This window comes from Microbacterium oleivorans, from assembly GCF_001644225.1.
GTDB classification, from domain to species: domain Bacteria; phylum Actinomycetota; class Actinomycetes; order Actinomycetales; family Microbacteriaceae; genus Microbacterium; species Microbacterium gawkjiense.
Genome location: NZ_LSTV01000001.1, coordinates 1,135,587 through 1,191,722, shown reverse-complemented (window position 1 = coordinate 1,191,722; position 56,136 = coordinate 1,135,587). Strand labels below are relative to the sequence as shown.

Below are 56,136 nucleotides of genomic sequence, written 5' to 3'. Positions count from 1 at the left end.
GGCAGGCGTCCGACATCGAGATCCAGGCGGCGGAGATCCTCCGCATGCGCACCTGGCTCGAGGAGACGATGGCCCGTCACACCAACCGCACCGTCGAGCAGGTCAACAAGGACATCGACCGCGACAAGATCCTCTCGGCCCAGGAGGCGCTCGAGTACGGCATCGTCGACCAGGTCCTGACCTCGCGCAAGCGCACCCCCGCCGCCATCACCGCGTGATGCCGGCACCCGACGCCCCGCCGATCCGTCGGCGGGGCGTCGTCGTCCACACTCGCGTCGCAATCCACCCCGTGCCCGGATCTGCGATTAGGCTCATCTCCACCGGCACGAGATCCTGAGGGGGACACCATGGCACGCATCGGTGAGAGCGCCGACCTGTTCAAGTGTTCCTTCTGCGGCAAGAGCCAGAAGCAGGTCCAGCAGCTGATCGCCGGCCCCGGCGTCTACATCTGCGACGAGTGCGTCGAGCTCTGCAACGAGATCATCGAAGAGCGCATGGCCGAGTCCGGCGACGGTGAGGTCAAGGACTTCGACCTTCCCAAGCCGCGCGAGATCTTCAGCTTCCTCGAGGAGTACGTCGTCGGTCAGGACTCCGCCAAGCGCGCCCTCGCCGTCGCCGTCTACAACCACTACAAGCGCGTCCGCGCCCGCAGCACGATCCAGTCCGCCGAGCAACGCGCCGACGAGGTCGAGATCGCCAAGAGCAACATCCTGCTGCTGGGACCGACCGGATGCGGCAAGACGTACCTCGCGCAGACGCTCGCCAAGCGGCTGAACGTCCCCTTCGCGGTGGCGGACGCGACAGCCCTCACCGAGGCCGGCTACGTCGGCGAGGACGTCGAGAACATCCTCCTCAAGCTGCTGCAGGCCGCCGACTTCGACGTCAAGCGCGCCGAGACGGGCATCATCTACATCGACGAGGTCGACAAGATCGCCCGCAAGGCCGAGAATCCGTCGATCACCCGTGACGTCTCGGGTGAGGGCGTCCAGCAGGCGCTGCTGAAGATCCTCGAGGGCACCGTCGCCTCGGTGCCGCCGCAGGGCGGTCGCAAACACCCGCACCAGGAGTTCATCCAGATCGACACGACGAACGTCCTGTTCATCGTGGCGGGCGCGTTCGCGGGGCTCGAGGACATCATCTCGTCGCGTGTCGGCAAGCACGGCGTCGGCTTCGGCGCTCCGCTGCAGGACAAGGAGCAGGAGCTGGACGTCTTCCGCGACGTCCTCCCCGAGGACCTGCACAAGTTCGGCCTCATCCCCGAGTTCATCGGCCGCCTGCCCGTCGTCACGACGGTGTCGCCGCTCGACCAGACCGCGCTCATCGAGATCCTCACCGGCCCCAAGAACGCGTTCGTCAAGCAGTACCAGCGGATGTTCGAGCTGGACGGTGTGGAGCTCGAGTTCGAGGACGATGCGCTCCGCGCCGTCGCCGACCTCGCCGTCGCCCGAAAGACCGGTGCCCGCGGTCTCCGGGCCATTCTCGAGGACGTTCTCGGTCCGATCATGTTCGAGATCCCCTCCGCGGAGGACGTCGACAAAGTCGTGGTCACGCGCGCCGCCGTCCAGGACGGCGCGCCCCCCACCCTCGTGCTGCGCCAGAAGCGAAAGAGCGCCTGACGCCCGCGGATGTCGTAGGCCGGGGGTAGCGTCCCCGTCATGGGACGCATCCTCTACGACACCGCCACGACGGCCAACGGATTCATCGCCGACGAGGAGAACTCCCTCGCCTGGCTGTTCGCCGTCGAGAACGGCGACACCCCGGACGACGCCCTCCTGCCGTCCGGGGCGACCGTGCTCGTCGAAGGATCGACGACCTACGAATGGGTGCTGGCGGAGTCCGACATCCTCGCCCACCCCGAGCGGTGGACGCAGTTCCACGGCGAGCGTCCGACGTTCGTGTTCACGACGCGGGACCTGCCGACACCCGCGGGCGCCGACATCCGCTTCGTCCGGGGACCGGTGGCATCCGTCCTTCCCGACATCCGTGAGGCCGCCGGCGACGGCGACGTCTGGATCGTCGGCGGGGGAGACCTCGCCGGTCAGTTCCTCGATATCGGCGCGCTCGACGAGATCGCCGTGTCGGTCGCGCCCGTCTTCCTCACCGGCGGCGCACCGCTGTTGCCGCGTCGACTCGAGTCCGACCGCCTGCGGCTCGTGTCGGCCGAGGCGGTCGGACAGTTCGCGCGACTCGTCTACCGCGTCGGCTCGGCGGCGGGCTGAGCCCGGTCAGCCCGTGAGACCGCGGCGCTCGAGCAGCGGCTCGATCCGCGCGTCGCGACCGCGGAAGTCGCGGTAGGCCTCGAGCGGGTCCTTCGACCCGCCCACACCGAGCAGGCGATCGCGGAACCGGTCGCCGTTCGCACGGGTGAGGCCGCCGTTCTCGCGGAACCATTCCACGGTGTCGGCGTCGAGGACCTCGCTCCAGATGTAGGAGTAATAGCCCGCGCTGTACCCGCCAGAGAAGACGTGGGCGAAGTAGGTCGACGAGTAGCGAGTCGGTACGGCGGGATTGTCGAGGCCGATGTCGGCGAGAGCGGTGGCCTCGAAGGAGTCGACGTCGATCTCGGATGCCGTGTCCTCGACATCGAGGCTGTGCCACGCCTGATCGATCCAGGATGCGGCCAGGTACTCGCTGGTGGCGAAGCCCTGGTTGAAGGCCTCCGATTCGCGCAGCTTCGCCACGACCTCCGCCGGGAGCGGCTCATCAGTGTCGATGTGGCGGGCGTACGAGGCCAGGATCTCGGGCCAGAAGATCCACATCTCGTTGACCTGGCTCGGGAACTCCACGAAGTCGCGGAAGACCGCCGTGCCGGCGAAGTGCGGGTAGGTCACCGTCGCGAACAGTCCGTGCAGCGCGTGACCGAACTCGTGGAAGAGCGTCGTGACCTCGTCGAGGGTCAGCAGTGTGGGGCTTCCCGGCGCGGGCTGCGGCACGTTGAGGTTGTTCACGACGATCGGCGCCGTGCCGCGCAGGGCGGACTGCGACAGGATCGAGTTCATCCACGCCCCGCCGCGCTTCGAGTCGCGGGTGTACAGGTCGAGGATGTACAGCCCGAGGTGCGAGCCGTCCTCGTTCCGGACCTCGAACACGCGCGCCCCGGGGTGGTAGGCGGGCAGATCGGGGCGCTCGGTGAAGGTGATGCCGTACAGGTCGGTCGCCGCGCGGAACACGCCGTCGACGAGCACGCGCTCGGCCTCGAACCAGGGCCGCAGCGCGGTGCGGTCGAGGTCGTACCGTGCCGCGCGGACCCGCTCGGTGTAGAACGCCCAGTCGTGCGCGGCGAGGTCGAATCCACCGCCGTCGCGGTCGATGATCTCCTGCAGTGCCGCCTGCTCCTGTCGGGCGTTCTCCGCGGCGGGCACCGCGAGGCGGCGCAGCAGCGCGTGCACAGCCTCGGGCGAACCGGCCGTCTCGTCCGCGGTGACGTACGCTGCGTGCGAGTCGTACCCCAGCACTCGGGCGCGCTCGGCGCGCAGCCGGACGATCTCGGTGAGGACCGCGCGGTTGTCGTTCTCGTTGCCGCGTCGCCCTCGCGAGAGGGAGGCGGTCATCAGCTTCTCGCGGCTCGCGCGGGACGTGAGCGAGGAGAGGTAGGGATGCCCCGTGAACAGCGTCAGCGTGATGACGAACTTCCCGTCGAGGCCGCGATCGGCGGCGTTGCGTGCCGCAGCCGACAGCTCGCCGTCGGTGAGGCCGTCGAGTTCCGCGGCGTCGTCGAACACGACGGCGAGCTCGTTGGTGTCGGCGAGGAGGTTCTTCTCGAAGGTCGTCGTCAGGACGGAGAGCTGCTGGTTGAGCTCCGTGAGGACGGTCTTGTCGGCCTCGTCGAGTCCGGCACCTGCGTTCGTCATCTCGCGGTGGGTGCGCTCCACGAGGTAGCGGTCCTCCCCGGTGAGGCCAAGGTCGTCCAGCTGCGCGTGGACGGCGGCGACCCGCGCGTACAGGCGGGCGTCGAGGGTGACGGCGTCCTGGTGCGCGGCCATCAGCGGCGCGAGCTGCTCGTCGATCTCCTGGATCTCGGCCGTCGCGTCGGCGGAGCTGACGGTGTAGAAGGTGCGTGCGACGCGTCCCAGCAGCTCGCCGGAGCGCTCGAGGGCGAGGAGCGTGTTCTCGAACGTGGGCTCCTCCGTCGAGGCGGCGATTGCCTCGATCTCGGCGCGGTGAGCCGCGAACGCCTGCTCGAAAGCGGGCAAGTAGTGCTCGGGGCGGATGCGGGGGTAATCCGGCAGATCGAACGGGAGAGGGGAGGGCGAGAGGAGCGGGTTGGCAGCGGCATCCGTCATCGTCCCAGCGTACGTCGCGGTCGGGAGCCGCGGCGTGCAAAGGACCCGTTGCAAAGAAACACTTGCAAAGCTAGCCATGCAAAGGTATCTTTGCATCATGACCGAACAGCGACGGGCGCGCGAAGACCGCAAATTGGATGCCGGGGCCCTCCGCGCCCTCGCGCATCCGCTGCGTGTGCAGCTCTTCGACATCCTGTCGCAGTACGGCCCCCAGACGGCGAGTTCGCTCGCCGAGCGCACGGGGGAGTCCTCGGGGGCGACGAGCTACCACCTGCGGGCGCTGGCCAAACAGGACCTCATTCGCGAGATCCCCGACCGCGGTTCGGCGCGGGAGCGGTGGTGGGAGCGTGCGGACAAGTCGGTCTCCTTCGACAGCCCCGAGGCCCTCGCGTCGCCGGCCATCCGGTCGGCCACGCAACTCATCATGAACGAGTTCCTCGGTCGCCGGCACCAGCAGTTGATGCGTCACGTCAGCGAGGGCATCGCGTCGCCCGACAAGGAGGACGACGCCGCGATGATCTCCACCGCGAACATCCACCTCACGCGCGATGGCGCCATGGCGCTCATCGAGCGTCTGTCCGCCGTCGTCGACGAGGCCGTCGCCGGTGCCCGCGGGCGCGAAGAAGAGCCCGACCGACTGCCGTTCACCATCCGGGTGGACGTGTTCCAGCTTCCCGAGGACGGAGACGGACGATGACCACGATCACCATTCCTGTGCTGGACGTCGCCGCGCGTCCGACCCGGCTCGAGGCGGCACTGCTCGCGGCGTCGGCCTCGGTGCAGCGCGTCGTGGCCGCACGGATGATGCGCCGCGCCGAGCAGGCACTGACGCAGTCAGCCGCCGACGAGCACGTCGAGCGCACCCGCGCCGACGTCGCCGCGCACCTCGCGCGTCACCCGCGCGGCTGAGCCCCCGTCAGGCCATGCCGTCGTCGTCGAGATGACCGACGACGATCTCGCCCTCGCGGTTCACACGCACGACGACCCCTGTCTCGAGCTCCGCGACCGGGCGTCCCTCGAGCCAGGTCAGCGTCCATCGCGGGCGGGGCTGGCCGAGCGGATCCTGGTCGATCGTGGCGTCGACGGCCGCGATCTGGTCTCGCAGGATCTCCGGTACGGCGGACGGCGGCTGGTCGCCGCTGGTCCAACGGGTTCCGAGCTGCATGTCAGGCCTCCTGCGGGGTGAGGACGATGTCGCCGACCGACACCGTGTCGCCGGAGGCGTACGAGACCTCCGCGATGCGTCCGACGGCGGCCAGGTCGCCCTCGGCCGAGCGGATGGCGTCGAGTGCGGTATCCGGTCCTGTGATGGTCAGCGACGCGACCGGCGTCTTCTGCGAGGCCTTCGCCTCGGTCTTCGCGCGGCGCACGCTGATGAGCGCTTCGCCCACCGTCCGCAGCACGGCCGGGTCGCCCTCGATGCCGAGCGGTTCGGGCCACGGGGCGGTGTGCACCGACCCCTCCTCGAACCAGGACCAGGCCTCCTCCGCGGCGAACGAGAGCACCGGCGCGAGCAGACGCAGGAGCGTCGACAGGGCCATGCGGAGCGCGAGCGCTGCCGACGCCTGGCCGGCGTCGGCCTGGTTGTACGCGCGCTCCTTGACGAGCTCGAGGTAGTCGTCGCAGAAGGTCCAGAAGAATGCCTCGGTGACTTCCAGCGCGCGGGCGTGGTCGAAGGCGTCGAACGCCTTCGTCGCGTCGCGGACGACCTGATCGAGGGTCGCGAGCATCGACGCGTCGAGCGCGTGCGTGATGCGGGCGTCCTCGGGGACCGGGAACGACAGCACGAACTTCGCGGCGTTCAGCACCTTGATGGCCAGGCGGCGGCCGATCTTGACCTGCGTCGGATTCTGCGGGTCGAAGGCGGCGTCGGCGCCGAGACGGCTCGAGGCCGCCCAGTAGCGGACCGCATCCGTGCCGTGCGCGTCGAGGATGTCGGCCGGCGTGACGACGTTGCCCTTGGACTTCGACATCTTCTTGCGGTCGGGGTCGACGATGAAGCCCGAGATGGCGGCATCCGTCCACGGCGCGCGGCCGTCCTCGAGCACCGAGCGGACCATGGTCGAGAACAGCCACGTGCGGATGATGTCCTGCCCCTGCGGGCGCACGTCGAACGGGGCGACGAGGTTCCACAGCTCCTCGTCGCGCTGCCATCCGCCGGCGAGCTGCGGGGTCAGGGACGACGTCGCCCAGGTGTCGAAGATGTCGCGCTCGGCGTCGAAGCCGCCGGGCACGCCGCGCTGGTCCTCGGTGTAGCCGTCGGGCACGTCGGTGGTGGGGTCGACGGGCAGGCGCGACACGTCGGGCGTGAGGACGCGGTCGTAGTCCCGCTCGCCGTTCTCGTCGAGGCCGTACCAGACCGGGATCGGCACACCGAAGAAGCGCTGCCGCGACACGAGCCAGTCGCCGGTGAGACCGTTCGTCCAGTTCTCGTAGCGCACCCGCATGAAGTCGGGGTGCCAGCCCATGCTGCGCCCCATCTCGATGAGCTTTTCGCGCAGGTCGGCGTCGCGCGCGCCGTTGCGGAGGTACCACTGACGGGTCGAGACGATTTCGAGGGGGCGGTCGCCCTTCTCGTAGAACTTCACGGGGTGCGTGAACGGCTTCGACACCTCGAGCAGCTCGCCGGACTCCTCGAGCAGCTCGACGATGCGCTTCTTGGCGCTGAACACCGTCTTGCCGGCGAGTTCCGCGTAGGCCGCCTTCGCGGCATCCGTCACGAGCACGTCGGGAGCCTCGTCGATGATCCGGCCGTCGCGGCCGAGGATCGTGCGGTTGGGCAGATCGAGCTCGCGCCACCAGATGATGTCGGTCACGTCGCCGAAGGTGCAGATCATGGCGATGCCGGTGCCCTTGTCCTTCACCGCGAGGGGGTGGGGGAGGACCGGCACCTCGACGTCGAACAGCGGGGTGCGCACGGTCGAGCCGAAGTACGGCTGGTAGCGCTCGTCGTCGGGATTGGCCACGAGTGCGACGCAGGCGGGGAGCAGCTCGGGACGGGTCGTCTCGATGTGGATGTCGCCCGAGCCGTCGGACTTGTGGAAGGCGACGCGGTGGTACGAGGCCTGCTGGTCGCGGTCCTCGAGCTCGGCCTGCGCGATGGCGGAGCGGAAGTCGATGTCCCAGAGGGTGGGCGCCATCGCCTGGTAGGCCTCGCCGCGCTCCAGGTTGCGGAGGAAGGCGAGCTGGCTCGTGCGGATCGTGTCGTCCGAGATGGTGCGGTAGGTCTGCGTCCAGTCCACCGACAGGCCGAGCTTGCGGAACAGGTCCTCGAACTGCTTCTCGTCCTCGATCGTCAGCTCCTCGCAGAGCTCGATGAAGTTCCGTCGGCTGATCGGCACCTGGTCGGCCGGCTTCAGGCTCTTCGCGTCACCGCGGAACGGCGGGGTGAAGTCGGGGTCGTAGGGGAGCGACGTGTCGCAGCGCACGCCGTAGTAGTTCTGCACGCGGCGCTCGGTCGGCAGGCCGTTGTCGTCCCAGCCCATCGGGTAGAACACGGTCTTGCCGCGCATGCGCTCGTAGCGCACCTTCACGTCGGTGTGGGTGTAGCTGAACACGTGACCGATGTGGAGCGAGCCGGATGCCGTCGGGGGAGGCGTGTCGATCGAGAAGACGCCTGCGCGTCCCTTCGCCTTGGCCGCGTCGCGGTCGAATAGGTACGTGCCGGCGTCGGACCACGCGGCATCCCACTTCTGCTCGAGGCCTTCCAGGGCGGGCTTGTCGGGAATCTGCGCGTTCGTCATGGTGGGGCTCCTCGAGCGATATGTGCGGCACTGTGTGAGCGTGCCTGAGTGTGGATGCCGCGCCAGTCTACCGCCGGGGCGTCCGCCGGACGGGTGACGCGTCGCGAGGAGATGGAGGTTATCCAGGAGCGGATGCCGGAATCCGCCCCTCGGGACGCGTCATCTCCTCGCGAACTCCGCCGCTTCCTCCCCGGTGCCCACCGGGCCGCGCCCGTGCACACCGTTCCGGCGGTGCCGGTTCCTCGGCCGGTCAGGGCCGCAGGCTGTGCGGATGAGGGTGACGGATGCGGTGGGGCAGCGCGGTGGGATCGTCCGAGCGGCGGCGTTGCGCCGACTCGGCTTCAGTGAGCGCGCGGTGCGCACGGCGGTGGACACCGGGGAGCTCGTGAGGCCGCGGCGAGGATGGGTCGCCCTCCCGTCGAGCGACCCCGCGCTCCGCGCCGCGGCCGCTGCAGGGGTCGTCCTCTCGTGCGTCACGCAGGCGCAGCGACTGGGGCTGTGGGTGCTGCACGCGAAGGGGGCGCACGTCGCGGCATCCGCTCATTCGGGATCCGTCCGGACCGAGGAACCGGGCACGGTCGTCCACTGGTCCGAGCCGATCGTGCCGCGCGCACCGGACGCGCTCGTCGACCCGATTGAGAACGTCCTCGCGCTCACCGCGGGCTGTCTGCCGTTCGAAGAGGCGCTCGCGATCTGGGAGTCCGCGATCGAGCGGGGACTGGTCCAGCTGCCCGCGCTCCATCGGCTGCCGTTCCGCGGACGGGCACGCGAGGTCCTGGCCCAGGTGACACCCTTCGCCGGTTCGGGCCTCGAGTCCTTCATCCCGCCGCGGCTCGCGTGGCTGCGGGTGCCCATCGTGCCGCAGGCCTGGATCGCCGGACATCGCGTGGAATTCCTGTTGGGCGATCGCCTCGTCCTGCAGATCGACGGCGGCACCCACGTCGGCGCGCAGCGCGACAGGGACAACGCCCACGACGCCGAACTGATGCTCCTCGGGTACCACGTGATCCGCGTCGGGTACGTGCAGGTCGTGCATCGCTGGCACGTCGTGCAGGACGCCGTCGCGCGCGCGGTGGCGCAGGGGTTGCACCTCGCCGAGCGGTCACGCTGACGCTGTCGGTGACGCTTCGCGAGGAGATGGAGGTTATCGAGGAGCGGATGCCGGGATCCGCCCCTCAGGACGCGTCATCTCCTCGCGAACCTCCGCACAGCGGCGCGCCGCACGCGCCGCGGCCGGCGTCAGCGGGTCAGAACGCGGCCTCGATCGTCGCGTTGCCGTCGATGATCTCGCGCACCGGGTCGCTCGTGAATGCGTCGATGAGCGCCTCGGTGGAGGCGGCATCCGCGTCCTCCTCGGGGACGACCAGCTGCAGGGCGAAGCGGTCGTCGAGCTCGGTCAGCAGCCCGTCGTCCTGCGGGGTGAGGCCGAGGGCCGCGATGTGGGACGGCCACTGGAAGACCAGGTCGGCCTCGTCGTACGCCGTGTTGAGCTGGTTGATCTGGAGCTCGAGGAACTGCAGGTCCTTCGGGTTCTCGGCGATGTCGTCCACGGTCGCCTCGTACGGGTCGACCCCCTCGGCGAGGGTGATGATCTTCGCGTCGGCGAGCATCTTCAGCGCACGGCCGGTGTTGGAGGCGTCGTTCGGGATCGCGACGGTCGCCCCCTGGGGCAGGTCCGCGATGTCGTCGATCGTCTTCGAGTAGAACGCGATCGTGAAGTTGTAGATCGGCTGGACCGCTGTCAGCGACGCGTCGTTCGCGGCGTTGAACTCCTGCATGTAGGGCTCGTGCTGCGAGAAGTTCGCGTCGATGTCGCCGGCGGCGAGCATCTTGTTGATCGTGACGTAGTCGGCGACCTCGACGAGCTCGATGGCGTACCCGTCCTCGATCTCGTCGGCGGCGGCCTCGACGATGTCGGTCATGGGGGAGGTGACGGCGCCGACCCGCAGCGTCTGCACCTGCTCACCGCCCGGTGCGGCAGGCGAGGCGCAGCCGGCCAGCAAGGCGACGGCGGCGGCCGTGAGGGCGGCGGCGAGGGTGAGGCGGCGCGGGGACATGGTGCTCCTTGTGGGATGGGGGTGGATGCCGGTGGTGGCGGACGCTCAGCGATGGTCGAGGCGGACCGAGATCCGCTGCCCGACCGCTTGGATCACGAGGACGATGGCGAGGATGACGAGGATCGTGAAGTACATGAGCGCGTCGTCGTACTCCTGGTAGCCGTACCGCAGAGCGAAGTCTCCGATCCCGCCGCCGCCGACCACGCCGAGGACGGTCGAGTAGGACAGCAGGCTGATGCTCGCCGAGGTCAGCGCGTACACGAGACCCGGCAGCGCTTCGGGCAGGAGGAACCGCCACACGGTCTGCGGCACCGTGGCCCCGAGGGTCTGCGCGACGCGGGGGATGCCGGGGCTCACCTCGCGGAGGATCTGCTCGACCAAGCGGCCGTAGACGGCGACGGCGACGACGCAGAGGGAGAAGGTCGCAGCGGGCGTGCCGAAGGTGGTGCCGTAGATCGCCCGGGTCGCCGGCACGAGGAACACGACCAGCAGCAGGAACGGGAAGGACCGGATGACGTTGATGAGGACGTTCGCGACGGTCCACACGACCCGCTGCGGGCGGATGCCCCCGGGGCGCGTGAGGTAGACGGCGGCGCCGAGGGGCAGGCCGAGCACCACGGCGGCCGCCAGCGAGACGCCGAGCATGTAGCCGGTCTCGCCCAGGGCCTCGATGAGGTCGTCGCCGCGCTCGGCCAGCGACGCTCCAAGCGAGGCGAGGACATCCTGGGGGTCGTTCATGCGCCGAGCTCCCGTCGCGCGCGATCGAGGTACGTCTCGCGCTCGCCGCGTACGGTCGGCGAGACCGCGAGGATCTCGACGAGCCGGCCGTCGTCGAACAGGGCGACGCGGTCGCAGATCGAGCGGACGACGTCGAGATCGTGGGTGACGATCACGACGGTCGTCCCGAAGCGGTCGCGGGCGTCGCGCAGGAGGTCGAGCACCTCACCGGCGGTCGCCGCGTCGAGCGCCGAGGTGGGCTCGTCGCACAGCAGCAGCCGGGGGCGCGTCACGAGGGCGCGGGCGATGCCGACGCGCTGGCGCTGACCACCGCTCAGCTGGGCGGGATACGCGTCGGCCCGGTGGTCGAGCCCGACGAAGCGCAGCGCATCGTCGACGGCCTGGGCTGACCGCTCGCTCCGGGGGCGGAGGGCGAGAGGGACGTCGACGTTCTGCCGCACCGTCCGATTCGCGAGGAGGTGCACGCCCTGGAAGACGACGCCGATCTCGCGCCGCAGGCGGCGGAGCCCCGTTCGACCGAGCCGTCCGACATCCTGGCCGAGCACGCTCACCGTGCCCGAGGTGGCGGCGACCTCACCCGTCAGCACCGAGAGGAGGGTGCTCTTCCCGGCGCCGCTCTCGCCGATGACGCCGAGGATCTCGCGGTCGGCGACGGTCAGGTCCACGTCTGCGAGACCGCGGACGCCTCCGGGGTACTCCACACCCGCGCGAGCGAGCTCGACAGGGGGCGCAGGCAGCACGAAAGGACCTCAGAACGTTGTTGGATGAAGTCCAATTATAGTTCTGGCATGAGCACCAGGTACCGGACCGAGGCGATCAACGACGACGGCGGGACCGGTGTCAGCCGGGTGGTCGGCGGCCTGGAGGTCGCGGTCTCGAACCCGCTGAGCCCCGATGCGGACCTGTCGCGCAGCAATCCCGAGCAGCTGCTCGCCCTCGCCTGGGCCACCTGCCTCGACGCCACCCTGCAGGCGATCGTGAAGGCTGCGCACCGGACGCGGGTCCGCGTCGAGGTCGAGCTCCACGACTCCCCGGAGCGCGGCGGCTACGAGTTCCACGCCACCGCCTTCGTCTCCGCCGAGGGACGCACCCTCGCCGAGACAGAGGAACTCGTCGCTGCCGCGCACGACCGATGCCCGATCTCGCGGCTCCTGCAGGGAGCGGCGACCGTCGGCATCCGTGCGGAGGACTGGGCCTCCTAGCGGTCCACGGCGAAACCGAGGTGCGGCATGTCGACGCCTCGGTAGTGGGTGATGAAGCGGCGACGGACCGTCATCCCCAGGCGGATGGCGACGTTCATGGAGGCGAGGTTCGTGTCGCGGACCTTCGCCCACACGGCCGGCGCGTCCAGCGCGCGGAACGCCCAGTCCCGCGACGCCGCCGCAGCCTCGGTCGCATACCCCCGGTGCCAGTGCGTCCGGCGGAAGAGGTACCCGACTTCGAGGACCTCGTCGTCGTCGATGCGCTGCCGGGTGATGCCGCACTGCCCGATCACCTCGCCCGGTGCGTCGGCGAGCTCGACGGCCCAGAGCCCGAACCCGTCCTCCGCATAGCGCCGGAGGTTGCGCTCGAGCCACGCCCGGCATTCCGCGTCGGTGAACGCGCCCTCGTACGCCGTCATGGCGACCGGATCGGTGAGGATCGACCGGAGCGCCGGCAGGTCGTCCTCACCCATCTCGCGGAGGGTCAGCCGTGCCGTCCGGAGCGTCACGCGTGCGTCCGCACGTCGATGCCGAGGGATGCCGCGAGCGCGAGCGCGTGCGAGGTCGCCTGGTCGGCGGTCAGGGTGACGCCGCGCAGCATCCGGACGTCCGTGAACGAGAGCACCTCCGCGCCGCGCAGGTCGACGTCGCTCGCCTGCCACTCGCGCAGGTCCATCTCGTCGACGGCCGTGTCGGTGGCACGCATCCGCTCGACGCGGGCGCCCGGCAGGTCGAGGGTGCCGATGCGGCATCCGCTCACCTCGACGTCGCGCAGGGTCGCGCCCCCACCCGTCAGGTAGTCGACCCGCACGCCGTCGAGGACGAGCCCGTCGCACCGCGCTCGCGAGAGGTCGAGCGTGCCGATCCGGCCGCCGCGCACCACGACCGTCCGCCACGTCGCGTCGCGGGCGATCAGTTCGGCGGCCGACACCCCGTCCACGACGACGTCCGCCAGGATCGCGCCGGTCAGATCGAGGGAGTGAACGGATGCCGGGGCCACGACGCTCTCGCTGATGCGGCTGTGCGCGGCATCCGTCGTTCCGGGGTCGAGGTCGATGCGCGCCTCGGAGAACCCGCCCGACCGGCGCGGCGTCGCGGGTTCGAACGCGCGGGGCAGATCGGGATCGGGGATGCGGGGCGGCTCTGGACGGGTGCGGGGGCGGGCCATGACGCCAGGTTATGCCGACGGTATGATCGAGTCATCAGCACCGATCCGGCCATCACCGGGGAGCTCTCGGAAGAACAGCGGTCCGCCGCCCAGTAGAACCGAGCGGGGCAGGCCCGTCATCGCCGCAGGTGAGTGGGTGCTCCCGGATCCGGGTGGCATCAAGCGGGGTGGTACCGCGGTCTCCGGATCGTCCTCGCAGGAGCAGACCTGCAGGAGTGACATGACCTACCCCCGACCTTCCGCCTTCGGCCCCGCCGCAGACGCGCCCGCGGCCGTCGTCCCGAGCCCGCGCTTCCCCGACCTCGAGCGCGAGGTCCTCGCGTTCTGGGAGCAGGACGACACTTTCCGCGCCTCGATCGCGCAGCGCGACGGCGCCGACGAGTGGGTGTTCTACGACGGTCCGCCGTTCGCCAACGGCCTGCCGCACTACGGGCACCTGCTCACCGGCTACGCGAAGGACCTCTTCCCGCGCTTCCAGACCATGCGCGGCAAGAAGGTCGACCGTGTCTTCGGCTGGGACACGCACGGCCTCCCCGCCGAGCTCGAGGCGATGAAGCAGCTCGGGATCACCGAGAAGAGCGAGATCGAGGACATGGGGATCGCCGCCTTCAACGCGAAGGCGCGCTCCTCCGTGCTCGAGTACACGCAGGAGTGGGAGAACTACGTCACCCGGCAGGCCCGCTGGGTCGACTTCGAGCGCGGCTACAAGACGCTCGACACCGGGTACATGGAGTCCGTGCTGTGGGCCTTCAAGGAGCTCTACGACAAGGACCTCGCCTACGAGGGGCACCGCGTGCTGCCGTACTGCTGGCGCGACGAGACGCCGCTGTCGAACCACGAGCTGCGCATGGACGACGACGTCTACAAGATGCGCCAGGACCCGTCGGTGACGGTGACCTTCCCCCTCGTCGGCGCGAAGGCCGAGGCCCTCGGCCTCACCGCCGTCCGCGCCCTCGCCTGGACGACGACGCCGTGGACCCTGCCGACCAACCTCGCGCTCGTCGTCGGACCCGACATCGAGTACGTCGTCCTGCCGGGCGGTCCCGCCGGCGCCGCCGACATCCACGAGGACGCCCTCGAGGGACAGTCCCACCGCTACCTGCTCGCCGCCGACCTCCTCGCGAACTACGCGAAGGACCTCGGCTACGCCTCCGCCGAGGAGGCGCGCGCCGCCGTCGACCAGACCGTCCGCGGAGCGGAGCTCGCCGACGTCGCGTACGACCGCCTGTTCGACTACTACGCCGACGAAGAGACGTGGGGCACGCAGAACGCCTGGCGCATCCTCGTCGACGACTACGTCACCACGACCGACGGCACCGGCATCGTCCACCAGGCCCCGGCCTACGGTGAGGACGACCAGCGTGTGACGGGGGCCGCCGGCATCCCGCTCATCATGAGCCTCGACGACGGCGGACGCTTCCTGCCGCAGGTGACCGACGTCGCCGGCGAGCTGTGGATGGACGCCAACCGTCCCCTCATCCGCCTGCTGAAGGCCGAGGGGCGCCTCTTGCGCGAGGCGTCGTACGAGCACTCGTACCCGCACTGCTGGCGCTGCCGGAACCCCCTCATCTACAAGGCCGTCTCGAGCTGGTTCGTGCGCGTCACCTCGATCAAGGACCGCCTCGTCGAGCTCAACGAGCAGATCACGTGGGCGCCCGAGAACGTCAAGCACGGACAGTTCGGCAAGTGGCTCGAGGGCGCGCGCGACTGGTCGATCAGCCGCAACCGGTTCTGGGGCTCGCCGATCCCGGTGTGGAAGAGCGACGACCCCGAGTACCCGCGCGTCGACGTCTACGGTTCGCTCGAGGACCTCGAGCGCGACTTCGGTCGCCTGCCGGTGAACGAGGCCGGCGAGGTGGACCTCCACCGCCCGTTCATCGACGACCTGACCCGGCCGAACCCCGACGACCCGACCGGGCAGTCCACGATGCGCCGCATCGAGGACGTGTTCGACGTGTGGTTCGACTCCGGCTCGATGCCGTACGCGCAGGTGCACTACCCGTTCGAGAACCGCGAGTGGTTCGACGAGCACGCTCCCGCGGACTTCATCGTCGAGTACATCGGGCAGACCCGCGGCTGGTTCTACGTCATGCACGTGCTCTCGGGTGCGCTGTTCGACCGTCCCGCGTTCTCGGGCGTCGCCTGCCACGGCATCGTCCTCGGCAGCGACGGGCAGAAGATGTCGAAGTCCCTGCGCAATTACCCGGACGTCAGCGAGGTCTTCGACCGCGACGGCTCCGACGCGATGCGCTGGTTCCTGATGAGCTCGTCGGTCCTGCGCGGCGGCAACCTCGTCGTCACCGAGGAGGGCATCCGCTCCGGCGTGCGCGAGTTCCTCCTGCCGCTGTGGAACGCCTGGTACTTCTTCTCGACGTACGCGAACGCGGCCGGCGGACCCGACGGCGAGGGGTACGAGGCCGTCTGGCGCACGGACTCCACCAACGTCCTCGACCGTCACATCCTGGCGCTCACCGGCGACCTCGTCCGCGACGTCGCCGCCGACCTCGAGGCGCTCGACTCGACGATGGCCGCCGCCAAGCTCCGCGAGTTCGCCGAGGCGCTCACCAACTGGTACATCCGCCGCTCCCGCGACCGGTTCTGGGTGGGGGTGGATGCCGCCGACCCGAGCACGACCGAGGCGTTCGACACGCTCTACACGGTGCTCGAGACGCTCACCCGCGTCGCAGCGCCCCTCATCCCGCTCGTCGCCGAGCGCGTCTGGCAGGGACTCACCGGGGGTCGCAGCGTGCACCTCGAGGACTGGCCCGACGCAGAGCGGTTCGCCGCGGCATCCGACATCCGCGAAGCCATGGACACTGTCCGCGAGGTCTCGTCGGTCGCCAACGCGCTGCGCAAGAAGGAGGGCAAGCGCGTGCGTCTGCCCCTCGCGTCGCTGACGGTCGCCGTGACGGGCGCCGACGGACTCGCGCAGTTCGAGGACATCGTCCGCGACGAGCTCAACGTCAAGGAGGTCGAGGTCGTCGAGCTCACCGACGGCCTGGCCGAGCAGTACGGCATCAGCCAGCGTCTCGCGGTCAACGCGCGCGCCGCGGGGCCGCGCCTGGGCAAGCAGGTGCAGCACGTCATCAAGGGCGCCAAGGCGGGCCTGTGGAGCGAGGAAGGCGGCGTTGTCGTCGTCGACGGCATCGCGCTCGAGCCGGGGGAGTACGACCTCACGCTCGAGGCGGGCGGCGTCGCCGAGGGCACCGCGATCGCGCTCCTTCCGCGCGGCGGCTTCGTCCTGCTCGACACCACGACGACGCCCGAGCTCGAGGCCGAAGGCCTCGCGCGCGACGTCATCCGCGCCGTGCAGGACGCCCGTAAGGCGGCCGGATTCGAGGTGAGCGACCGCATCGCGCTGCAGCTCACCTTCGCCGACCGTGCCGACGCCGAAGCCGTCGCCGCGGCGTTCGACGTCGCCGACGTCGCGGGCGAGACGCTGTCGGTCGCCGACCTCGTCGCGATCGCCGACGGCGACACGCTGCGCGGCGAGGCCCTGCGGTCGAGCCCCGAGTACACGGCATCCGTCCCCGCCGGCACGTACGCGAACGCCGGCGACCTCACCATCGGCGTCCGCCGGATCGGAGCGACCTCATGAGCGACCGGACCCGAGCGGATGCCGTGTACGCGGCGCTCCTGCAGCGGCAGGGCGAGAGGTGGGTCGAGCCCCGCGTCGAGCGCACCCGCCGCGCCCTCGAGCTCCTCGGCGATCCGCAGCGGACCTACCGCGTCATCCACGTGACGGGCACGAACGGCAAGACGTCGACGAGCCGCATCGCGGAATCGATCGTGCGCGCCCACGGACTGCGCACGGGGCTGTTCACCAGCCCTCACCTCGAGCGGTTCACGGAGCGGATCATGATCGACGGCGAGCCGATCGCCGATGCCGCGGTCGCCGACGCGTGGGACGAGATCGCCCCGATCGTCGCGCTGGTGGACGGGGAGCTCGATGGCAAGGGCGAGCCGCCGCTCACCTTCTTCGAGCTGCTCACCGTGCTCGCCTTCGTCTCGTTCGCCGACGCCCCCGTGGACGTCGCCGTGATCGAGGTGGGCATGGGCGGCGCGTGGGACTCGACGAACACGGCCGACGGCGACGTCGCGGTCTTCGCCCCCATCGACATCGACCACGCCGACAAGCTCGGCGACACGATCGCCGAGATCGCGACGGTGAAGGCCGGGATCATCAAGCCGAACGCGGCTGCCGTCTCGGCGGCGCAGCAGCCCGCGGCCCTCAGCGTGCTGACGACGGCCGCGCGGGCTCAGGGCGCGTCCCTGGCCGTCGAGGGCGAGCAGTTCGGCCTGCTCGACCAGAAGCTCGCGGTCGGCGGTCAGCTGCTCACGGTCCGCGGACTCGCCGCGACCTATGAGGAGCTGTATCTGCCCCTTTACGGCGCGCACCAGGGGCGCAACGCCGCCCTCGCGATCGCCGCGGTCGAGTCGCTCATCGGCGGTGGCACGCAGCCGATCGCCCCCGATGTGCTGGCCGACGGACTCGGTGCCGCCACTTCGCCGGGGCGCCTGCAGCTCGTGGGAGTCGCGCCCACCGTGCTCGTGGACAGCGCCCACAATCCGCATGGCGCGCGATCGCTCGTCGCAGCGCTCGGCGAGTCGTTCGACTTCGACGAGTGGGGCCTCGTTCTCGGCGCCTTCGCCGATAAGGACGTCGCAGGCATCGTCGGCACGCTCGCGCCCGCCGTCGCGCACGTGTTCGCCACGGCGCCCGAGTCCGACCGGGCGGAGGAACCGGATGCCGTCGCCGACCTCGTCGAGCAGACCGAGACACCCGTGACGGTCCACCGCGACCTCGCCGAGGCAGCCGAGGCCGCGCGTGCGTGGGCCGCGGCATCCGACCGCCGGGCCGTCGTCATCGCCGGCAGCGTCGTGCTCGCCGGCGAAGCCGTCGTGCTCGCCGAGGCGGAGGACTGGAAGTCGGGGTACGAGGCGTGAGCGGGCCGCGCGTGCGCCGCCGGCGCGGCGCTCGGGAATCGCTCCTCTCGGTCATCCTCGGTTTCGAGTCGATCGTCGCGTTCCTCGCCGGTCTCGCGGTCTACGGCCTGCGCGCGCTGCCCGAGGGCATCGAGCCGTGGTGGGGGATCGTCGGCGGCGTCGTCCTCGGCCTCCTGATGATCGCCCTCGCAGGGGTCACCCGGTACCGCTGGGCGGTCATCGCCGGCGGCGCCCTGCAGGTCGTCATCGCGCTCGGGGCGATCCTCGTGCCCGCGCTCCTCATCGCGACGGCCGTTTTCGGCGCGTTGTACGTCTATGGCACCATCAAGGGCGGCGCGCTCGATGCGCGCAACGCCTCACTCGCCGCCGAGGCGGAGAAGAACGGAGACTGACATGGCCACCGAACAGACCCTCGTCCTGGTGAAGCCCGACGGGGTCGCCCGCGGACTCACCGGCGCGATCCTCGCCCGCATCGAGGCGAAGGGGTACTCGCTCGTCGACATCCGCCTCGTCGAGCCCGACCGTGAGCGTCTCGAGCAGCACTACGCCGAGCACGCCGGCAAGCCCTTCTACGAGCCGCTGCTCGAGTTCATGATGTCGGGGCCCTCGGTCGCCATCCGCCTCGCCGGCAACCGCGTCATCGAGGGGTTCCGCTCCCTGGCCGGCACCACCGACCCGACCACGGCGGCACCGGGCACCATCCGCGGCGACTTCGGCCGCGACTGGGGTCTCGCCGTCCAGCAGAACCTCGTCCACGGCAGCGACAGCGTCGAGTCCGCGAACCGCGAGCTCGCCATCTGGTTCGACTGACCCGGATCCACGAGAGCGCCCGTCCCGTCATCGGGGCGGGCGCTTCGTCGTGTCAGCGGGTGAACTCCGAGATCCAGTCGAGCTGCACCTGCGCGACCACCCCGATGATGGCGAAGGCGACGATCGCCATGAGCGGCGTCCACGCCATCAAAGCGTCCGCGCGACGGCGCGCGGCAGCGGAGGCCGGCAGCGCGCCGACCCGCACCAGATGCACGGCGACGGCGAAGAACGTCGGGATCGTCACCGACCACGTGACCATGCACCAGGGGCAGAGGGTCGCGAGCACGAAGATGCTCTGCGAGATGAGCCAGAGGACGAAGGCGAAGGCGGCGGTGACTCCGAGCCCGAACAGCACCCAGAACCATCGCGCGAAGCGCGCGCCGGCGAGCAGCGCCGCACCGACGACGATCGGCGCGACCCAGCCCGTCAGGCCGAGGATCGGGTTCGGGAACCCGAACACCGACCCCTGCGCCGATTCGAGGTTCTTGCCGCATTGGACGAGCAGGCTGATGTCGCAGGATGCCGCCGACCCGGGATTCTCGAGGAGATGGAAGCGCTCGGTGGTCAGCTGGAAGGCGGCGAACCAGCCCACGACGCCGGCGAAGATGAGCCACAGGGCGAAGACGGTCGGGCGGGAGGTGCGGCTCGGGGAGGGCATGCGGGCGATTATCGCACCGCGCGTGATCCGCTCTCTGAGGCGCCGGCCGTGCATATCCGAGGGCGTCGGTCACGGCTCCGGCTCGGGAAGTGGGATAATGGGGGTCGACGTCCCCGCGGCCGCGCCGCCAGGATGTCACCAGAAGACTTCGGGCGAGCAACGCCCGCGCAGCATCACCCCGCCGCGAGTGCGGGGATCGGCTGCAGACCAGATGAGTTCGCGGCACACCTCCGAAACCGGAGCGGAGCCGCCCGATTTTCGCCGGACGGCACGCGGAGCCGTCGGCTGGGAGTAAGCCAGAGATGGCAGATGAGACGAACGACACGACAGCATCCGGTGCGACCGAGGGCGTTCTGACGCCTCACGACGCCGACGGCGGGACCGAGACCGGTCAGCTCGTCGAGGCGGAGTCGCAGCCCGCCGAGCCGACCGAGGACGCGCCCGCGGACGCGACCGTCGAGGTCGAGGCCCCCGCCGAGGTGGCTCCGGCCGCCGAGGCTCCCGTCGAAGAGGCGCCCGCCGAAGAGGCGCCCGTGACCGAGGCGTCCGCGGCGGAGGCGCCCGTGACCGAGACGCCCGCGGCGGAAGCGCCGGCGGCACCGGAAGAGCCCGCCGCTCCCGCGATCCCCACCGCCGTGAGCCTCGGCCTGCTCCCCGAGCAGTTCGTCTCCGCGGTGTCGACCGCGCTGCACTTCTACGCCCCCGAGGTCGCCCCGCTCCCGGCTCTGCCGCGCGACGAGCGTGACGACCGCGACGACGCCGGAGCCGAGGCATCCGGGGGATCGCGTCGCCGCAACCGCCGGCGCGGCGGCGGTAACACGTCCGAGCAGAACGACGAGCCCGCGGCGCCGCGTCGTCGTGTCGTCGAGGTCATCACCGAGCCGCAGCGCATCAAGGGTTCGACGCGCCTCGAGGCCAAGAAGCAGCGTCGCCGCGACGGACGGGAGGCGGGCCGTCGGCGCGCCGTCGTCACCGAGGCGGAGTTCCTCGCGCGCCGCGAGTCGGTCGACCGCGACATGATCGTCCGTTCGCGCGGCGGCCGCATCCAGATCGCCGTGCTCGAGGACAACGTCCTCGTCGAGCACTACGTCGCGCGCAACCAGGACGCCTCCCTCATCGGCAACGTCTACCTCGGCCGCGTGCAGAACGTGCTCCCCAGCATGGAGGCGGCCTTCGTCGACATCGGTCGCGGTCGCAACGCCGTGCTGTACTCCGGCGAGGTGGACTGGGATGCCGTCGAGACCGGCAACCAGCCGCGCCGGATCGAACTCGCCCTCAAGTCCGGCGACCGCGTCCTCGTACAGGTCACCAAGGACCCCGTCGGTCACAAGGGTGCGCGCCTGACCAGCCAGATCTCGCTCCCCGGCCGCTACCTCGTGTACGTGCCCGGCGGCGCGATGAACGGCATCTCGCGCAAGCTCCCCGACACCGAGCGCGCCCGCCTCAAGAAGATCCTCAAGGAGGTCCTCCCGGAGTCCTCGGGCGTCATCGTGCGCACCGCGGCGGAGGGGGCCACCGAGGAGCAGCTCATCCGCGACGTGCAGCGCCTCACCTCGCAGTGGGAGCACATCAGCACGCAGGCCCAGACGGGCCAGGCGCCCGCGCTCCTGCACTCCGAGCCCGACCTGCTCGTCAAGATCGTCCGCGACGTCTTCAACGAGGACTTCCGCAAGATGCTCATCCAGGGCGATGAGGCCTACCAGACGATCACGTCCTACCTCACCGGCGTCGCCCCCGACCTGCTCGAGCGCATCGAGAAGTACGAGGGGGAGCAGGACCCGTTCGACGTGTTCCGCGTGACGGAGCAGATCGAGAAGGCGCTCGATCGCAAGGTGTGGCTGCCCTCCGGCGGATCGCTCGTCATCGACCGCACCGAGGCCATGACGGTCGTCGACGTCAACACCGGCAAGTTCGTCGGCACGGGTGGCAACCTCGAGGAGACCGTCACCAAGAACAACCTCGAGGCTGCGGAGGAGATCGTCCGCCAGCTGCGGCTGCGCGACATCGGCGGCATCATCGTCGTCGACTTCATCGACATGGTGCTCGAGTCCAACCGCGACCTCGTCCTGCGCCGCCTCGTCGAGTGCCTGAGCCGCGACCGGACGAAGCACCAGGTCGCCGAGGTCACCTCGCTCGGCCTCGTGCAGATGACCCGCAAGAAGATCGGCCTCGGGCTGCTCGAGACCTTCAGTGAGGCGTGCGAGGTGTGCGCCGGTCGCGGCGTCATCGTGCACCACGACCCGGTCGTCAAGCACCGCACTTCGTCGGGCGGAGGCAACGGCAACGGCAACAACCGGCGCCCGCGTCAGAACGGCGGCTCCGCGCCGGCGCAGAACGGTGCCGCCACCGCGCCGGCACCCGGTGGCACGCACGTGATCACCGAGGGCGTGAAGTCCGCGCTCGCGCAGATCGCGGCATCCACCATCCAGCCGCACGAGGAGCCTGCCGCCGTCGTCGCGGAGGAGCCCGTCGCCGAGCGTCCCGAGCGGCCCAAGCGCCCGCGTCGCAAGAAAGCGGAGCCCGCCAAGACCGACGCCGACCGCCTGCTCGACTCGGTGCTCGAGGCGCTGCCCGAGCCGAAGGCGCCCGGTCAGGGGCGCGCGCGTCGTCGCGTCACGACCGCCGCGCTGACCGGCACGCCCGTCCAGACCCCGACCGAGGACTGATCTCGCACGTCACCGTCCGCGGCGCTCGCGGGCGGTGACGCGCAGTCCCGAGGCGATCAGCCGACGGACGAGGTCGTGCGCACTCACGCGCTCCGCACCGCCCGCCACGAGGCGGTCGATCGCGTCCTCGGGGACGTCGTAATGGTCGCGATCGAAGGCGCGGGGCGGGATGCCGTGGGTCGCCGCGAAGGCGTGGAGCTCGTCGAGGTCGCTGTCCGAGACCATGTGGGCCCAGAGCCTGCCGTGCGCCGGCCACATCGCGGAGTCGACGAGGATGGCCATCCGCCGATCATATGACCGCACCGCGCGAGGGGGACCGGCCGCGGCGCGCCGGGCCGAGCTTTTGCCCTCACTGCGGCGATCGGGTATTCTGGCTCCTTGGTGCGTCACGTGTCGCAGGCAGTTGCGACGCAGAGCCTGGCTTCCGCACCACGACTTCCAGTCTCATCAGACAATCGGAGCCGAGCGCTCCACAGAAGAAACAAGGTGTGAAGTGGTTTACGCAGTTGTGCGCGCCGGTGGCCGTCAGGAGAAGGTCCAGGTCGGCACCATCGTCGTCCTCGACCGTCAGGCGGCGAAGGTCGGCGACAAGATCGAGCTCCCCGCCGTCCTGTTCGTCGACGGCGATGCCGTGACGACCGACGCCGACAAGCTCGCGAAGGTCAAGGTCACCGCCGAGGTCCTCGGCGAGGAGCGCGGCCCGAAGATCGTCATCCAGAAGTTCAAGAACAAGACCGGCTACAAGAAGCGCCAGGGCCACCGCCAGGACCTCACGCGCGTCAAGATCACCGGCATCAAGTAAGAAGCCGAGAGGACACGAGAGATGGCACACAAAAAGGGCGCAAGCTCCACCCGTAACGGTCGTGACTCCAACGCACAGCGCCTCGGCGTGAAGCGTTTCGGCGGCCAGCAGGTCCTCGCCGGCGAGATCATCGTCCGTCAGCGCGGCACCCACTTCCACCCGGGCGCCGGTGTCGGCCGCGGTGGCGACGACACGCTGTTCGCGCTGGCCGCGGGCGCGGTCGAGTTCGGCACGAAGGGCGGCCGCAAGGTCGTCAACATCGTGTCGGTCGCCGAGTAATCGGACGCAATCCTTCACGAGGGGCGGGCTACGGCCCGCCCCTCGTCTTTTCCCCTGATAGGAGACATCGCATGGTGACGTTCGTCGACCGCGTGACGCTGCATCTGCGCGCGGGCAAGGGCGGCAACGGCTGCGTCTCTGTCAAGCGTGAGAAGTTCAAGCCGCTCGCCGGCCCCGATGGCGGCAACGGTGGGCACGGCGGTGACATCGTCCTCGTCTCCGACCCGCAGGTGACGACGCTCCTGTCATACCACCACTCGCCGCACCGCTCGGCCGGCAACGGCGGGTTCGGCATGGGCGATCACCGCTCCGGCGCGAACGGCGAGCCCCTCGAGCTCACCGTCCCGGTCGGCACGGTCGTCAAAGACGACAACGGTGAAACCCTCATCGACATGGCGACCCCCGGCATCCGCTTCGTGGTCGCGCCGGGCGGGCAGGGCGGTCTCGGCAACGCAGCGCTCGCGAACCCCAAGCGCAAGGCCCCCGGCTTCGCGCTGCTCGGCACGCCCGGCTGGGAGGGGGATGTCCACCTCGAGCTGAAGACGGTCGCTGACGTCGCCCTCGTGGGCTTCCCGTCCGCCGGCAAGTCGAGCCTGATCGCGGCGATCTCCGCCGCGCGGCCCAAGATCGCCGACTACCCGTTCACGACGCTCCACCCGAACCTCGGGGTCGTCCAGGCCGGCGATGCGCGGTACACCGTCGCCGACGTGCCCGGCCTCATCGAGGGCGCCAGCGAGGGCAAGGGTCTCGGACTCGAGTTCCTGCGCCACGTCGAACGCTGCACGGCGCTCGTGCACGTCCTCGACTGCGCGACGCTCGAGCCCGGTCGCGATCCTCTCAGCGACCTCGACGTGATCCTCGCCGAGCTCGGGGCCTACCCCGTGCCCGAGGGCCAGGTGCCCCTGCTGGAGCGTCCGCAGCTCGTCGCACTCAACAAGCTCGACGTCCCGGAGGCGAAGGACCTCGCCGACCTCGTCCGGCCCGAGCTCGAAGCGCGCGGCTTCCGCGTGTTCGACATCTCGACCGTCAGCCGCGACGGTCTGCGTCAGCTGACCTTCGCGCTCGGCGAGATCGTCGAGGAGCACCGCGCGGCCCTCGCTGCCGCGCCCGCGCCGGAGCGCGTCGTGATTCGCCCGAAGGGATCGACGAAGGACTTCGAGATCCGCGTCGAGGGCGGCACGTACGGCAACATCTACCGCATCCTCGGCGACAAGCCGGTGCGGTGGGTGCAGCAGACCGACTTCCAGAACGAGGAGGCCGTCGGATTCCTGGCGGACCGCCTCGAGAAGCTGGGCGTCGAGGACGGCCTCTTCAAGGCCGGCGCGCAGGCCGGGTCGACGGTGGTGATCGGCCCCGGTGACGGCATCGTGTTCGACTGGCACCCGTCCCTCGGGTCCGCGGCCGAGCTCATGACCGCACCGCGAGGCACCGACCCCCGACTCGATCTGAACCCGCGTCGGACGACGTCCCAGCGCCGTGACCGCTATCACGAGCGGATGGATGCGAAGGCCGAGGCCCGCGCCGAGCTCGAGTCCGAGCGCCTCGCGGCCCGCGGGGAGGACGAGGACGCGTCGTGACGCTGCAGGACCGCGCGGGCCTCGCCGGCGCACGCCGTGTCGTGGTGAAGGTCGGGTCGTCCTCGATCAGCGGTGAGAACGCCGGCAAGATCGGACCGATCGTCGATGCCCTCGCCGAGGCGCACGCGCGCGGCACCGAGGTGGTGCTGGTCTCCTCCGGTGCCATCGCCACCGGCATGCCGTTCCTGCTCCTCGACGCGCGTCCGAGCGACCTCGCCACGCAGCAGGCGGCGGCCGCGGTGGGGCAGAACGTCCTCATCTACCGCTACCAGGAGGCGCTGCGCCCGTTCGAGATCGTCGCGGGTCAGGTCCTGCTGACGGCGGGTGACCTCGAGAACCCGACGCACCGCTCGAACGCGCGCCGCGCGATGGAGCGGTTGCTGGGTCTGCGGATCCTGCCGATCGTCAACGAGAACGACACTGTCGCGACCCACGAGATCCGCTTCGGCGACAACGACCGGCTCGCCGCCCTCGTCGCCCAGCTGATCGGGGCCGACGCACTCGTGCTGCTGAGCGACATCGAGACGCTCTACACCCGCCCGCCCGACGAGCCCGGCGCCGTCCCCATCACGCGCGTCGACTTCGGTGACGACCTCGCCGGGTATCAGTTCGGCTCCGTCGTGGTAAACAGCGTCGGCACCGGGGGAGCGGCCACCAAGGTGTCGGCGGCCCGGCTCGCGTCCGCTGCGGGGATCGCGGTACTCGTCACGAGCGCCGATCTCGTGCACGCGGCGCTCCGCGGCGATGAGGTGGGCACGTGGTTCGCGCCGAACCCGCATCCCGCCGCACCGTCGATCACCGGGTCCGTGCGCGTTCCCGAGGCCTGACACGGGGGGAGCGGCGGCATCCGTCCGCTCTAGACTTGGCGGATGACGATCACCGCGACCACCCCCCAGGAGCGCATGCACGCGGCGCGCACCGCGTCCCGGTCCCTGGGTCTGTTGACGGATGCCGCCAAGGCCGACCTCCTGCGCTCGATCGCCGCCGCGATCGAGGCGAACATCGCGCCCATCGTCGCCGCCAACGCCGAGGACCTGGCGCGCGGCCGCGCCGACGGCCTCTCGACCGGCCTGCTCGACCGGTTGACGCTCGACGATCAGCGGGTGCGCGCTCTCGCTGCCGCCGTGCGCGACGTCGCCGAGCTCCCTGACCCCGTGGGTCGCGTGCTCGATGAGCGCGTGCTGCCCAACGGATTGCATCTGCAGAAGGTGTCCGTCCCGTTCGGGGTGATCGGCTCGATCTACGAGGCCCGCCCCAACGTGACCGTCGACATCGCCGCCCTCGCGCTGCGGTCGGGCAACGCCGTGGTCCTTCGCGGCGGGAGCGCTGCGCAGTCCTCGAATGCGGCCCTCATCTCCGTCATGCGCGGCGCCCTCGCCGAGGCCGGCGTCGACCCCGAGGCAATCCAGACCGTCGACGACTTCGGTCGGGACGGCGCGCGGGCGCTCATGCGCGCCCGCGGACTCGTCGACGTCCTCGTCCCGCGCGGCAGCGCGCAGCTGATCGAGACGGTCGTCACGGAGTCGTCGGTGCCGGTCATCGAGACCGGTGCGGGCGTCGTGCACATCGTCCTCGACGAATCGGCTCCGCTCGAGTGGGCGACCGACGTCGCCGTCAACGCGAAGGTGCAGCGCCCCAGCGTGTGCAACGCCGTCGAGACCCTGCTGGTGCACCGGGGCGCCGCCGAGCGCCTCGTGCCGCCGGTGGTGGCCGCCCTGCAGGCCCAGGGGGTCACCGTCCACGGCGACGACGCCACCGCGGCCCTGGCGGCCGACGTGGTCCCCGCGACGGAGGCCGACTGGGCGACCGAGCACATGAGCCTCGACATCTCGGTGCGTGTCGTCGACGACCTCGACGAGGCCCTCGCGCACATCCGGCGCTACTCGACGCAGCACACCGAGTCGATCATCACCGCCGACGACGCGGCCGCGGAGCGGTTCCTGGCCGAGGTGGATGCCGCGGTCGTCATGGTCAACGCCTCGACCCGTTTCACCGACGGCGGCGAGTTCGGCTTCGGCGCCGAGGTGGGCATCTCGACGCAGAAGCTCCACGCGCGAGGCCCCATGGGTCTCCCGGAGCTGACGACCACCAAGTGGCTGGCGCGGGGCGCCGGGCAGATCCGCTCCTGACCACCTAAACTGTTCCTGCACCCGACCCCTCGAACGGAGCCCGAATGAATCTCGCGACGACCATCGTTTCCGCTGCGGCGGAGGCCGAGCACCACGGCGGCAACGTCATGGCCACGACCTTCGTCTACGGTGTGGTGGCCTTCGTGCTCTTCCTGCTGCTCGCGCTCGTGTCGGTGTCGTACCGCAACGTGGCCAACCGCCACGCGCACAAGGCCGAGGCGTACGCCGCGAAGAACCCCGTGCAGCAGGCGGGCCACGGCCACCACTGAGGCCGTGTCCATGGCAACCACGCGCGCACCGCGTATCGGTGTGATGGGCGGCACGTTCGACCCGATCCATCACGGCCACCTCGTGGCGGCGAGCGAGGTCGCTCAGTCGTTCGATCTCGACGAGGTCATCTTCGTCCCGACCGGTCAGCCATGGCAGAAGTCGGGCGTCTCCTCGGCGGAGCACCGGTATCTGATGACCGTCATCGCGACGGCATCCAACCCGATGTTCACCGTGAGCCGCGTCGACGTCGACCGGACCGGGGCGACCTACACGATCGACACCCTGCGCGACCTCAAGGCGCAGCGGCCCGACGCCGACCTCTTCTTCATCACCGGGGCCGACGCCATCGCGCAGATCCTCGGATGGCGCGACGTCGCCGAGCTGTGGGAGCTCGCGCACTTCGTGGCGGTGTCGCGTCCGGGGCACACGCTCAGCGTCGACGGGCTGCCGGCTGAGGACGTCAGCAAGCTCGAGATCCCCGCCCTGTCGATCTCCTCCACCGACTGCCGCGCTCGCGTGAGCCGTGGACACCCCGTCTGGTACCTCGTCCCGGATGGCGTCGTCCAATACATTGCGAAGCATCACCTGTATCGGAGCAAGGCATGAGCACACCTGACCAGCCGAGCACTCCGCCGCTCACCCGGCGCCAACTGCGCGAGCTGCGCAACACGGCATCCACGCCCATCATCACGCCCGAGCAGGCGCAGGCGAATGCCGAGATGTCGGATGCCGCCGCGGAGGAAGCGGCTGAGGCGGCCGCCGCCCACGAAGCCGAGGTCGCGCCCGAGCGCACGCCGATCGCCCTCGACGATCTTGCCGACCTCGACCCGGACGCGCGTCCCGTCACGCGGCGCCAGGCGCGTCTGCTGGAGAAGCTGCGCACCGGTACCGTCGAGGTGATCCCGACCGACACCGGCGAGGTCCCCACCTCGAAGACCGAAGCCGACGCCGAGCCCGATGTCGCCGACGCGGCCCCCCAGGCCGACGCCGAAGACGAGGCGCCTGAGGATGCTGCCGACGTCGTCGACGCCGAGGACATCGAACATCTCGAGGAGCCTGCAGCGGCGGACGAGCCTGCTGTCGATGAGCCCGCGGACGAGGCCGAGGCCGAGCCGCTGCACGAGGCCGTCGACGAGGATGCGCACGATGTCGACGACGAGGAGCCCGCGGCCCACGGCGACGAGTCCACGGAGCACGAGAATCTCGCCGAGGACGAGCGCGCGCAGGACGACGCGCCCGCAGAGGCGGATGCCGACGAACCGGCCGACGACGCCGCCGCCGAACCCGCGGAGCGCAAGGAAACGGAGGCGCACGACGAGGAGCAGGAGCCGGCGCGCGTCGTCGCGCCCGATCTCGGCGCGCAGCTGCTCGAGGACGGGGCGGCGCACGTCGAACTGCCGCCGTCGTTCGACCACCTGCTGACCCGGGGAGGGAACGGGTCCGCCTCGGCGCCGAACGCCCTCATCCTGTCGCAGACGCCCGACACCGGCTCGCTGTCGGTCCCGATCCTCGGTACCGGTGAGTTGATCATCACAGGCAGCTACCAGCTGCCCAACACGTTCGGCTCGACCGGTGCAGCGCCCGGTGTCTCCGACGGGAAGGATGCCGACGCCGCCCTCATGGACGGGGAACTCCCGCCGGCGTCCTCGCCCACCCCGATCGCCGCCTCTGCCGCGATCAGTACGATCAAGAGTGCGGATGACATCATCCGCCCCCCGGCGCCCGAAAAGGGCAGCCGCCTCATGATGACACTCGCGATCTGCGCCGGAGCCCTCGGGCTCGCCATCGCGACAGTGCTCGTCCTCATCCTTGTGAACGGAAGTTTCTGATGGTCGCTGCAGAGCACACGCACGAACTCGTCCAGGTGGCCGCCGCCGCCGCCGACAGCAAGGGCGGCACGGATCTCGTCGCCTTCGACGTCTCAGGCCCGCTCCCGCTGATCGACGCGTTCCTCCTCGTCACCGGTAACAGCGAGCGCAACGTCGCCGCCATCGCCGACGAGGTCGAAGACAAGATGCTCGAGGCCGGGCAGAAGCGTCTGCGCCGCGAAGGGCGCGACGAGTCGCGTTGGGTGCTGCTGGACTTCGGCGACCTCGTCGTGCACGTCTTTCACGAGGAGGAGCGGGTCTTCTACGGGCTCGAGCGCCTGTGGAAGGACTGCCCGATCATTCCCGTGACGATCGCGGAGCCCACACCGAGCGAGTGACCACGTCGCCTCGTGTTCAGAGCACTCCTCGGCGTGTAGTAAGCTGAATGAGTTGCCGCGAGCGGCGACCAAGGGCCTGTGGCGCAGCTGGTAGCGCACCTGCATGGCATGCAGGGGGTCAGGGGTTCGAGTCCCCTCAGGTCCACCAAACACCCCGGTTCGCCGGGGTTTTTGTGTTTCTCGGAAAGGTGGGCGCCGGCCCCCAAACATGAGATGGTGAACGCACGGCATCCGCCGCAGGAGGAACCCGTGGAGCGGACGTCGACCCTGATCAAGATGGTCGCATCTCTTTTCGCCGCGGTCATGGCGATCGCCGGTTTCGCGGCGATCGGAGCTGTATGGATCCCGCAGCCGGAGCTCAACCCTTTCGCGACGAACGGGGAGCTCATCGGGTACTTCTTCGCGCTGCACTCCGCCGGTGGGTTGGTTGCCTTCATCATCGTGCTGCTGCTCGCGGACAAGGGTGACGGCGACTCCTCACCGTTGACTGCTGCGTTCCTCGCGAATCTCGTCCCGGCCAGTGTCGGTCTCGCCGTCGCCGGCATCTTCGGCAACTGGGGCACCGTTGCGATCTCCGTTACTGCGGTGGCGCTCGTCGGCACTCTCACCTTCTGGCTCGTCCTGCGCGCTTTTCGTCGTTCTTTCGGGCCTCGGCACCCGTAACACCTGGGCTCGGCGAGCGGGGCCGTACCGGTGGGACGTGCGAACGACACGTCATCGGCTGATCCCGATGAGGCCGCGCGATCCGCACGAGCCGGGGCGGGCGGCATCCTCTCTCGAGTTGTTCTTCGATCTCGTGTTCGTCGTCGCGGTGAGCATCTCGGCGGTCGAGCTCCACCACGCGCTCGCGGAGGATCACGTCCTCGACGGCGTGCTCAGCTACGCAGCCGTGTTCTTCAGCATCATCCCCGTCCCGATCGCGTTGACCGCCGTCATCCTGGCGGTGGTCGTCGCCGTCCTGGTCTGGCGCTCGCCCGTCGCTTCGAGCCGGGAGGTATCAGAGCCCGTCGTCTGAGTCCGGGTCGTCCTGCGCGAGCTGCGCGTCGACGGTGAGGTCACCGTCCTCGGGGGCGTGGAACCGCTCGTCGGGGTCGACGGCCGCCCCGTCATCGGATGCGCCCTCGGGGGCGGGCGGGAGGCCCTCCTGTTCGCCGCCGATGAAGCGGTCCAGCCCGGGGGAGTGCGAGGTGCTGTCAGCGCTCACGATGATCCTTTCGACTCCGCCAGTCTCGCGGCGCAGGCGATGAGGGTCGAGGGCTTGACGCCGGCGTCGATGCCGACCGCGTGCCCTCTGACGTTCGACGCTCGCGGTGAGTAACCTCGTGCCTGGCTCCGCCCTCGCGGAGCTGAGAACGGAGAAACGATGAAGTTCTTCCAGAGGCTCGGCCGGTCGCTCATGCTGCCGGTGGCCGTCCTTCCCGTCGCCGCGATCCTGTCCGGCATCGGCTATTGGATCAAGAACGCCAATGGCGGCGCCGACAACATCGGCTCCGCGTTCCTGAGCGCGGCCGGCGGCGCGCTCCTGGACAATCTGGCCCTGCTGTTCGCCGTCGGTGTCTCGATCGGGATGGCGAAGAAGTCCGACGGCACCTCCGCCCTCGCCGGCCTCGTCTCGTGGCTCACCGTGACGACCATGCTGAGCCCGGCCACGATGGCGGCCCTCACCGGAGCCGCGGTCGAGGACGTCGACCCCGCGTTCACGAAGATCCAGAACGTGTTCGTCGGCATCATCTGCGGCCTGATCGGGGCGTGGTGCTACAACCGATTCAAGGACACGAAGCTGCCGGACGCGCTGTCGTTCTTCTCGGGCAAGCGCTCGGTCGCCATCGTCACCGCGGGGCTCTCGCTGGTCCTCGCGATCGTGCTCATGTTCGTGTGGCCGTTCGTCTACGGGGGCCTGGTCGGCTTCGGCGAGTGGATCGTCACCCTCGGACCGGTGGGCGCGGGCATCTACGGATTCTTCAACCGGCTGCTCATCCCGCTCGGGTTGCACCACGCGCTCAACTCCGTGTTCTGGTTCGACGTCGCGGGCATCAACGACCTCAACAACTTCCTGCAGGGCTCCGCCGGAGACGGCGTCTACGGCGTCACCGGGCAGTACATGACGGGCTTCTTCCCCATCATGATGTTCGGCCTCCCCGGCGCGGCGCTCGCGATGTACGTGACCGCCAAGACGACCCGGCGCAAGGTGGCCGCAGGCATCCTGCTCTCGGGAGCCATCTCGTCGTTCTTCGTCGGCGTCACCGAGCCGCTCGAGTTTTCGTTCATGTTCCTCGCGCCGTGGCTGTACCTCATCCACGCGGTGTTCATGGGCATCTCGCTGTTCGTCTCGGCGATCCTCCCGGTGCGCATGGGCTTCGGCTTCTCGGGCGGATTCATCGACCTCGTCCTGGGGTGGGCGAACCCGCTCGCCGAGAACCCCTGGATCATCCTGATCATGGGACCGATCTGGTTTGCGATCTACTTCGTGGTCTTCCGCTGGATCATCCGGCGGTTCGATCTCAAGACGCCCGGTCGCGAGGACGACGACGCGCTGGAGGACGAGGGGACGGATGCCGCGCCGCGCGGCGACTTCCATGCGACGGCGGAGCGGTTCGTCGAGGCCCTGGGCGGTCGCGAGAACATCGTCGAGCTCGACAATTGCGCGACGCGTCTGCGCATGGAGATCGCCGACGTCGCACGGGTCGACGACGCCGCCCTCAAGCGTGCCGGTGCGGCGGGGACGATCAAGCCGGGTGGGCACTCCGTCCAGGTCGTCTACGGATTGAACGTGCAGTTCGTGAAGGACGCGATGGAGGACGTTCTGGCGGGTCGCGCCGTGTCGGCGGCGCCCGCACCCACGACCGGCACCGCTGTCGCACAGGCGACGCAGGCTCCGGATCTCGTCCGGCTGCGCCCGCCGGTGGCCGGGCGCGTGCTGGCGCTGTCGGAGGTCCCCGATGAGATGTTCGCCGACGGGACGATGGGGCCGGGCGTCGCGATCGACCCGACGGGCGACGTGATCTCGGCGCCCGCTGACGGCCGCGTCGAGAGCGTGTTCCCGACCGGGCACGCGATCGGTCTGCGCCTCGACGACGGGACGGAGCTGCTGATCCACGTCGGCATCGACACCGTCGCGATGAAGGGCGACGGATTCGAGACACTCGTGACCGCCGGTCAGCGCGTGTCGGCGGGTGAGCCGCTGGTGCGCTTCGACCGGGCGAGGATCGTGGCCGCGGGGCACTCGCCGATCACGCCGATCGTCGTCCTCAACAACCCGGCGGCGCGCGTCGAGCTCGGGTGAGACCGGGGTCAGCCGATCCGTGCGAGGAGCGCCGCACGGATCGGCTGCGCCCTCGCCGTGAACACGCGCTGGGCGGCGACGTAGGCCGCCTTCCCTTCGGGTGTCTCGACGGGGACCGCGCTGTACCCCCACCCGGTCAGATCGTAGGGCGACGCACGCATGTCGATTTCCCGGATGTCGCGCGCGAGCTCGAACGCATCGAGCATCAACTCGCCGGGCACGAGCGGCCCCAGTTTCACGGCCCACTTGTAGAGGTCCATGCCGGCGTGGAGGCATCCCGGCTGTTCCATCTGCGGCTGCGTCTCCCGCGTCGGGGCGAAACGGTTGCGGGGCACGGCGTCAGGCGTGAAGAACCGGAACGCGTCGATGTGCGTGCACCGCACATCGTGCGCCTCGACGACGGCATCCGTCCCTTCCGCGCCGAGTCGGAGGGGGACCGGATGCCGCGTGTCCCGGTCGCGGTACACCATCGCCCACTCGTGCATGCCGAAGCAGCCATACGATGCCGTGCGTCCCAGGGCGCCCGCGAGGATGCCGCGGATCGCCCGGACGAGCGGGCGCTTCTCGGCGAGGAACGCCTCGGCGTCCGCGCCGACGACGCCGCCCTCGGCGCGGTACCACCGCCAGGCCGCGTGGGGTGCGTCGGCCGCGTCGTCGAGCGCGACGTCCCGCCCGGGATGCCACCGCCGCAGCAGGGAGGGTTTGTACGAGTAGTACGTGTACAGGAAGTCGTCGACGGGATGCGTCTCGCCGCGCGCCGCCCGCTGACGGCGCCGGGCGGTGAGCGCATCCGCGCGGGCGGCGTGCGCCAGGATCCGCTCGGTCCAGTCGGACCGGTCGAGCACGGTCGCGGTGGCGGTCGTCACGAGCGGGTCAGACGGGCTCGATGAGGTCGGGGGAGTCGTTGCGGACGTTCCCGACGGCGCTCGAGACGACATGGTCGGTCAGGCCGGCGACCACCTGGTCCGCGGCGTCGACGGCCGCGTCGAGCAGGTCGCCCACGTTGTCGACCTCGGTGTCGAGCCAGGCGTCGGCGAAGTCGGCGTCGAGGAACAGCGGCATCCGATCGTGGATGGAGCCGAGCGGATCTATGGCGGCGCGCGTGAGGATGGTGAACGAGAGCAGCCAGCGGCTCGGATCGTCCTCGGCCTTCGCGGGATCCTTCCACCACTCGTAGAGCCCGGCGAACAGCAGGGGCGAGCCGTCGGCGGGGTGGATGAAGTAGGGCGTCTTGCCCTCGTCGGTGGTCTGCCACTCGTAGTAGCCCGTCGCCGGCACGATCGCGCGGCGCTTGATGAGGGCCTGCCGGAACATCGGCTTGTCCTCAAGTTCCTCGGAACGCGCGTTGAACGCCCGCGCACCCACCTTGACGTCCTTCGCCCACGACGGCACGAGACCCCAGCGCGCCGGCTCGAGGCGTCGCGTGGGCGGATCGGTCTTGGCCGAGTCGAGGACGATCGCGACCTGCGAAGTGGGAGCGATGTTGTAGGACGGCGCCGGGAGGTCGTCGCTCTCGACGTCGACGCGCAGCACGCCGACGAGCTCGGAAGCGACATTCGCGACGACGAAGCGACCACACATGTCGGACAGCCTAGGAGGAGGGGGGGACATCGCGGACGATGTCGACGTCCGTCAACCGTTCCAGAAGTTCCGCCCCGTCATCGCCGGTCACCCACGGCACCCCGGCGGCGCTGTGGTCGTCGACCGCCGTGCGGCCACCCGCGAGGACCGCTTCCGCCGGTGTCAGCCGCCGGATCGCGACCGCCGCGACCTGCTCGGGATGCTGGATCGTGAACTGCGTGTAGATCTCATCGTCGTGCTGCCCGTCGTCGCCGATGAGGAGCCAGTCGATGTCGGGGAACTCGTCGGCCAACCGGCGGAGGCTCTCCTGCTTGTGCAGCTTGCCGCTGCGGAACCAGCGGTCGTGCGTCGGCCCCCAGTCGGTGAGCAGCATCGCGCCCATCGGGAACAAGTGCCGCCGCTGGAACCGAACGAGCGTCGGCGCGACGTTCCAGGCTCCCGTCGACAGGTACAGGACCGGCGATCCGGGGTTCTCGCGGGCGAGCCGTTCGAGCAGCACGGCCATGCCGGGCACCGGCTGCCGGGCGTGCTCGTTGAGGACGAAGGAGTTCCACGCCGCCACGAAGGGGCGGGGGAGAGCCGTCACCATGACGGTGTCGTCCACGTCCGAGATGATGCCGAATCGGATGTCGTCCCCGACCACGAACACGCGCGCCTCGACGGGCTCGGCCTTCTCGACCCGCATCGTGACCGTCTGCCATCCGGGCGGCAGCGTGGCGGGCAGGACGGCGTCGATCACGCCGCCGCGGTCGGCGGTGACCTCGTGCGGCACACCGTTCACGGTGACGGTGACCGTCGCGTGTGCGACGGGGACAGATGCGAAGCTGCGCCATCCGCGCACGCCCGCGTAATCGCCGCGTTCGCGCCTCTTGTCCTTCGGGGGGATGAGGACTCTGCCGAGCACCCGCACCCACTGGGTGCTCCCGTACCCCGGGAACGCGGCGACGGTCGCCGTCCGCCCGCGTGCGCGGGCGCGCTTCTCGCGCCACGCGTGGAACCTGTACTCCAAGCGCGCGAGCCAGAGCACCTTCATCGGGGTCGAAGCGGGGGAAGCCATCGCTTCAGTCTTTCACGTCGTCGGCGTCGGCCCCGGCGGGCTCCTCCTCGGCGAGGTGACGGGCTTCGCGCGCACTGATGACACGCTTCGCGACGTAGACCAGCAGGAGGAACGCCGCGATCACGCCGACGAACAGGTATCCCGCGTAGTGCAGGTTGTCGGAGAGCTCGCGGTATCCCTCGGCGGCGGCCGCCGCCACCGACACGTAGGCGACGGACCACACGGCGCACGCGGGCACGGTCCAGGCGAGGAACCGCCGGTAGGCGAAGCCGCTCATCCCGACCGTCAGCGGCACCAAGGAGTGCAGGACCGGCAGGAACCGCGACAGGAAGATCGCCGGCCCGCCCCGCCGCCGCAGGTACAGCTCGGCGCGCGCCCAGTTGCGCTCACCGATGAGCCGGCCGACGCGGGAGAAGCGGATGCGGGGACCCAACCAGCGGCCCAGGGCGAAGCCGATGCTCTCGCCCGCCAACGCTCCGATGAGAACCGCCGCGACGAGCCACGCGCCCTCGGGGAAACTGTCGACCGCGGTGCCCGACACGATCACGATCGAGTCGCCGGGGACGATCAGACCGACCAGCACGCTCGTCTCGAGCATCATGGCGACGCCGGCGACGATCGTCCGCACGACCGGGTCGACAGCCTGAACGGTGCCGAGCAACCAGTCGAGGATCTCGTTCACGACCTCAGATTATCGGCCGTCTACCCTGAAGGGATGTCGAGTGACCTGCCGCACCGCGTCCTCGCGGGGTGGGTCGATCCTGCGGTCGCGTTCACGGGGCTGTTCGCGGCGGGCGACGCCTTCTGGCTCGACGCCGGCCCGGACGCGTCCGACGGATGGAGCTGGGTGGGCAGCGGCATCCCGTCGTCCTCTCCACGCGACGTGATCGCCGCGGGCAGCGGCGACCGTGCGGCGGGGCCGTTCCGCGGCGGCTGGGTCGGATGGGCCGGGTACGACGCCGCGGCGGCCCGGGCGGGCGCGCCGGCCGCGATCGACCCGGGCCCGGAAGAACTCTGGCTGCGCGTCGAGCGGATGCTGGGGTTCGACCACTCCTCGCGTCGTGTCCTCGCCTTCGCCCCGGCCGATCGGTTGGTCGCGTTCGTCTCCGAAGTCGAATCGGTCGCCGCGTCGCCGCTGCCGTCGGTCGGTCCTGCTCCACAGGTCGAGGTCACCGCGCGCCACGAGCCGGGGGAGTACGCGGGACTCATCGAACAGTGCCGGGACGAGATCCGCGAGGGGCGCGCATATCAGCTGTGCCTGACGACGCGGTTCGAGACGGCGGCATCCGTCGATCCCGTGCAGACCTACCTGCGGCTGCGCGCCGCGACGCCCGCCCACCACGGCGGGTTCATCCGCAGCGGCGGGTGGGCGCTCGCGAGCGCGTCGCCGGAGCAGTTCCTCGCCGTGGACGACGGGATCGTCCGCACCCGCCCCATCAAGGGAACGCGCCCGCGATCCGCGGAGGCGGAGCGCGACGCGGCTCTCGCGGCGGACCTGCGCGCCAGCGTCAAGGAGCAGGCCGAGAACGTGATGATCGTCGACCTGATGCGCAACGACCTGCAGCGGGTCTGCGTCCCCGGGTCGGTGGCGGCTGAACGGCTGCTCGAGGTGGAGTCGTACCCGGCGGTGCATCAACTGGTGAGCACGGTGGCGGGTCGGCTGCGCCCCGGGACGACCGTCGGCCAGCTGTGGGACGCCGCGTTCCCGGCGGGGAGCATGACGGGAGCGCCGAAGTTGTCGGCCATGCAGATCCTGCACCGGCTCGAAGCCGCGCCGCGCGGGGTGTTCTCGGGATGCTTCGGGTGGATCGGCGACGACGGCGGGGTGGACCTCGCCATGGTCATCCGCTCGATCGTCGTCCATCCGGACGGCGCGTACGTCGGCGCCGGAGGGGGGATCACGTGGGGATCCGTCGCCGCGGACGAGGTCGCGGAGGTGAGGATCAAGGCGCGGGCACCGCTCCGCGCCTTGGGGGCGGACCTGCCTCCGGGCTGGTGAAAGTCCCGGTCCGCTAGGCTGAAACGGCGCTTTCGCGCGCCCTCCCGACTTTGCACGATTGGTTCACCGTGTCCTCCAGCACCTCCCACGACGCATCGACTCCCGAGCAGACGAGCTTCGACTCCCGCGCCATCCAGACCAAGTGGCAGACCCGGTGGGCGGAGGCCGACCCCTTCAAGGCGGGCGGCGACGAGGACACCCGACCGCGCAAGTACGTGCTCGGCATGTTCCCCTACCCCTCGGGCGACCTGCACATGGGGCACGCCGAGAACTACGCCTACGTCGACGCGGTCGCGCGGTTCTGGCGCCACCGCGGCTACAACGTCCTGAACCCGATCGGCTGGGACTCCTTCGGCCTGCCCGCCGAGAACGCGGCCATCAAGGGCGGTGCGGGCTCGGATCCCCGCGAGTGGACGTACAACAACATCGCCCAGCACAAGACGAGCTTCCGCGCGTTCGGGTCGTCCTACGACTGGAGCCGCGTGCTTCACACGAGCGACCCCGAGTATTACCGCTGGAACCAGTGGCTGTTCCAGCGCCTGTTCGAGCGCGGTCTCGCGTACCGCAAGCAGAGCGCCGTCAACTGGTGCCCCAACGACCAGACGGTGCTCGCCAACGAGCAGGTCGTCGACGGTCACTGCGAGCGGTGCGGGTACGAGGTCGTCAAGAAGAAGCTGACGCAGTGGTACTTCAAGATCACCGAGTACGCCGACCGCCTGCTCGATGACCTGAATCAGCTCGAAGGCTTCTGGCCGCACAAGGTGCTGCAGATGCAGCGCAACTGGATCGGTCGTTCGGTCGGTGCGGACATCGACTTCGAGATCGAGGGGCGCGACGAGAAGATCACGGTCTTCTCCACCCGTCCCGACACGCTGCACGGTGCGACCTTCATGGTCGTCGCCCCCGACTCCGACCTGGCTGCCGAGCTCGCCGAGGGCGCCTCGCCCGAGGTGCAGCAGCGCTTCCGCGACTACCTCGACACGGTGCAGAAGACGAGCGAGATCGAGCGGCAGACCGCCGACCGTCCCAAGACGGGTGTCTTCCTCGACCGCTTCGCGATCAACCCGATCAACGGCGAGCGTCTGCCGATCTGGGCGGCGGACTACGTCCTCGCCGACTACGGCCACGGCGCTGTCATGGCCGTGCCCGCTCACGACCAGCGCGACCTGGACTTCGCCCGCGCGTTCGACCTTCCGGTGAAGGTCGTCGTCGACACGACGGCGCCGGTCACGGGCGCCATCCCGGTCATCGAGGTCGACGAGGACGGTGTGCCGATCGGTGATGACCTCGAGTCGATCGACCCCGCCCGTACCGGCACCGCGCTGACGGGCGACGGGCGCCTGATCAACTCCGGCTCGCTCAACGGTCTGTCCAAGCGCAACGCGATCGCACGCGCGATCGAGGAGCTCACCGCAGCGGGCACCGGTCGTGCCGCGAAGACGTACCGCCTGCGCGACTGGCTGATCTCGCGCCAGCGCTTCTGGGGAACCCCCATCCCGATGATCCACACCGAGGACGGCCGCATCGTCCCCGTCCCCGACGAGCAGCTGCCGGTCGTGCTGCCCGATGCGAAGGGTCTCGACCTGAAGCCGAAGGGCACGTCGCCGCTGGGCGGCGCGACCGAGTGGATGACGACGGTCGACCCCGAGACGGGGGAGCCGGCGCTCCGCGATCCGGACACGATGGACACGTTCGTCGACAGCTCGTGGTACTTCCTCCGTTTCCTGGCCCCGAACGGGGCGACGGAGCCGTTCCCGACGGCAGAGGCATCCAAGTGGGCCCCGGTCGACTCGTACATCGGCGGCGTCGAGCACGCGATCCTGCATCTGCTGTACGCCCGGTTCATCACGAAGGTCCTCTTCGACATGGGCCTCGTCGACTTCACCGAGCCGTTCACGAGCCTCATCAACCAGGGCATGGTGCTGCTCGACGGGTCGAAGATGTCGAAGTCGAAGGGCAACCTCGTCGAGTTCGCGTCGAGCATGGACGACCCGGGAGCGGATGCCGTGCGTGTCGCGATCGCGTTCGCCGGACCCGTGGAGGACGACATCAACTGGGAGGACGTCTCGACGACGGGTGCCCAGAAGTTCCTCGCGCGCGCGCTGCGGATCGCCGCGGACGTCGCGAGCCCGACGGACGTCGTCTGGGCCGAGGGCGATGCCGCTCTGCGTCGCGTCACGCATCGCCTGTGGGCCGATGTCGTCGGCCTCGTCGAGCAGTCGAAGTTCAACGTCGTCGTCGCGCGCCTCATGGAGCTCGTCAACGCGACCCGCAAGACGATCGACTCCGGTGCCGGTGCGGCCGACCCCGCGGTCCGCGAGGCGGCCGAGGCCGTGGCGATGATCCTGGACCTCTTCGCCCCGCACACCGCGGAGGAGATGTGGGAGATCCTCGGCTACGAGCCGTTCGTCGGTGTGGTGCCGTGGCGTCAGGCCGACCCGACGCTCCTCGTCGAGGAGTCCGTCACGGCGGTCGTCCAGGTCAACGGCAAGGTGCGCGGCACGCTCACCGTCCCCGCCAAGATCTCGGGCGAGGAGCTCGAGCAGTTCGCGCGCGCCGACGAGAAGGTCCGTCGTGCGATCGGCGACAAGGAGATCACGCGCGCCGTGGTGCGTGCGCCGAAGGTCGTCAGCTTCACCGTCGCGTGAGTCCGGCCGTGGGCTGACCGCGGCGCGATGCGCAGATTCGGATATCGTTCGCGGACCTCATCCGACCGCGACGGTTCCTCCACGACACGCGATCCGTGATAGCCGTCCACGGCTGACGGGCGGCGGATGATCGCGCGCGTGGCCGCGGGCGATCCTCGACGCATGGGTGCGCAGACGGTGCCGGTGTCGCGTCGCCGGCTCGGGGTCGGTGCCGCCGTCGCCCTCGTGGTCGTGGTCGCGGCGGTCACGATCGCGATCGGCATCGTCCGGACCGGGGCGGAGGCTGCGGTCGAGACGGTGCCGGATGCCGTGTCCGAGACCGTGGCCCCCGCGACCGTTTACGTGCACGTGTCGGGCGAGGTCGCCGAGCCCGGGTTGTACCGGCTCGACGAGGGCGCGCGTGTCGTGGATGCGGTCACCGCGGCCGGGGGATTCACCGATGCGGCATCCCGCGAAGGCGTCAACTTGGCGCGACCCGTCAGCGACGGCGAACAGCTCGTGGTTCCCGCCGCGGGGGAGGAGGGATCGGATGCCGTGGGTGCGACGGCGCCCGAGGGCGACGGTCGCGTGAACCTCAACACCGCGGACCTCGCGGCCCTCGACACCCTGCCGCGCGTGGGTCCCGCGATCGCGCAGCGGATCCTCGACTGGCGCGAGGACAACGGCCGCTTCACGAGCGTGGACGATCTGCTCGCGGTCCCCGGCATCGGGGAGAAGATGCTCGCCTCGCTCCGCGACCTGGTCACGGTGTGAGTGCCCGGACGGCGCGGCGCCGCGACCTGCGTCTGCTCCCGGTCGCGGGCGCGGCGTGGGCGGGTGCGGGGGCGGCGATCACGTTCCCGGAGCACGCGGTCGTGTCGGCGCTCGTCCTGTGGGGCGTCGCCGTCGCGTTTCTCGGTGTGGCGCTGCGGCGCGCGAGACCCACCGTGTTCGCGCTCGTCGCGGTCTCCCTCGCCGTGGCGGCGGGTGCAGCATCCCACGTCGCGCTCGCGCAGCCGGCGCGGGACGCGGTGGCCGGTCTCGAGGTCGACGGGGGGCGCAGCGTCACGTTCGAGGTCGACGTCGTCGGCAAGGTTGAGCGCTCCGCCACGGGGTACCGCTTCGATGCGATCACACGGTCCGCGACCGTCGGCGATGACGACCGGGCCGTGTCGGCCCCCGTCGTCGTCCGCGCGTCCGAGCGTGCGCCGGGTCTCGACTTGGGTGCTCGCGCGACGGTCACGGGCACGGCGTTCCGGGCGGACCCCGGCGACCGTGCGGTGCTCGTCATCGAGGCATCCGCCCTCGTCGTCGACCGGCCTCCCTCGGGCCCGCTGGCCGTAGCCGCGACGCTCCGCACCGGTCTCGTGGCGGCCGTCGCGGGGCTGCCCGATCCCGGCGCGGGCCTCGTCCCCGGACTAGCCGTCGGCGACACCTCGGCCGTGAGCGACGAGCTCGACCAGCAGATGAAGGCGTCGTCGCTGTCTCACCTGACGGCGGTCTCCGGCGCCAACTGTGCGCTCGTGGTCGGGATCGCGTTCGGTGTCGCAGCGCTCTGCGGGGCACGTCGCGGCATCCGCGTCGCAGCCGGGCTCGTGACGCTCGTCGCGTTCGTCGTCCTCGTCTCGCCCGAGCCGAGCGTCGTCCGAGCCGGCGCGATGGCCGCGATCGCGATGCTCGGCCTGCTGCTCGGGCGGATCGGAGCGGGCGTCTCGGTGTTGTCGGCGTCGGTGTGCCTGCTCCTCGTGCTCGATCCGTGGCTCGCGGCATCCCTCGGGTTCGCTCTCTCGGCCGTCGCGACCGGATCCTTGCTGCTGTTCGCCGGACCGCTCGCCGACGGACTGTCGAGGTGGATGCCGTCGCCCGCCGCACTCGCACTGTCGGTGCCGCTCGCCGCGCAGTTGGCCTGCGGACCGCTGCTCGTGCTCATCGAACCGACGGTGCCCCTCGTCGGTGTGCTCGCGAACCTCCTGGCAGGTCCCGCCGCGCCCGCCGCCACGGTGCTCGGCCTGCTCGCCTGCCTCGCGCTGCCGTTCCCGGTGCTCGCACGGGGGCTCGCGGCGATCGCCTGGCTGCCCGCGGCCTGGATCGCAGGGACGGCGGACCTCGCCGCGCGCCTTCCCGGGGCATCGCTGCCCTGGCTGGAGGGGATGCCGGGGCTCCTCGCACTCGCCGCGACGGGAGCGGCGATCGGGGCGGTGATCTCGGCGCGGCATCCCCGTCTGCGGCGCGTGGCGGCGTGGACTCTCGCCGCCGTCGTCCTCACGGTCGCCGCCGCCGGCCCGGTGCGGACGCTGCTGGACCGCACGCGCGTGCCGGACGCGTGGGCGATCGCGGCGTGCGAGGTCGGGCAGGGCGACGCCGTCCTGGTCCGTGAGGGCGACGCCGTCATGCTGATCGACACCGGACCCGAGCCTGCGGCGCTGGCGGGATGCCTCGACCGCTTCGCGATCGACCGCGTCGACATCCTCGTGTTGACGCACTTCGACATGGACCACCGCGGCGGTGCCGACGCTGTGCTCGGCCGGGCCGATCTCGTCCTGCACGGTCCGGTCCCCGCTGCGGAGGCCGCGGACCTGCTCGCGCGCTTCACCGCGCGCGGCGCCCGAACGCAGCAGGTGTCGGCCGGCCAGAGCGGTGCGCTGGGGGAGTGCCGCTGGCGCGCGCTGTGGCCGAAGCCGCGCGACCCGGTCTACCCGGCCGGCAACGACGCGAGCGTCATCATCGACGTGACCGGATGCCGCGTCCCCGACGCGATCTTCCTCGGCGACCTGTCGGCGCAGCCGCAGCGCTCCCTCGCGGCGACGGGCGCCGTCGATCGCCGCTATTCCGTCGTCAAGGTCGCCCACCACGGCAGCGCCGACCAGGACGACCGGCTGTACCGCGATCTCGACGCTCGCGTCGCCCTCGTCACCGTGGGAGAGAACACATATGGCCATCCACGGGACGAGATCCTCGATCTCCTGCACGAGGAACAGGCGACCATCGCGCGCACCGACACCTCCGGCGACCTCGCCGTCTGGCGCGACGACGGCGGCCTGCGCCTCTGGCGCTCGCGCGAGGGCTGACGCACCCGTCGGCGTCCGCCGCCCTCGCTAGGCTGGACATCATGCCGAGCCCCCGTCGTCCCGCCGCGAAGACGACGAAGTCGGCGATCCCGCAGATCTCCTGGCGGGCGCCGCAGCCGGCACCGGTCGTGCTCGTCTCCGGTCCTGAAGAGGTCTGCGCCGAGCGGGCGACCGCCGGCATCCGCGACTACCTGCGCGCCGAGGATCCGAGTCTCGAGGTCACCGACGTGCGCGCCGACGACTACGCGCCCGGCACGCTGCTGGCCGTCTCGTCGCCGTCGCTGTTCGGCGAGCCGCGGCTCGTCCGGGTGTCGGGGGTCGAGAAGTGCTCCGACGCCTTCCTCGCTGAGGCGCTCCGCTACCTCGAGGCGCCGCAGGACGGCGCGACGATCGTGCTCCGCCACACCGGCGCGAGCGTCCGCGGCAAGAAGCTTCTCGACACGATCCGCGCGGGCGTCGGCGGCGGTGTCGAGATCGCCTGCCCCGCCGTCAAACGCGACTCCGACCGCTTCGACTTCGCCGCGGGGGAGTTCCAGGCCGCGAAGCGTCGCATCGCCCCACCCGCCCTCCGCGCCCTCGTGTCGGCGTTCTCCGACGATCTCACCGAGCTCGCGGCCGCCTGCCAGCAGCTCATCTCGGACGTCGAGGGCGACATCACCGAGCAGGTCGTCACCCGCTACTACGGCGGTCGCGTCGAGACCACCGCGTTCGCCGTCGCAGACACGGCCATCGCGGGTCGCTACGGCGACGCTCTCATCACCCTCCGGCACGCTCTCGCCTCGGGCGCCGACCCGGTCCCGATGGTCGCCGCCATCGCGTCGAAGCTGCGCACCATGGCGCGCGTGGCCGGATCCCGCGAACCGTCCGGCGCTCTCGCCGCGCGCATCGGCATGAAGGACTGGCAGGTCGACCGGGCCCGCCGCGACCTCGCCGGCTGGACGGAGTCGTCGCTCGGCATCGCCATCCAGGCAGCTGCGCGAGCGGATGCCGAGGTGAAGGGCGCGTCCCGCGACGCCGTCTTCGCGGTCGAGCGACTCGTCACCGTCGTCGCGACGCGCGCGCCCTACGGCGCCTGAGACCACACCAGGAACGACGAAGGCCCGCCCCCAGGGGGACGGGCCTTCGGAAGAGTTGCGGCTCAGAGAGCGGCGACCTGCTTGGCGATCGAGGACTTGCGGTTGGCCGCCTGGTTCTCGTGGATGACGCCCTTGCTGACGGCCTTGTCGAGCTTCTTGGTGGCCTTGAGCAGCGCCTTCTCGGCAGCGGCCTTGTCGCCGGCCGAGATGGCCTCACGGGTCTGACGGACGACGGTCCGCAGCTCGCTCTTCACGGCCTTGTTGCGCTCGCGGGCCTTCTCGTTGGTCTTGTTGCGCTTGATCTGCGACTTGATGTTCGCCACGTTCGACGTATCTTTCGTTCGGAGTTATCGGTTGGAAGTGCCGGCGACAGAAGAGGGCTGTCACGCAGCGGTCGTGTGAGGGAGGAACCCACACGCAAGCCAAAAACCGATTCTATCAGGTGCGCGCCTCATCCCGAAGTCGGCCGGTCCCGCGCCATCGTCGCCAGCGCCAGGTCCACGATCGCGTTGAACACACGGGGCCGCATCGCGGTGACGAGATGGGATGTCCGGGGCACGACGATGAGCTCCGCCTCGGGCTTGAGCTTCGTGAACAGGCGCTCGTTGAGCCGCAGCTGGTCCCACTGCCCGTTCACGAACCACATGGGAACGGAGATCCGCTGCAGCGCGACGACCAGGTCGAGGACCGACAGGCTGCGCAGAGCGACGTCCTGCGTGTCATAGGCGTAGCCGCCGGCGCCGAAGTCCGCCCGTGTCTCGGGTGGGAGTGTCCGGTCGAGCACGAGGTCGGCGAGCGGCTGACCGCGTCGGGGCAGGCGGTCGAACCCCCGCGCCAGCGCCCGGTAGATCGCGAGGCCGGCGCCGCGGGGGATCGACGTGCAGCCCGCGGCGATGAACGCATCCACGGGCGGGGGCTCCTCACGGCCCATGTACTCGATCGCCACCAGCCCACCCATCGAGTGCGCGACCAACAGCACGGGGCCGCGGGCCGCGGCATCCCTCACCGCGGTGTCGATCGTCTCGAACGCGCCGTCCAGCGTGAACGTCTCTCTCATCCGGCGACCGTGCCCGGGCAGGTCGACGGCGATCGCGCCGACCCCCGCCGCGGCGAGATGCTCCACCTGCGCGCGCCACATCGTCGCGGAGGTCCGGATGCCGTGCACGAACACCACCTGAGGCGTCATCCCCTCAGCCTACGAATCCGGCGACCCTTCGACGCGGAAACGGGGGCGGATCCATGGATCCGCCCCCGTTTCGGTCCGTCCGGTCAGAAGAGGACGCGGACCTTCACCGGCGTGCTCTCCGATCCCTCGGCGACGGTCGGGTCGTCGGGGACGAAGGTCGCCGTGTAGGTGTGCGTCCCGCGGGACAGCCGGCCGAGCGTCGTCGACGCGGTGCCGCGGCGGACCTCCGCCGTCGCGATCACGGTCTCGCCCTCGCGGAACTCGACGACACCCTCGGCGCGGCCGCCCTCCTGCGTGACGATCGCGACGAGCGTCGTCGGCAGGAACCGGTTGATGTGGACCGGCGTGACGGCCACCAGACGAGTCTTCGTCGCCGCGGCGGGCTCAGCCGCCTCCTCGACGGTGACGGGCACCTGCACGACTGTGCCGCTGGGGGCGGCGGTCACCGTCAGCTGCGCGGCGCCGGCGGGCGTTCCGGCGGGCAGGGTGACGCTGACGGATGCCGCGCCCTCCGACACCGGCGCCGTGCCGAGCACCTGCTCGCCCAGGCTCACCGAGACCTCGGCGTTGGCGGGGGCGCCCTTGCTGGTCAGGTCGAGCCCGGCCACCTGGAACGACACCGTCTCGCCCGCGGCGACCGTCTCGGGCACGCCCGAGACCTGCACGCCGTGCTTCGCGAACGAGGGGGCGACGGGCGAGCCCTCGGCGAGGTAGTCGACCCACGCCTCGTAGTCGAGCAGACCCGTGTCGACGTAGTCCTCGCCCTCCGTGAAGGCGCGGAAGTTGTCACCGCCGGCCGCGAGGAACGAGAACGTGCCGATGCGGTAGGTCCCTTCGGGATCGATCGGAGCCCCGTCGACCGTCACGGACGTGATGCGCTCACCTTCCGGCAGCGCCGGGTCGTAGGTGTACGAGACGTTGTCCGAGAGTCCCAGCTGCAGGTAGGGGCGCTGGGGGACGTTGCCCGCGGCATCCCGCTGCCACTGCTGCTCGAGCATCGTCGTGAACTCCTCACCCGTGAGGGTGACCAGCGCGAGCGTGTTGTTGAACGGGAGCACCGCGTTCGCCTGGCTGAACGAGATCGATCCGTCCTCGAGACCGGCGACCGCACCGGCGCCGAACTCCGCCTGCGTGTCGAACAGATCGGCGCGCAGACCACCCGGGTTGGTGACGCCGATGACGGCGCCGTTCGGCAGGTCCGCGAGGCTGTCGCGGAGCATGTTGGCGACCGTGTTGCCGAGCGTCGACTCCGCCGCCCGGTTGTCGCGCGATCCGCCGGTGTAGACGCCGTCGACGTACGAGCCGCCGCTGTAGGCGGTCGTGATGTCGCCCGAGACCTGACCGACCTCGGTGTTGCCGATCGCGGCGGCGTTCGCCAGCGCGGCCTTCGTGATGCGGTCGACCTCCGCGACCCGCGGGTAGGCGGCGACGAGGTCGGCGGCGGGGGTCGTCGTCCGGGCGACGTTGCGCTCGGTGTGCGCCGAGACCTCACCTGTGGCGGCATCCACCGCCAAGGTGATCTCACCGATCTTGGCGCCGTACGAGCCGGTCTGCACGACGGGACGCGTCCGGTCCGTGCCGGGGATCGGCGCCGACCACGCGTACTCCTTGTGCGTGTGACCGGTGAAGATCGCGTCGACCTCGGGGGAGGTGTCCTCGATGATCGCTCCGAACGCGCCGCCCGCGGCGACCTCCTCCTCGAGGGTCGCGCCGTCCGGCGTGCCGGCTCCGGCGCCCTCGTGGTAGAGCGCGACGATGACGTCCGCCTCGCCGTTGGCGGCGTCGCCGTCGGTCAGCTGCGCGGCGACGCGGTTGACCGCCTCGACCGGGTCGCCGAAGTCCACCGACTCGATGCCGGTCGGCGTGACGAGCGTCGGGGTCTCCTCCGTGACGGCGCCGATGACGCCGACCGTCAGTCCGTCGGCCTCCAGCAGCGCGTACTCGTCGAGCGCCGGGGTCGTCGTGCCCTTCTCGTAGACGTTCGCACCCAGCTGCGGCGCGTCGAACGCGTCCGACACCCGACCCGACAGGTCGGCGAAGCCGCGATCGAACTCGTGGTTTCCGACCGCGCTCGCCTGCAGACCCAGGGCGTTCAGCACGTCGATCGTGGGCTCGTCCTGCGCCACGGACGACGCGAACAGCGAGGCGCCGATGTTGTCGCCGGCCGAGAGGAAGAGGGTGGGCCCGGATGCGGCCTTCCGCAGCTCTTCGACGGTCCCCGCGAACGCGACGGTGTTGCCGTCGATGCGTCCGTGGAAGTCGTTGATCCCGAGAAGGGTCAGCTGCACGGGGGCGGCATCCGCATCCATTCCGACGATGACCGGATCGTGGTCGCTCGAACGGAACGGGTCGGCCGAGTAGAACTCGGTGCCGTGGGTGCGGAAGCGGCTGTACTCGAGGGCGATCGACTCTCCGGAGTTGATGTTCCAGATGTCCGCGCCGGTGGAGCGGGCGAGCGCCGCCTCGTTCAGCAGGACGTGGTCGAGCGAGCCCGAGAGCCCCGAGAAGCTGTACGACGACGAGTCGAGGTCGAACGCCTGCTCGGCATCCGCGTACCCCGCCTCGTAGAGCACCTGCAGCGGGTCCTCCTGGCTGTACGAGTTGAAGTCGCCGGCGAGGGCCACCGCATCCACGTCGCCCTGGATCTCCGCGACCCAGTCGCGCAGCGCCGTCGCCTGGCGCACGCGCGACTCGTTCGACGTTCCCTGACCGTCGCCGGTGTCGGCGTCGCCCGGCCAGGGGCCGACCGATCCCTTCGACTTGAAGTGGTTCACGACGAACAGGAACGGGTCGCCGCCGGCGGCCGGCTCGAACACCTGCGAGATCGGCTCCCGCGCGTTGCCGAACGCCTCGCCGTCGGCGCTCTGGTCGCCCAGGGCGCGCGCGGCGCCGACGGGGGAGACGAGGGCGGGCTGGTAGATGATCGCGTTGGTGATGACGTCCTGCTCGGATGCCGGGGGCAGATCTGCCGACGAGGGGACGAAGGCCCAGGTGCCGGCACCCGCCTCCGCGTTCAGCGCGTCGACGAGCGTGGCGGTCGCCTCATCCTTCTCCTCGCCGAGAGCGGCCGAGTTCTCGATTTCCATGAGACCGATCACGGCGGCATCCACCGAGGTGATGGCCTCGATGAGCTTGGCCTGCTGACGCTCCAGGTCGGCGGCGTCCCACGCGCCGCGCTGGGCGCAGCCGTCACGGACGGTGACGCCGTCGCCGAACCGGTCGGGGTAGGCCTCGCAGCTCGCCGAGTCCGTGCCGAGGGTCGTGAAGTAGTTGAGGACGTTGAACGACGCGATCGACAGGTCCCCGCCGACGTCCTCCGGCGCGTCGGTGCGGACGTTCTCGAAGACCACCTCGTCGGCGCCCGTGCCGTCGCCGACGAGCGGCTCGGTCGGGTTCAGCTTCCACGTGCCGTTGCGGTAATCGACGATCAACGGCGCGGTGAAGGACACCCCGGCACCCACGGTGACGGGCTCGGTGAGCGAGACGTACGCCGGGGTCAGCGCGCGGTTGGCCCCCGACGTGTAGTCGATCCCGGCGCCGTCGTCGAGGCGCACACCGCGCGCGGCGTTGTCGGCGGCCACCGCGGCCGCGGCGTCACTGCCCGGGCGAGCAGCGTCGGTGGGCTGTCGCAGGGGGGTGTCGCCCGCGGCCAGACCCACCTCGCCGAAGCGGTTCGTGCTGTAGGTGTCACTGACGGTGAACGCGCCTTCCGGGGCGACGAGCATCGACTCGAGCGACTCGCGCTGCGCCGCCGTCGTCGGCCAGCCGATCGTCGCGGGCGTGGGCGCCGCGGCGTCGTCGATGACGTCGGCGCCGCCCGGCTCCACGGTGATCTCGGTCAGCCCGTCGAACTCCGACACGACGCCGGTGACCGACACGGTGTCGCCGAGCGCGACCTGGCCGGTGGCGCCGGGCGCGTAGACGAAGACGGCGTCGGAGGCGGTGTGCGCGTCGAGATCGAGTGCGCCGCCCGTGCCGGGCGTCTGGATGACGTAGCCGTTGTAGCCGCCGGTGGGGTAGTGCGCAGTGACCACGCCGGTCGTGGTGACGGTGCGGCCCGCGAGCGGGGAGGCATCCGTCTCGCCCTGGATCTCGGCGATCGTCGCGACCTGCGGCTCGGGGTCGGGTTCGGGCCCCGGCTCGGGGTCGACGTCCGCGCCGAGCCCGGTGGGTGTGGGGGCGCCGGCGGCGAAGTCCGTCGCGTTGTCCGCGCTGTTCGAGGCGTCCTCGTCGCGGGAGACGCTCGTCGCGTTCGAGGTCCCGGGCGCCGGCGCGGAGCCAGCGAAGGCCGAGGCGGTGCTGCCCCAGCCGACCAGGTCGACGACCTGGTCCAGATCGGCGATCCCGGTGCTGCCGGTCAGTGCCGCCTCGGTGGACACGAGGGCGACCTTGGCGCCGCTGCCGCTCATCGCGATCGAGCCGTCGACGTCGGCCTCGAACGCGGGAAGCGACGTGTTGCTCCCGAAGGCCTGACCGATGAGCAGGTTCTCGCCGGCGGGGAGGTCGACGTCGCCGAGTTTCGTCACCTGCCATGTGGCGCCAGTCGCAGAGGCGTACTGCACGCTGAACCCGCTGAGGTCGACCGTCTCTTCGCTCGTGTTGGCGAGCTCGATGAAGTCGCGGTTGAAGGCGGCGCCGCTGTTGCCGCCGCCGCCGTACACCTCCGAGATGACGACGGGCGCGTCGGCCGACACGGCGGCGTTCGCCGCGCTCGGCACGAGGGCGAGACCCGCGGCCGTCACGGCGGTGACGGTCAGCAGGGCGCCGGTGCGACGGAAGGCGGACGGTGAGGCGGGCGCGGGAACGGGTGGGTTCGACACGGTGGGATCTCCCGAGGCGGCACGGGCGCGGGGCTTATCGCGCAGGAACCGACCGCCACATTGAGCATTCGGTCGGTCTCGCGGCCCCGCAAGTGTCAGATCAGTTAACTCTTTCTCATGCGGCGGGCCACTGGCGTGTCGCCGCCGTGGCGGGTTATGGTGCCCGATCGTCGGGGCTGGCGCCCGGCCCCGCGCCGGTAGACTCGCCTGGTCATGTCACCCCGCGCCCTTCAGCCCCTGCAGCCCGCGGCAACGCCGCCCGCGCAGCTCCGCAACTTCTGCATCATCGCCCACATCGACCACGGCAAGTCCACCCTGGCCGACCGCATGCTGCAGATCACCGGCGTGGTCGCCGACCGCGACATGCGTGCCCAGTACCTCGACCGCATGGACATCGAGCGCGAGCGCGGCATCACCATCAAGAGCCAGGCGGTCCGGATGCCGTGGGCCACCGCCGACGGCACGTTCGCCCTCAACATGATCGACACCCCCGGCCACGTCGACTTCACCTACGAGGTCAGCCGGTCGCTCGCGGCCTGCGAGGGCGCGATCCTCCTCGTCGACGCGGCGCAGGGCATCGAGGCGCAGACCCTCGCCAACCTCTACCTCGCCCTCGAGAACGACCTCGAGATCATCCCGGTCCTCAACAAGATCGACCTGCCCGCGGCGGACCCGGAGAAGTACGCCGCCGAGCTCGCGAACCTCATCGGCGGCGACCCGGCCGACGTGCTCAAGGTGAGCGGCAAGACCGGCATGGGGGTCGAGGCCCTCCTCGACCGCATCGTCGAGCGCATCCCCGCACCCGTCGGGGATGCCGACGCCCCCGCCCGGGCCATGATCTTCGACTCGGTCTACGACGCCTACCGCGGCGTCGTGACGTACGTGCGGATGGTCGACGGCAAGCTCGAGCCGCGCGAGCGGATCCAGATGATGTCGTCGAAGGCCGCCCACGACCTCCTCGAGATCGGGGTGTCGAGCCCCGAGCCCGTGCCCACCAAGGGTCTCGGCGTCGGGGAGGTGGGCTACCTCATCACCGGTGTGAAGGATGTCCGCCAGTCCAAGGTCGGTGACACGATCACCAACCACCGCAAGCCCGCATCCGAGGCGCTCGCGGGGTACACCGACCCGAAGCCCATGGTCTTCTCGGGCATCTACCCGATCGACGGCAGCGACTACGCCGAGCTCCGCGAGGCGCTCGACAAGCTGAAACTGTCGGATGCCTCGCTGCAGTACGAGCCCGAGACCTCGGTCGCCCTCGGGTTCGGGTTCCGCTGCGGCTTCCTCGGTCTGCTGCACCTCGAGATCATCACCGAGCGCCTCGCGCGCGAGTTCGGACTCGACCTCATCACGACCGCGCCGTCCGTGACGTACGAGGTGATGACCGACACCGGCGAGACCGTGACGGTAACGAACCCGTCGGAGTACCCCGACGGCCGCGTCGCAGAGGTCTCCGAGCCGGTCGTGAAGGTCGGCATCCTCCTGCCGAAGGATTACGTCGGCACCGTCATGGAGCTCTGCCAGTCGCGCCGCGGCACCCTGCTCGGCATGGACTACCTCAGCGAGGACCGCGTCGAGCTGCGCTACAACATGCCCCTCGGCGAGATCGTTTTCGACTTCTTCGACCACCTGAAGTCCAAGACGCAGGGCTACGCGAGCCTCGACTACGAGCCGGCCGGTTCGCAGACCGCCGACCTCGTCAAGGTCGACATCCTGCTGCAGGGCGAGAAGGTCGACGCGTTCAGCTCGATCGTCCACCGCGAGAAGGCCTACGCCTACGGGACGATGATGACCGAGCGGCTGCGCAAGCTCATCCCGCGTCAGCAGTTCGAGGTCCCCATCCAGGCCGCGATCGGCGCCCGCATCATCGCCCGCGAGAACATCCGCGCGATCCGCAAGGACGTCCTCGCGAAGTGCTACGGCGGTGACATCACCCGTAAGCGCAAGCTGCTCGAGAAGCAGAAGGAGGGCAAGAAGCGCATGAAGATGGTCGGCCGCGTCGAGGTCCCCCAGGAGGCGTTCATCGCCGCGCTCTCGGGAGACGTCGAGGGCAAGGACAAGAAGTAGGCTGGCACGATGCGCCGCGGGAGTTTCCAGGCAGGGACCGTCGACTACGCCGCCGTCGGGGCCACGCAGGCCCCCGATCTCATGGGCTATCCGCCGAAGGGCACGACCCCGGCGGAGGCGTCCTGGCGTCTCGGCAGCGGTGAGAGCCGTTTCGTCACCTCGACCGAGTCGCTCCTCGGGTGGGGAGCGCAGCGCGGGGCGGGTCTCCAGGTGACCGATGTGCGCCCGGCATCCGGTCCGATGTACTCCGGTGTCGGCTTCGACGCCGACGGCAACGCCGTCCAGCCCAGTCGTCTCGACGACGAGCAGCGCTTCGACGCCGACGGTGTGCCGTTCGCGAGCGCCGGGACGACCGTGCATCTTCGGGGGCGCGTGGGCGGGATGCGAGCGGATGCCGAACTCCGGGTCATCTCGGTCGTCGACGAGCCGCGTCGAGTCGGGTTCTCGCTCGGCACCGTCGGCGGATCCGTCGTCAGCGGCGAGGAGTCCTTCCTGCTCGAATGGCGCGACGACGACGAGGTCTGGTTCACGGTCCGCGCCTTCGACAAGCCAACCGGCGTGCTTTACCGCCTCTGGCGTCCGCTGGTGAAGCGTCGGCGCCGCGCCCTGTTCCAGGGGTACCTGCAGGCGATGTCGCCGATGTACGCCACCGGCTCCTGATGGGCTCAGCCCTTCCCCTCGGCGATCCCGCTCCTCTCGACGGCGCACTGCCCGCCGACGTGCGCGTGTCGGACGACGTCGACTTCGGCGTCTATCTGCACGTCCCGTTCTGCCGCGTCCGTTGCGGCTACTGCGACTTCAACACCTACACGGCGACCGAACTGCGCGGCGCCCGGCAGGACGCGTACGCCGACGAGGTCCTGCGCGAGATCGCGATCTCCCGGCGGGTGCTGGCCGAACGCGGACCGCTCCGCCCTGCGCAGACGGTGTTCTTCGGCGGCGGCACCCCGACGCTCCTGCCGCCCGGCGACCTGGCACGCATGCTCGACGGCGTCCGGGAGGCCTTCGGGCTGGCGGACGGTGCCGAGGTGACGGTCGAGGCGAACCCCGACACGATGACGGACGCCGTCGCCGAGACTCTCGCGGACGCCGGTGTGACACGCCTGTCGATCGGCATGCAGTCGGCTGTCCCGCACGTCCTCGCCGCCCTCGACCGCACCCACGACCCCGCGAACATCACCACCGCGGTCGCCGCGGCACGGAACGCGGGGCTGGCGGTCAGCCTCGACCTCATCTACGGCGCTCCCGGGGAGTCGCTGGAGGACTGGCGGACCTCGCTCGAGACGGCGACGGCCCTCGCACCCGATCACGTCTCGGCCTACGCGCTCATCGTCGAGGACGGCACGAAACTCGAGCGGCAGATCCGCCGCGGCGAGGTGCCCGCTCCCGATGACGATCTGCAGGCCGACATGTACGAGCTGGCCGACGAACTGCTCGCCGCGGCGGGATACGGGTGGTACGAGGTCTCGAACTGGGCGATGAGCCACGCGCAGCGGTCGCGCCACAACCTGTCGTACTGGCGCGGCCAGGATTGGTGGGGGTACGGACCGGGCGCCCACAGCCACATCGGCGGACTCCGGTGGTGGAACGTGAAGCACCCCGCGGCGTACGCGCAGCGCCTCGCGGCGGGACAGTCGCCGGCGGCCGGACGGGAGCGACCGGATGCCGAGGCCCGCCGTCTCGAGGACATCCTGCTGCGCTCGCGCATCGTCGACGGCGTGGCCGTGGACGAAGCGACGGTCGCCGGGCGGCGGAACGTGGCATCCCTCATCGCCGACGGGCTCGTCGACGGCGCGGCGGCGGTCCACGGCACGATCGTGCTGACCCGCCGCGGACGGCTTCTGGCCGACGCCGTCGTGCGGGCGCTCACCGAGTGATCCGAGCGGATCGCTCCGCGCGCGGTAGAATTGGCACTCCAAGATCGAGAGTGCCAGCGGAGGAGGGATGATGGTCTCGGAACGCGGTCTGCAGGTGTTGCGCGCGATCGTCCAGGACTACGTGGACACGCGGGAACCCGTCGGCAGCAAGGCGATCGTCGACCGCCACCAGTTCGGTGTGTCCGCCGCCACGATCCGCAACGACATGGCCCTCCTCGAGGACGAGGAACTCATCATCGCGCCGCACACGTCGTCGGGTCGCGTGCCCACCGACAAGGGGTACCGGGTCTTCGTCGACCATCTCGCCGACGTACGTCCGCTGACCTCCGCGCAGCGCTCCGCGATCGGCGCCTTCCTGGAGGACACCGGCGACCTCGACGACCTGCTCGTCCGCACGGTCCGCACGCTCACCCGCCTCACCGGACAGGTCGCGATCGTGCAGTACCCGTCGTTCGCCCGGGCGAACGTCTCGCACGTCGAGGTCGTCCACCTCGGCGGCACCCGCGTCGTCATCATCGTCGTGACCGACACCGGCCGGGTCTCGCAGCGGGTCGCGTTCCTCGCGACCGAGCCGTCCGCCGAGGAGGCGCAGCAGCTCAAGCTCGCGATGGCCGCGCTGCTGACCGGCAAGAGCGTCCGCGACGGTGCCGCGGCGATCGCCCGCATCCTCGAGGAGGAGGCTCCGGCGCCCCGCGAGGAGAACCGGCGCATCGTCCTGCGCGCGATCGGCGAGGAACTCGACGAGTTCCGCTCGGACCGCATGGTCATGGCCGGGTCCGCGACCCTCGCCCGCCGCGAGGCCGACTTCCGGGGCAGCATCTACCCGCTGCTCGAGGCGATCGAGGAGCAGGTGACGCTCCTGCGCCTCATGGGGGAGATGGTCGCGGACGACCGGGGACTGGCGACCAGCATCGGCCGCGAGAACGAGCCGTTCGGGCTCGCCGAGGCATCCGTCGTCGCGGGGGACTACGACGCCGGCGGCTCGCAGGCGCGCGTGGGCGTGCTGGGCCCGACCCGCATGGACTACCCCACCAATCTCGCGGCGGTCCGTGCCGTCGCGCACTATCTGACGCGTCTGCTCGAAGAAGACGAGAAGTCGCGCTGAACGAATCGGCCCCCGGGCCGGAGAGGTGATTGTGGCTGACCACTACGAGGTCCTGGGTGTCGCGCGCGACGCGAGCCCCGAGGAGATCAAGAAGGCGTACCGCCGACTGGCGCGACAGCTCCACCCCGATGTGAACCCGGGAGAGGATGCGGCGGAGCGCTTCAAGCTCGTGACGCACGCGTACGACGTGCTGAGCGACCCCGACCAGCGCCAGCGGTACGACCTCGGCGGTGACGCCGGCGCGTTCGGCGGTGCCGGTGCCGGCTTCGGCGGCTTCAGCGACATCTTCGAGACGTTCTTCGGCGGAGGCGGCGGGGGCACGCGTGCCGGACGCCCGCGCTCGCGTCGCGAGCGGGGCCAGGACGCCCTTGTGCGCGTCGACCTGACCCTCGGCGACGTCGTCTTCGGCGTGCACCGCGACATCGAGGTCGACACGGCGGTGCTGTGCGAGACCTGCCAGGGCTCGTGCTGCCAGCCCGGCACCCAGCCGGTGACCTGCGACATCTGCCACGGCTCGGGGCAGATCCAGCGGACCGTGCGGAGCCTGCTCGGCAACGTCGTCACCTCGCAGCCCTGCACGACGTGCCAGGGCTACGGCACGACCATCCCGTACCCGTGCTCCACGTGCCAGGGCCAGGGCCGCGTCCGCGCGCGCCGCACCGTGTCGATCGACATCCCCGCCGGCGTCGAGACGGGACTGCGTCTGCAGCTGCCCGGATCGGGCGAGGTCGGCCCCGCGGGCGGGCCCAACGGCGACCTGTACCTCGAGGTGACGGTCGCGCCGCACGACGTCTTCAGCCGTGACGGCGACGATCTGCTCGCGACCCTCGAGGTGTCGATGATCGACGCGATCCTCGG

Annotated in this window: 51 protein-coding genes, 1 tRNA gene and 1 pseudogene (2 of these 53 running past the window's edge); 35 read left to right on the top strand and 18 right to left on the bottom strand. The window is 70.5% G+C overall.

The window, feature by feature from the left end:
• The 3 genes from AYL44_RS05725 to AYL44_RS05715 all read left to right on the top strand — a co-directional run.
• On the top strand, positions 1-218 hold the 3' end of the coding sequence (locus AYL44_RS05725) for an ATP-dependent Clp protease proteolytic subunit (RefSeq protein ID WP_064002237.1). It extends 448 nt beyond the left edge of the window; 218 of the gene's 666 nt are visible here — the last part of the coding sequence; the start codon falls outside the window, past its left edge; its stop codon occupies positions 216-218.
• A gap of 129 nt (positions 219-347) precedes the next feature.
• The gene (clpX, locus tag AYL44_RS05720; RefSeq protein WP_064002236.1) at positions 348-1,616 is read left to right on the top strand and encodes an ATP-dependent Clp protease ATP-binding subunit ClpX; all 1,269 of its coding nucleotides are present in this window, start codon (positions 348-350) and stop codon (positions 1,614-1,616) included.
• Positions 1,617-1,655: 39 nt separating this feature from the next.
• The gene (locus AYL44_RS05715; protein WP_064002235.1) at positions 1,656-2,219 is read left to right on the top strand and encodes a dihydrofolate reductase family protein; all 564 of its coding nucleotides are present in this window, start codon (positions 1,656-1,658) and stop codon (positions 2,217-2,219) included.
• A gap of 6 nt (positions 2,220-2,225) precedes the next feature.
• Here the strand turns inward: AYL44_RS05715 and AYL44_RS05710 are convergent, their stop codons facing one another.
• On the bottom strand, positions 2,226-4,283 hold the full coding sequence (locus tag AYL44_RS05710; protein ID WP_064002234.1) for a M3 family metallopeptidase: 2,058 nt from the start codon (positions 4,281-4,283) through the stop codon (positions 2,226-2,228).
• 97 nt (positions 4,284-4,380) lie between these two features.
• On the opposite strand from AYL44_RS05710, the gene AYL44_RS05705 reads away from it, so the two are divergent.
• Positions 4,381-4,980, top strand: coding sequence for an ArsR/SmtB family transcription factor (locus tag AYL44_RS05705; RefSeq protein WP_064002233.1), 600 nt, complete (start codon positions 4,381-4,383; stop codon positions 4,978-4,980).
• Positions 4,977-5,192, top strand: a complete 216-nt coding sequence (locus AYL44_RS05700; protein ID WP_064002232.1) for a hypothetical protein — start codon at positions 4,977-4,979, stop codon at positions 5,190-5,192. The genes AYL44_RS05705 and AYL44_RS05700 overlap by 4 nt, the downstream gene beginning before the upstream one ends.
• 7 nt (positions 5,193-5,199) lie before the next feature.
• Here AYL44_RS05700 and AYL44_RS05695 read toward each other — a convergent pair whose 3' ends face one another.
• Both AYL44_RS05695 and valS read right to left on the bottom strand, forming a co-directional pair.
• Positions 5,200-5,448, bottom strand: a complete 249-nt coding sequence (locus AYL44_RS05695) for a hypothetical protein (protein WP_064002231.1) — start codon at positions 5,446-5,448, stop codon at positions 5,200-5,202.
• A 1-nt stretch (position 5,449) separates the two neighbouring features.
• Entirely contained in the window at positions 5,450-8,026 is a 2,577-nt protein-coding gene (gene valS, locus AYL44_RS05690; protein ID WP_064002230.1) for a valine--tRNA ligase, read from the bottom strand.
• 271 nt (positions 8,027-8,297) lie between these two features.
• Here valS and AYL44_RS05685 point away from each other — a divergent pair, with 271 nt between their 5' ends.
• Positions 8,298-9,137, top strand: a complete 840-nt coding sequence (locus AYL44_RS05685) for a type IV toxin-antitoxin system AbiEi family antitoxin domain-containing protein (protein WP_064002229.1) — start codon at positions 8,298-8,300, stop codon at positions 9,135-9,137.
• 136 nt (positions 9,138-9,273) lie between these two features.
• Here AYL44_RS05685 and AYL44_RS05680 read toward each other — a convergent pair whose 3' ends face one another.
• Genes AYL44_RS05680 through AYL44_RS05670 form a run of 3 tightly spaced genes read right to left on the bottom strand, consistent with a single transcriptional unit; the run spans position 9,274 to position 11,561 of the window.
• A complete protein-coding gene (locus tag AYL44_RS05680) occupies positions 9,274-10,083 on the bottom strand; it encodes a MetQ/NlpA family ABC transporter substrate-binding protein (protein ID WP_064002228.1) in 810 nt (269 codons plus the stop codon).
• 45 nt (positions 10,084-10,128) lie between these two features.
• Positions 10,129-10,821: a methionine ABC transporter permease gene (locus tag AYL44_RS05675; protein ID WP_064002227.1), complete on the bottom strand. Its 693-nt coding sequence runs from the start codon at positions 10,819-10,821 to the stop codon at positions 10,129-10,131.
• Positions 10,818-11,561, bottom strand: a complete 744-nt coding sequence (locus tag AYL44_RS05670; protein ID WP_064002226.1) for an ATP-binding cassette domain-containing protein — start codon at positions 11,559-11,561, stop codon at positions 10,818-10,820. Before AYL44_RS05670 ends, AYL44_RS05675 begins: the two co-directional genes overlap by 4 nt.
• Before the next feature lie 48 nt (positions 11,562-11,609).
• Here AYL44_RS05670 and AYL44_RS05665 point away from each other — a divergent pair, with 48 nt between their 5' ends.
• A complete protein-coding gene (locus AYL44_RS05665; protein ID WP_064002225.1) occupies positions 11,610-12,023 on the top strand; it encodes an OsmC family protein in 414 nt (137 codons plus the stop codon).
• Here the strand turns inward: AYL44_RS05665 and AYL44_RS05660 are convergent.
• Positions 12,020-12,532 (bottom strand): GNAT family N-acetyltransferase, encoded by a 513-nt coding sequence (locus tag AYL44_RS05660; RefSeq protein ID WP_064002224.1) that lies wholly within the window; start codon positions 12,530-12,532, stop codon positions 12,020-12,022. The two genes, AYL44_RS05665 and AYL44_RS05660, sit on opposite strands and share 4 nt — an antisense overlap.
• A complete protein-coding gene (locus AYL44_RS05655; RefSeq protein WP_064002223.1) occupies positions 12,529-13,191 on the bottom strand; it encodes a pentapeptide repeat-containing protein in 663 nt (220 codons plus the stop codon). The genes AYL44_RS05660 and AYL44_RS05655 overlap by 4 nt, the downstream gene beginning before the upstream one ends.
• A 220-nt stretch (positions 13,192-13,411) precedes the next feature.
• Here AYL44_RS05655 and ileS point away from each other — a divergent pair, with 220 nt between their 5' ends.
• From ileS to ndk, 4 genes are read left to right on the top strand one after another with little or no spacing between them, the layout of a single operon-like run.
• Positions 13,412-16,789, top strand: a complete 3,378-nt coding sequence (gene ileS / locus AYL44_RS05650) for an isoleucine--tRNA ligase (protein ID WP_064002222.1) — start codon at positions 13,412-13,414, stop codon at positions 16,787-16,789.
• Positions 16,786-18,138, top strand: coding sequence for a bifunctional folylpolyglutamate synthase/dihydrofolate synthase (locus tag AYL44_RS05645; RefSeq protein WP_064002221.1), 1,353 nt, complete (start codon positions 16,786-16,788; stop codon positions 18,136-18,138). The genes ileS and AYL44_RS05645 overlap by 4 nt, the downstream gene beginning before the upstream one ends.
• On the top strand, positions 18,135-18,530 hold the full coding sequence (locus AYL44_RS05640) for a DUF4233 domain-containing protein (protein WP_064002220.1): 396 nt from the start codon (positions 18,135-18,137) through the stop codon (positions 18,528-18,530). The genes AYL44_RS05645 and AYL44_RS05640 overlap by 4 nt, the downstream gene beginning before the upstream one ends.
• A gap of 1 nt (position 18,531) precedes the next feature.
• Positions 18,532-18,948, top strand: a complete 417-nt coding sequence (ndk, locus tag AYL44_RS05635) for a nucleoside-diphosphate kinase (protein ID WP_064002219.1) — start codon at positions 18,532-18,534, stop codon at positions 18,946-18,948.
• Between the two features lie 52 nt (positions 18,949-19,000).
• Here the strand turns inward: ndk and AYL44_RS05630 are convergent, their stop codons facing one another.
• Positions 19,001-19,606 carry a vitamin K epoxide reductase family protein gene (locus AYL44_RS05630; RefSeq protein ID WP_064002218.1) on the bottom strand — a complete coding sequence of 202 codons (606 nt, stop codon included), beginning with the start codon at positions 19,604-19,606 and terminating at the stop codon, positions 19,001-19,003.
• Positions 19,607-19,908: 302 nt separating this feature from the next.
• Between AYL44_RS05630 and AYL44_RS05625 the strand changes: the two genes are divergently transcribed.
• Entirely contained in the window at positions 19,909-22,272 is a 2,364-nt protein-coding gene (locus AYL44_RS05625) for an Rne/Rng family ribonuclease (RefSeq protein ID WP_064002217.1), read from the top strand.
• Between the two features lie 9 nt (positions 22,273-22,281).
• Here AYL44_RS05625 and AYL44_RS05620 read toward each other — a convergent pair whose 3' ends face one another.
• The gene (locus tag AYL44_RS05620) at positions 22,282-22,554 is read right to left on the bottom strand and encodes a DUF4031 domain-containing protein (protein WP_064002216.1); all 273 of its coding nucleotides are present in this window, start codon (positions 22,552-22,554) and stop codon (positions 22,282-22,284) included.
• 211 nt (positions 22,555-22,765) lie between these two features.
• On the opposite strand from AYL44_RS05620, the gene rplU reads away from it, so the two are divergent.
• From rplU to AYL44_RS14880, 12 genes and pseudogenes are all read left to right on the top strand, one after another.
• Entirely contained in the window at positions 22,766-23,074 is a 309-nt protein-coding gene (gene rplU, locus AYL44_RS05615; protein WP_064002215.1) for a 50S ribosomal protein L21, read from the top strand.
• A gap of 21 nt (positions 23,075-23,095) precedes the next feature.
• A complete protein-coding gene (rpmA, locus tag AYL44_RS05610) occupies positions 23,096-23,353 on the top strand; it encodes a 50S ribosomal protein L27 (protein ID WP_064002214.1) in 258 nt (85 codons plus the stop codon).
• 71 nt (positions 23,354-23,424) lie between these two features.
• Positions 23,425-24,930, top strand: coding sequence for a GTPase ObgE (obgE, locus tag AYL44_RS05605; protein WP_064002213.1), 1,506 nt, complete (start codon positions 23,425-23,427; stop codon positions 24,928-24,930).
• Positions 24,927-25,757 (top strand): glutamate 5-kinase, encoded by an 831-nt coding sequence (gene proB, locus AYL44_RS05600; RefSeq protein WP_064002212.1) that lies wholly within the window; start codon positions 24,927-24,929, stop codon positions 25,755-25,757. Before obgE ends, proB begins: the two co-directional genes overlap by 4 nt.
• A 42-nt stretch (positions 25,758-25,799) precedes the next feature.
• Positions 25,800-27,059, top strand: coding sequence for a glutamate-5-semialdehyde dehydrogenase (locus AYL44_RS05595; RefSeq protein ID WP_064002211.1), 1,260 nt, complete (start codon positions 25,800-25,802; stop codon positions 27,057-27,059).
• A gap of 44 nt (positions 27,060-27,103) precedes the next feature.
• Positions 27,104-27,328 carry a hypothetical protein gene (locus tag AYL44_RS05590; protein WP_064002210.1) on the top strand — a complete coding sequence of 75 codons (225 nt, stop codon included), beginning with the start codon at positions 27,104-27,106 and terminating at the stop codon, positions 27,326-27,328.
• A 10-nt stretch (positions 27,329-27,338) separates the two neighbouring features.
• Positions 27,339-27,935 (top strand): nicotinate-nucleotide adenylyltransferase, encoded by a 597-nt coding sequence (gene nadD / locus AYL44_RS05585; RefSeq protein WP_064002209.1) that lies wholly within the window; start codon positions 27,339-27,341, stop codon positions 27,933-27,935.
• Positions 27,932-29,158: a hypothetical protein gene (locus tag AYL44_RS05580; RefSeq protein WP_064002208.1), complete on the top strand. Its 1,227-nt coding sequence runs from the start codon at positions 27,932-27,934 to the stop codon at positions 29,156-29,158. Before nadD ends, AYL44_RS05580 begins: the two co-directional genes overlap by 4 nt.
• Positions 29,158-29,535 (top strand): ribosome silencing factor, encoded by a 378-nt coding sequence (gene rsfS / locus AYL44_RS05575; RefSeq protein ID WP_064002207.1) that lies wholly within the window; start codon positions 29,158-29,160, stop codon positions 29,533-29,535. Before AYL44_RS05580 ends, rsfS begins: the two co-directional genes overlap by 1 nt.
• 72 nt (positions 29,536-29,607) lie before the next feature.
• Positions 29,608-29,683 (top strand) — tRNA-Ala (locus tag AYL44_RS05570).
• Positions 29,684-29,811: 128 nt separating this feature from the next.
• Entirely contained in the window at positions 29,812-30,198 is a 387-nt protein-coding gene (locus tag AYL44_RS05565) for a hypothetical protein (RefSeq protein ID WP_157532570.1), read from the top strand.
• 67 nt (positions 30,199-30,265) lie between these two features.
• Positions 30,266-30,439, top strand: a pseudogene (locus AYL44_RS14880) (low temperature requirement protein A); the annotation flags it as partial.
• Positions 30,440-30,532: 93 nt separating this feature from the next.
• Here AYL44_RS14880 and AYL44_RS05555 read toward each other — a convergent pair.
• Positions 30,533-30,739, bottom strand: coding sequence for a hypothetical protein (locus AYL44_RS05555; RefSeq protein ID WP_064002204.1), 207 nt, complete (start codon positions 30,737-30,739; stop codon positions 30,533-30,535).
• 159 nt (positions 30,740-30,898) lie between these two features.
• Here AYL44_RS05555 and nagE point away from each other — a divergent pair, with 159 nt between their 5' ends.
• Complete coding sequence (gene nagE, locus AYL44_RS05550) at positions 30,899-32,818, top strand: N-acetylglucosamine-specific PTS transporter subunit IIBC (RefSeq protein WP_064002203.1); 1,920 nt, start codon at positions 30,899-30,901, stop codon at positions 32,816-32,818.
• 8 nt (positions 32,819-32,826) lie between these two features.
• Here nagE and AYL44_RS05545 read toward each other — a convergent pair whose 3' ends face one another.
• Genes AYL44_RS05545 through AYL44_RS05530 form a run of 4 tightly spaced genes read right to left on the bottom strand, consistent with a single transcriptional unit; the run spans position 32,827 to position 36,138 of the window.
• Positions 32,827-33,684, bottom strand: a complete 858-nt coding sequence (locus AYL44_RS05545) for a hypothetical protein (RefSeq protein WP_064002202.1) — start codon at positions 33,682-33,684, stop codon at positions 32,827-32,829.
• Between the two features lie 7 nt (positions 33,685-33,691).
• On the bottom strand, positions 33,692-34,399 hold the full coding sequence (locus AYL44_RS05540; protein ID WP_064002201.1) for an SOS response-associated peptidase: 708 nt from the start codon (positions 34,397-34,399) through the stop codon (positions 33,692-33,694).
• Between the two features lie 10 nt (positions 34,400-34,409).
• Positions 34,410-35,456 carry an App1 family protein gene (locus AYL44_RS05535; protein ID WP_064002200.1) on the bottom strand — a complete coding sequence of 349 codons (1,047 nt, stop codon included), beginning with the start codon at positions 35,454-35,456 and terminating at the stop codon, positions 34,410-34,412.
• A 4-nt stretch (positions 35,457-35,460) separates the two neighbouring features.
• Entirely contained in the window at positions 35,461-36,138 is a 678-nt protein-coding gene (locus tag AYL44_RS05530) for a DedA family protein (protein WP_064002199.1), read from the bottom strand.
• A gap of 33 nt (positions 36,139-36,171) precedes the next feature.
• Here AYL44_RS05530 and AYL44_RS05525 point away from each other — a divergent pair, with 33 nt between their 5' ends.
• The 5 genes from AYL44_RS05525 (at position 36,172) to holA (ending at position 44,226) form a co-directional block, all read left to right on the top strand.
• A complete protein-coding gene (locus AYL44_RS05525) occupies positions 36,172-37,455 on the top strand; it encodes an anthranilate synthase component I family protein (protein ID WP_064002198.1) in 1,284 nt (427 codons plus the stop codon).
• Positions 37,456-37,523: 68 nt separating this feature from the next.
• Positions 37,524-40,103, top strand: a complete 2,580-nt coding sequence (leuS, locus tag AYL44_RS05520; RefSeq protein WP_064002197.1) for a leucine--tRNA ligase — start codon at positions 37,524-37,526, stop codon at positions 40,101-40,103.
• A 162-nt stretch (positions 40,104-40,265) separates the two neighbouring features.
• The gene (locus AYL44_RS05515) at positions 40,266-40,856 is read left to right on the top strand and encodes a helix-hairpin-helix domain-containing protein (RefSeq protein WP_064002490.1); all 591 of its coding nucleotides are present in this window, start codon (positions 40,266-40,268) and stop codon (positions 40,854-40,856) included.
• Positions 40,853-43,150, top strand: a complete 2,298-nt coding sequence (locus AYL44_RS05510; RefSeq protein WP_064002196.1) for a ComEC/Rec2 family competence protein — start codon at positions 40,853-40,855, stop codon at positions 43,148-43,150. Before AYL44_RS05515 ends, AYL44_RS05510 begins: the two co-directional genes overlap by 4 nt.
• 41 nt (positions 43,151-43,191) lie before the next feature.
• Complete coding sequence (holA, locus tag AYL44_RS05505) at positions 43,192-44,226, top strand: DNA polymerase III subunit delta (RefSeq protein WP_064002195.1); 1,035 nt, start codon at positions 43,192-43,194, stop codon at positions 44,224-44,226.
• A gap of 62 nt (positions 44,227-44,288) precedes the next feature.
• On the opposite strand, the gene rpsT is transcribed toward holA, so the two are convergent.
• The 3 genes from rpsT to AYL44_RS05490 form a co-directional block, all read right to left on the bottom strand.
• Positions 44,289-44,549: a 30S ribosomal protein S20 gene (gene rpsT, locus AYL44_RS05500; RefSeq protein WP_064002194.1), complete on the bottom strand. Its 261-nt coding sequence runs from the start codon at positions 44,547-44,549 to the stop codon at positions 44,289-44,291.
• A gap of 128 nt (positions 44,550-44,677) precedes the next feature.
• A complete protein-coding gene (locus AYL44_RS05495; protein WP_064002193.1) occupies positions 44,678-45,412 on the bottom strand; it encodes an alpha/beta fold hydrolase in 735 nt (244 codons plus the stop codon).
• An 83-nt stretch (positions 45,413-45,495) separates the two neighbouring features.
• On the bottom strand, positions 45,496-50,232 hold the full coding sequence (locus AYL44_RS05490; protein WP_064002192.1) for an ExeM/NucH family extracellular endonuclease: 4,737 nt from the start codon (positions 50,230-50,232) through the stop codon (positions 45,496-45,498).
• Between the two features lie 213 nt (positions 50,233-50,445).
• On the opposite strand from AYL44_RS05490, the gene lepA reads away from it, so the two are divergent.
• The 5 genes from lepA to dnaJ form a co-directional block, all read left to right on the top strand.
• Complete coding sequence (gene lepA / locus AYL44_RS05485) at positions 50,446-52,296, top strand: translation elongation factor 4 (RefSeq protein ID WP_064002191.1); 1,851 nt, start codon at positions 50,446-50,448, stop codon at positions 52,294-52,296.
• A 9-nt stretch (positions 52,297-52,305) separates the two neighbouring features.
• Positions 52,306-52,956 (top strand): DUF1990 family protein, encoded by a 651-nt coding sequence (locus AYL44_RS05480; protein ID WP_064002190.1) that lies wholly within the window; start codon positions 52,306-52,308, stop codon positions 52,954-52,956.
• The gene (gene hemW, locus AYL44_RS05475) at positions 52,956-54,173 is read left to right on the top strand and encodes a radical SAM family heme chaperone HemW (RefSeq protein ID WP_064002189.1); all 1,218 of its coding nucleotides are present in this window, start codon (positions 52,956-52,958) and stop codon (positions 54,171-54,173) included. The genes AYL44_RS05480 and hemW overlap by 1 nt, the downstream gene beginning before the upstream one ends.
• Positions 54,174-54,243: 70 nt before the next feature.
• Positions 54,244-55,278: a heat-inducible transcriptional repressor HrcA gene (gene hrcA, locus AYL44_RS05470; RefSeq protein WP_064002188.1), complete on the top strand. Its 1,035-nt coding sequence runs from the start codon at positions 54,244-54,246 to the stop codon at positions 55,276-55,278.
• Positions 55,279-55,309: 31 nt separating this feature from the next.
• On the top strand, positions 55,310-56,136 hold the 5' portion of the coding sequence (gene dnaJ / locus AYL44_RS05465; protein ID WP_064002187.1) for a molecular chaperone DnaJ. 289 nt of this gene lie beyond the right edge of the window; only the first 827 of its 1,116 coding nucleotides appear in the window; the start codon lies at positions 55,310-55,312; the stop codon falls past the right edge of the window.

What these genes read in the sequence shown, in the direction of transcription:
- clpX (WP_064002236.1), top strand. Translation starts at nt 348, where the DNA reads ATGGCACGCATCGGTGAGAGCGCCGACCTGTTCAAGTGTTCCTTCTGC.
- AYL44_RS05715 (WP_064002235.1), top strand. Translation starts at nt 1,656, where the DNA reads ATGGGACGCATCCTCTACGACACCGCCACGACGGCCAACGGATTCATC.
- AYL44_RS05710 (WP_064002234.1), bottom strand. Translation starts at nt 4,283, where the DNA reads ATGACGGATGCCGCTGCCAACCCGCTCCTCTCGCCCTCCCCTCTCCCG.
- AYL44_RS05705 (WP_064002233.1), top strand. Translation starts at nt 4,381, where the DNA reads ATGACCGAACAGCGACGGGCGCGCGAAGACCGCAAATTGGATGCCGGG.
- AYL44_RS05700 (WP_064002232.1), top strand. Translation starts at nt 4,977, where the DNA reads ATGACCACGATCACCATTCCTGTGCTGGACGTCGCCGCGCGTCCGACC.
- AYL44_RS05695 (WP_064002231.1), bottom strand. Translation starts at nt 5,448, where the DNA reads ATGCAGCTCGGAACCCGTTGGACCAGCGGCGACCAGCCGCCGTCCGCC.
- valS (WP_064002230.1), bottom strand. Translation starts at nt 8,026, where the DNA reads ATGACGAACGCGCAGATTCCCGACAAGCCCGCCCTGGAAGGCCTCGAG.
- AYL44_RS05685 (WP_064002229.1), top strand. Translation starts at nt 8,298, where the DNA reads ATGAGGGTGACGGATGCGGTGGGGCAGCGCGGTGGGATCGTCCGAGCG.
- AYL44_RS05680 (WP_064002228.1), bottom strand. Translation starts at nt 10,083, where the DNA reads ATGTCCCCGCGCCGCCTCACCCTCGCCGCCGCCCTCACGGCCGCCGCC.
- AYL44_RS05675 (WP_064002227.1), bottom strand. Translation starts at nt 10,821, where the DNA reads ATGAACGACCCCCAGGATGTCCTCGCCTCGCTTGGAGCGTCGCTGGCC.
- AYL44_RS05665 (WP_064002225.1), top strand. Translation starts at nt 11,610, where the DNA reads ATGAGCACCAGGTACCGGACCGAGGCGATCAACGACGACGGCGGGACC.
- AYL44_RS05655 (WP_064002223.1), bottom strand. Translation starts at nt 13,191, where the DNA reads ATGGCCCGCCCCCGCACCCGTCCAGAGCCGCCCCGCATCCCCGATCCC.
- ileS (WP_064002222.1), top strand. Translation starts at nt 13,412, where the DNA reads ATGACCTACCCCCGACCTTCCGCCTTCGGCCCCGCCGCAGACGCGCCC.
- AYL44_RS05645 (WP_064002221.1), top strand. Translation starts at nt 16,786, where the DNA reads ATGAGCGACCGGACCCGAGCGGATGCCGTGTACGCGGCGCTCCTGCAG.
- ndk (WP_064002219.1), top strand. Translation starts at nt 18,532, where the DNA reads ATGGCCACCGAACAGACCCTCGTCCTGGTGAAGCCCGACGGGGTCGCC.
- AYL44_RS05630 (WP_064002218.1), bottom strand. Translation starts at nt 19,606, where the DNA reads ATGCCCTCCCCGAGCCGCACCTCCCGCCCGACCGTCTTCGCCCTGTGG.
- AYL44_RS05625 (WP_064002217.1), top strand. Translation starts at nt 19,909, where the DNA reads ATGGCAGATGAGACGAACGACACGACAGCATCCGGTGCGACCGAGGGC.
- AYL44_RS05620 (WP_064002216.1), bottom strand. Translation starts at nt 22,554, where the DNA reads ATGGCCATCCTCGTCGACTCCGCGATGTGGCCGGCGCACGGCAGGCTC.
- rpmA (WP_064002214.1), top strand. Translation starts at nt 23,096, where the DNA reads ATGGCACACAAAAAGGGCGCAAGCTCCACCCGTAACGGTCGTGACTCC.
- obgE (WP_064002213.1), top strand. Translation starts at nt 23,425, where the DNA reads ATGGTGACGTTCGTCGACCGCGTGACGCTGCATCTGCGCGCGGGCAAG.
- AYL44_RS05595 (WP_064002211.1), top strand. Translation starts at nt 25,800, where the DNA reads ATGACGATCACCGCGACCACCCCCCAGGAGCGCATGCACGCGGCGCGC.
- AYL44_RS05590 (WP_064002210.1), top strand. Translation starts at nt 27,104, where the DNA reads ATGAATCTCGCGACGACCATCGTTTCCGCTGCGGCGGAGGCCGAGCAC.
- nadD (WP_064002209.1), top strand. Translation starts at nt 27,339, where the DNA reads ATGGCAACCACGCGCGCACCGCGTATCGGTGTGATGGGCGGCACGTTC.
- AYL44_RS05580 (WP_064002208.1), top strand. Translation starts at nt 27,932, where the DNA reads ATGAGCACACCTGACCAGCCGAGCACTCCGCCGCTCACCCGGCGCCAA.
- rsfS (WP_064002207.1), top strand. Translation starts at nt 29,158, where the DNA reads ATGGTCGCTGCAGAGCACACGCACGAACTCGTCCAGGTGGCCGCCGCC.
- AYL44_RS05565 (WP_157532570.1), top strand. Translation starts at nt 29,812, where the DNA reads ATGGTCGCATCTCTTTTCGCCGCGGTCATGGCGATCGCCGGTTTCGCG.
- nagE (WP_064002203.1), top strand. Translation starts at nt 30,899, where the DNA reads ATGAAGTTCTTCCAGAGGCTCGGCCGGTCGCTCATGCTGCCGGTGGCC.
- AYL44_RS05540 (WP_064002201.1), bottom strand. Translation starts at nt 34,399, where the DNA reads ATGTGTGGTCGCTTCGTCGTCGCGAATGTCGCTTCCGAGCTCGTCGGC.
- AYL44_RS05535 (WP_064002200.1), bottom strand. Translation starts at nt 35,456, where the DNA reads ATGGCTTCCCCCGCTTCGACCCCGATGAAGGTGCTCTGGCTCGCGCGC.
- AYL44_RS05525 (WP_064002198.1), top strand. Translation starts at nt 36,172, where the DNA reads ATGTCGAGTGACCTGCCGCACCGCGTCCTCGCGGGGTGGGTCGATCCT.
- AYL44_RS05515 (WP_064002490.1), top strand. Translation starts at nt 40,266, where the DNA reads ATGGGTGCGCAGACGGTGCCGGTGTCGCGTCGCCGGCTCGGGGTCGGT.
- holA (WP_064002195.1), top strand. Translation starts at nt 43,192, where the DNA reads ATGCCGAGCCCCCGTCGTCCCGCCGCGAAGACGACGAAGTCGGCGATC.
- AYL44_RS05495 (WP_064002193.1), bottom strand. Translation starts at nt 45,412, where the DNA reads ATGACGCCTCAGGTGGTGTTCGTGCACGGCATCCGGACCTCCGCGACG.
- lepA (WP_064002191.1), top strand. Translation starts at nt 50,446, where the DNA reads ATGTCACCCCGCGCCCTTCAGCCCCTGCAGCCCGCGGCAACGCCGCCC.
- AYL44_RS05480 (WP_064002190.1), top strand. Translation starts at nt 52,306, where the DNA reads ATGCGCCGCGGGAGTTTCCAGGCAGGGACCGTCGACTACGCCGCCGTC.
- hemW (WP_064002189.1), top strand. Translation starts at nt 52,956, where the DNA reads ATGGGCTCAGCCCTTCCCCTCGGCGATCCCGCTCCTCTCGACGGCGCA.
- hrcA (WP_064002188.1), top strand. Translation starts at nt 54,244, where the DNA reads ATGGTCTCGGAACGCGGTCTGCAGGTGTTGCGCGCGATCGTCCAGGAC.